General features: G+C 68.9%; 39 protein-coding genes, 1 pseudogene and 1 CRISPR repeat array (1 of these 41 running past the window's edge). Of the genes and pseudogenes, 26 read left to right on the forward strand and 14 right to left on the reverse strand.

Features of this window, described 5'->3' with window-relative positions:
• The 4 genes and pseudogenes from ACFO6Q_RS04255 to ACFO6Q_RS04270 all read right to left on the reverse strand — a co-directional run.
• Positions 1–297: pseudogene (locus ACFO6Q_RS04255) on the reverse strand (hypothetical protein); the annotation flags it as partial.
• The gene (locus ACFO6Q_RS04260) at positions 294–1,022 is read right to left on the reverse strand and encodes a hypothetical protein (protein ID WP_380019300.1); all 729 of its coding nucleotides are present in this window, start codon (positions 1,020–1,022) and stop codon (positions 294–296) included. The pseudogene ACFO6Q_RS04255 and the gene ACFO6Q_RS04260, both read right to left, overlap by 4 nt.
• An 88-nt stretch (positions 1,023–1,110) precedes the next feature.
• Positions 1,111–1,839, reverse strand: coding sequence for an alpha/beta fold hydrolase (locus ACFO6Q_RS04265; RefSeq protein ID WP_380019301.1), 729 nt, complete (start codon positions 1,837–1,839; stop codon positions 1,111–1,113).
• Between the two features lie 72 nt (positions 1,840–1,911).
• Entirely contained in the window at positions 1,912–3,204 is a 1,293-nt protein-coding gene (locus ACFO6Q_RS04270; RefSeq protein WP_380019302.1) for an alkaline phosphatase PhoX, read from the reverse strand.
• Between the two features lie 325 nt (positions 3,205–3,529).
• Between ACFO6Q_RS04270 and fusA the strand changes: the two genes are divergently transcribed.
• Positions 3,530–5,578, forward strand: coding sequence for an elongation factor G (gene fusA / locus ACFO6Q_RS04275; protein ID WP_380019303.1), 2,049 nt, complete (start codon positions 3,530–3,532; stop codon positions 5,576–5,578).
• Between the two features lie 77 nt (positions 5,579–5,655).
• Positions 5,656–5,796: a DUF3096 domain-containing protein gene (locus ACFO6Q_RS04280; RefSeq protein WP_380019304.1), complete on the forward strand. Its 141-nt coding sequence runs from the start codon at positions 5,656–5,658 to the stop codon at positions 5,794–5,796.
• A 59-nt stretch (positions 5,797–5,855) separates the two neighbouring features.
• Here the strand turns inward: ACFO6Q_RS04280 and ACFO6Q_RS04285 are convergent, their stop codons facing one another.
• Complete coding sequence (locus ACFO6Q_RS04285; protein ID WP_380019305.1) at positions 5,856–9,176, reverse strand: S41 family peptidase; 3,321 nt, start codon at positions 9,174–9,176, stop codon at positions 5,856–5,858.
• A gap of 288 nt (positions 9,177–9,464) precedes the next feature.
• On the opposite strand from ACFO6Q_RS04285, the gene ACFO6Q_RS04290 reads away from it, so the two are divergent.
• From ACFO6Q_RS04290 to ACFO6Q_RS04310, 5 genes are all read left to right on the forward strand, one after another.
• Entirely contained in the window at positions 9,465–10,589 is a 1,125-nt protein-coding gene (locus tag ACFO6Q_RS04290) for a helix-turn-helix domain-containing protein (RefSeq protein WP_380019306.1), read from the forward strand.
• Between the two features lie 322 nt (positions 10,590–10,911).
• The gene (locus ACFO6Q_RS04295; RefSeq protein WP_380019307.1) at positions 10,912–12,780 is read left to right on the forward strand and encodes an autotransporter assembly complex protein TamA; all 1,869 of its coding nucleotides are present in this window, start codon (positions 10,912–10,914) and stop codon (positions 12,778–12,780) included.
• A gap of 11 nt (positions 12,781–12,791) precedes the next feature.
• The gene (locus ACFO6Q_RS04300) at positions 12,792–16,613 is read left to right on the forward strand and encodes a translocation/assembly module TamB domain-containing protein (protein ID WP_380019308.1); all 3,822 of its coding nucleotides are present in this window, start codon (positions 12,792–12,794) and stop codon (positions 16,611–16,613) included.
• 26 nt (positions 16,614–16,639) lie between these two features.
• Entirely contained in the window at positions 16,640–17,299 is a 660-nt protein-coding gene (locus ACFO6Q_RS04305) for a hypothetical protein (protein ID WP_380019309.1), read from the forward strand.
• Entirely contained in the window at positions 17,296–18,009 is a 714-nt protein-coding gene (locus ACFO6Q_RS04310; protein ID WP_380019311.1) for a class I SAM-dependent methyltransferase, read from the forward strand. The genes ACFO6Q_RS04305 and ACFO6Q_RS04310 overlap by 4 nt, the downstream gene beginning before the upstream one ends.
• A gap of 158 nt (positions 18,010–18,167) precedes the next feature.
• On the opposite strand, the gene ACFO6Q_RS04315 is transcribed toward ACFO6Q_RS04310, so the two are convergent.
• Both ACFO6Q_RS04315 and ACFO6Q_RS04320 read right to left on the reverse strand, forming a co-directional pair.
• Complete coding sequence (locus ACFO6Q_RS04315) at positions 18,168–21,509, reverse strand: NHL repeat-containing protein (RefSeq protein ID WP_380019312.1); 3,342 nt, start codon at positions 21,507–21,509, stop codon at positions 18,168–18,170.
• Between the two features lie 269 nt (positions 21,510–21,778).
• Positions 21,779–24,289, reverse strand: coding sequence for a winged helix-turn-helix domain-containing protein (locus ACFO6Q_RS04320; RefSeq protein ID WP_380019314.1), 2,511 nt, complete (start codon positions 24,287–24,289; stop codon positions 21,779–21,781).
• On the opposite strand from ACFO6Q_RS04320, the gene ACFO6Q_RS04325 reads away from it, so the two are divergent.
• A complete protein-coding gene (locus ACFO6Q_RS04325; RefSeq protein WP_380019316.1) occupies positions 24,266–24,625 on the forward strand; it encodes a hypothetical protein in 360 nt (119 codons plus the stop codon). The two genes, ACFO6Q_RS04320 and ACFO6Q_RS04325, sit on opposite strands and share 24 nt — an antisense overlap.
• 1 nt (position 24,626) lies before the next feature.
• On the opposite strand, the gene ACFO6Q_RS04330 is transcribed toward ACFO6Q_RS04325, so the two are convergent.
• Both ACFO6Q_RS04330 and ubiH read right to left on the reverse strand, forming a co-directional pair.
• Positions 24,627–25,865, reverse strand: coding sequence for a UbiH/UbiF/VisC/COQ6 family ubiquinone biosynthesis hydroxylase (locus tag ACFO6Q_RS04330; protein ID WP_380019317.1), 1,239 nt, complete (start codon positions 25,863–25,865; stop codon positions 24,627–24,629).
• On the reverse strand, positions 25,862–27,073 hold the full coding sequence (gene ubiH, locus ACFO6Q_RS04335; protein ID WP_380019318.1) for a 2-octaprenyl-6-methoxyphenyl hydroxylase: 1,212 nt from the start codon (positions 27,071–27,073) through the stop codon (positions 25,862–25,864). The genes ACFO6Q_RS04330 and ubiH overlap by 4 nt, the downstream gene beginning before the upstream one ends.
• Before the next feature lie 96 nt (positions 27,074–27,169).
• Here ubiH and ACFO6Q_RS04340 point away from each other — a divergent pair, with 96 nt between their 5' ends.
• The 6 genes from ACFO6Q_RS04340 to pdxA all read left to right on the forward strand — a co-directional run bounded on the left by ACFO6Q_RS04340 (position 27,170) and on the right by pdxA (position 34,434).
• Positions 27,170–27,811: a hypothetical protein gene (locus tag ACFO6Q_RS04340; protein ID WP_380019319.1), complete on the forward strand. Its 642-nt coding sequence runs from the start codon at positions 27,170–27,172 to the stop codon at positions 27,809–27,811.
• Positions 27,812–27,822: 11 nt separating this feature from the next.
• Complete coding sequence (locus ACFO6Q_RS04345) at positions 27,823–28,380, forward strand: cob(I)yrinic acid a,c-diamide adenosyltransferase (protein WP_380019320.1); 558 nt, start codon at positions 27,823–27,825, stop codon at positions 28,378–28,380.
• A gap of 118 nt (positions 28,381–28,498) precedes the next feature.
• Positions 28,499–29,416 (forward strand): histone deacetylase family protein, encoded by a 918-nt coding sequence (locus ACFO6Q_RS04350; RefSeq protein ID WP_380019321.1) that lies wholly within the window; start codon positions 28,499–28,501, stop codon positions 29,414–29,416.
• A gap of 160 nt (positions 29,417–29,576) precedes the next feature.
• Positions 29,577–31,976, forward strand: a complete 2,400-nt coding sequence (locus tag ACFO6Q_RS04355; RefSeq protein ID WP_380019322.1) for an LPS-assembly protein LptD — start codon at positions 29,577–29,579, stop codon at positions 31,974–31,976.
• Positions 31,977–32,096: 120 nt separating this feature from the next.
• Complete coding sequence (locus ACFO6Q_RS04360; protein WP_380019323.1) at positions 32,097–33,419, forward strand: peptidylprolyl isomerase; 1,323 nt, start codon at positions 32,097–32,099, stop codon at positions 33,417–33,419.
• A gap of 7 nt (positions 33,420–33,426) precedes the next feature.
• Positions 33,427–34,434: a 4-hydroxythreonine-4-phosphate dehydrogenase PdxA gene (gene pdxA / locus ACFO6Q_RS04365; RefSeq protein ID WP_380019324.1), complete on the forward strand. Its 1,008-nt coding sequence runs from the start codon at positions 33,427–33,429 to the stop codon at positions 34,432–34,434.
• 9 nt (positions 34,435–34,443) lie between these two features.
• On the opposite strand, the gene ACFO6Q_RS04370 is transcribed toward pdxA, so the two are convergent.
• Positions 34,444–35,322 carry a LysR substrate-binding domain-containing protein gene (locus ACFO6Q_RS04370; protein WP_380019325.1) on the reverse strand — a complete coding sequence of 293 codons (879 nt, stop codon included), beginning with the start codon at positions 35,320–35,322 and terminating at the stop codon, positions 34,444–34,446.
• Positions 35,323–35,413: 91 nt separating this feature from the next.
• On the opposite strand from ACFO6Q_RS04370, the gene ACFO6Q_RS04375 reads away from it, so the two are divergent.
• The 4 genes from ACFO6Q_RS04375 to ACFO6Q_RS04390 all read left to right on the forward strand — a co-directional run bounded on the left by ACFO6Q_RS04375 (position 35,414) and on the right by ACFO6Q_RS04390 (position 38,656).
• Positions 35,414–36,415: a YeiH family protein gene (locus ACFO6Q_RS04375; RefSeq protein ID WP_380019326.1), complete on the forward strand. Its 1,002-nt coding sequence runs from the start codon at positions 35,414–35,416 to the stop codon at positions 36,413–36,415.
• 77 nt (positions 36,416–36,492) lie between these two features.
• Positions 36,493–37,293 (forward strand): 16S rRNA (adenine(1518)-N(6)/adenine(1519)-N(6))-dimethyltransferase RsmA, encoded by an 801-nt coding sequence (gene rsmA / locus ACFO6Q_RS04380; protein ID WP_380019379.1) that lies wholly within the window; start codon positions 36,493–36,495, stop codon positions 37,291–37,293.
• Between the two features lie 131 nt (positions 37,294–37,424).
• Positions 37,425–37,808, forward strand: coding sequence for a Co2+/Mg2+ efflux protein ApaG (apaG, locus tag ACFO6Q_RS04385; protein ID WP_380019327.1), 384 nt, complete (start codon positions 37,425–37,427; stop codon positions 37,806–37,808).
• Positions 37,808–38,656 carry a symmetrical bis(5'-nucleosyl)-tetraphosphatase gene (locus ACFO6Q_RS04390; protein ID WP_380019328.1) on the forward strand — a complete coding sequence of 283 codons (849 nt, stop codon included), beginning with the start codon at positions 37,808–37,810 and terminating at the stop codon, positions 38,654–38,656. Before apaG ends, ACFO6Q_RS04390 begins: the two co-directional genes overlap by 1 nt.
• Positions 38,657–38,734: 78 nt before the next feature.
• Here the strand turns inward: ACFO6Q_RS04390 and ACFO6Q_RS04395 are convergent, their stop codons facing one another.
• On the reverse strand, positions 38,735–39,232 hold the full coding sequence (locus ACFO6Q_RS04395) for a dihydrofolate reductase (protein WP_380019329.1): 498 nt from the start codon (positions 39,230–39,232) through the stop codon (positions 38,735–38,737).
• Between the two features lie 113 nt (positions 39,233–39,345).
• Here ACFO6Q_RS04395 and ACFO6Q_RS04400 point away from each other — a divergent pair, with 113 nt between their 5' ends.
• Positions 39,346–40,359: a hypothetical protein gene (locus tag ACFO6Q_RS04400; RefSeq protein WP_380019330.1), complete on the forward strand. Its 1,014-nt coding sequence runs from the start codon at positions 39,346–39,348 to the stop codon at positions 40,357–40,359.
• Here ACFO6Q_RS04400 and ACFO6Q_RS04405 read toward each other — a convergent pair.
• The 3 genes from ACFO6Q_RS04405 to ACFO6Q_RS04415 all read right to left on the reverse strand — a co-directional run bounded on the left by ACFO6Q_RS04405 (position 40,337) and on the right by ACFO6Q_RS04415 (position 43,469).
• Positions 40,337–41,131, reverse strand: a complete 795-nt coding sequence (locus ACFO6Q_RS04405) for a thymidylate synthase (protein WP_380019331.1) — start codon at positions 41,129–41,131, stop codon at positions 40,337–40,339. The two genes, ACFO6Q_RS04400 and ACFO6Q_RS04405, sit on opposite strands and share 23 nt — an antisense overlap.
• On the reverse strand, positions 41,131–42,033 hold the full coding sequence (lgt, locus tag ACFO6Q_RS04410; RefSeq protein ID WP_380019332.1) for a prolipoprotein diacylglyceryl transferase: 903 nt from the start codon (positions 42,031–42,033) through the stop codon (positions 41,131–41,133). The genes ACFO6Q_RS04405 and lgt overlap by 1 nt, the downstream gene beginning before the upstream one ends.
• A 230-nt stretch (positions 42,034–42,263) precedes the next feature.
• Complete coding sequence (locus tag ACFO6Q_RS04415; protein ID WP_465251706.1) at positions 42,264–43,469, reverse strand: class I SAM-dependent rRNA methyltransferase; 1,206 nt, start codon at positions 43,467–43,469, stop codon at positions 42,264–42,266.
• A gap of 76 nt (positions 43,470–43,545) precedes the next feature.
• On the opposite strand from ACFO6Q_RS04415, the gene ACFO6Q_RS04420 reads away from it, so the two are divergent.
• From ACFO6Q_RS04420 to cas6f, 7 genes are all read left to right on the forward strand, one after another.
• A complete protein-coding gene (locus ACFO6Q_RS04420; protein ID WP_380019333.1) occupies positions 43,546–45,558 on the forward strand; it encodes a thioredoxin domain-containing protein in 2,013 nt (670 codons plus the stop codon).
• Between the two features lie 94 nt (positions 45,559–45,652).
• Positions 45,653–46,651, forward strand: coding sequence for a type I-F CRISPR-associated endonuclease Cas1f (gene cas1f, locus ACFO6Q_RS04425; RefSeq protein WP_380019334.1), 999 nt, complete (start codon positions 45,653–45,655; stop codon positions 46,649–46,651).
• Positions 46,648–50,016, forward strand: coding sequence for a type I-F CRISPR-associated helicase Cas3f (cas3f, locus tag ACFO6Q_RS04430; RefSeq protein WP_380019335.1), 3,369 nt, complete (start codon positions 46,648–46,650; stop codon positions 50,014–50,016). Before cas1f ends, cas3f begins: the two co-directional genes overlap by 4 nt.
• 91 nt (positions 50,017–50,107) lie before the next feature.
• The gene (gene csy1, locus ACFO6Q_RS04435) at positions 50,108–51,460 is read left to right on the forward strand and encodes a type I-F CRISPR-associated protein Csy1 (RefSeq protein WP_380019336.1); all 1,353 of its coding nucleotides are present in this window, start codon (positions 50,108–50,110) and stop codon (positions 51,458–51,460) included.
• Positions 51,457–52,464, forward strand: coding sequence for a type I-F CRISPR-associated protein Csy2 (gene csy2 / locus ACFO6Q_RS04440; protein ID WP_380019337.1), 1,008 nt, complete (start codon positions 51,457–51,459; stop codon positions 52,462–52,464). Before csy1 ends, csy2 begins: the two co-directional genes overlap by 4 nt.
• A gap of 20 nt (positions 52,465–52,484) precedes the next feature.
• On the forward strand, positions 52,485–53,510 hold the full coding sequence (gene csy3, locus ACFO6Q_RS04445) for a type I-F CRISPR-associated protein Csy3 (protein ID WP_380019338.1): 1,026 nt from the start codon (positions 52,485–52,487) through the stop codon (positions 53,508–53,510).
• Positions 53,511–53,515: 5 nt separating this feature from the next.
• Entirely contained in the window at positions 53,516–54,082 is a 567-nt protein-coding gene (gene cas6f / locus ACFO6Q_RS04450) for a type I-F CRISPR-associated endoribonuclease Cas6/Csy4 (RefSeq protein ID WP_380019339.1), read from the forward strand.
• Between the two features lie 128 nt (positions 54,083–54,210).
• Positions 54,211–57,671: a CRISPR direct-repeat array (repeat unit 28 nt; unit sequence GTTCGCTGCCGCGCAGGCAGCTCAGAAA) (it continues 1,614 nt past the right edge of the window).

Below are 57,671 nucleotides of genomic sequence, written 5' to 3' on the forward strand. Positions count from 1 at the left end.
CGCGCGCGGCGGCCGTTCGGCCGACGCGGACGGGCGCGGCGGAGGCGCCGGCTCGGGTAGCGACGACGACGGCGACGGCTCGGCGACCGGCGCGGCCGGCGGCGCGGCGTCGATCAGCCGCACCTGCAGCACGTCGGTCGGCTCGGCGCGGACCCAGGGCCGGCGCTCGCCCGCCAGCGGACGCATGACCGAATCGAGCGCGACGAGGAAGGCGAGATTGAGCAGCAGCGCGACCGCGACGGCGACGCGACGGCGCCAGCGTTCGTCGGCGTCGACGCGTACGGCGGAGAGGGTCATTGCGCCGGTTCGCAGCCGCCGGCTTCGGCGCGCTGCTGTCGGCGGTGCGCGATCGCCTCGTGATCGGCCAGGCCGATCCACTTGAGGTACTTGCCGGCGACCTGGTCGCCGAGCGATTCGTCCTTGCTGAAGGCACCGGCGAAGCGCGTCTTCTTGCAGTCGATCGGATTGCCGCGCTTCTCGATCTCGGCCCAGCGCGCCTTCGCCGCTTCGCGCGGGCTGGCCGGCTTCTCCGCCGGCGCGACGGCGGGGGCACCGGCGCCGAGCCGCACGGAGCCGTCCGGATTGAACAGCTGCGGCGCCTGTACGCCGGCGCTGCCGATGCGCGCGTTCGGCTCGACCGGTTCGGCCTGGCGCGGCGGCGGCGGCGTGGTGCGGACTTTCGGCGGTTCGATCGCGATGCGGCTCGCGCGGCGCACGATCTCCGGCGGCTCGGGTTCCGGCGGCGGCGGAGGCGGTGGCGGCTCCGGCTCGATCAGGACCACGTGGATCGCGGTGTCGCGCCTGGGCAGCTGGCGATACGGCTTCATGCCGAGGCCGAAGCCGACCAGCTCGAGCACCGTGACCAGCAGCGCGAGCAGGCCGCCGAGCAGGAACCGGCGGCGATCGCGTACGGGGTTGGCCCAGCGCAGGCTGCGCTGCCAGGGCAGGCCATCCGTGCGGAAGCGCAAGGCTCCCGGTTCGGCCAGCGACGGCGCCTGGGCTTGCGTTCGCGACGACGGCATCGGTGGTGGCGGGGTTGAATGATGCGATGCCACGGATGTCGGCGTTGGGGCAAAGCGGCGAGAATAGTGAAACGTCGCTAAAGGGCGGTTAAATCGCGCCGGCGGCGCCGTCGTGCGAGGCGAGCCGGCGATGTTCCAGCCAGTCGGCGGCGCGTTCGGCGACGCTGGCCGCACCGCGGCCGAACAGCGGCCCGAGGTGACCGGCTCCGGCGACGCGCTCGAAGTCCGCGTCGAGGCGGATCGCCAGCGCGCGGCTGAGCGGCGGCGGCACGTCCTCGTCGCGCTCGCCGGCGAGCACCAGGGTCGCGCACGGCGGCGCCGTCGCCGCGGCGGCTTCGGCTTCGTCGAGCACCGCGCCCGATTCGTCGCGCCAGCGCCGGAACGCGTACACGCAGGCCGCGTCGTCGGCATCGGCCATCGCGCGCCGGGTGCCGCCGAGCGAACGTTCGCGTCCCCAAGGAATGACCGCCGGGCGCGGCTGCGGACGCGGCGCGCGCGGCACCAGCGGGTTGACCAGGATCAGCGCCTGCGCGCCGGCGGTTTCCGCCGCGGCGAGCGCCAGCGAGCCGCCGAGGCTGGCGCCGAGCAGCGCCAGTGGCGCGCCGACGCCGCGGCACCACTGCACGACCTGCTCGAGGTAATCGGCGTAGCGCGTCGCCGCCAGGCCGGCGGCGGCGGGCTGCAGGTCCGGCGCGATCACGCCGTGGCCGCGCGCGGCGAACACGCGCGCCCAGATCGCCCATTCCCAGCCGCCGCCACCGGCGCCGTGCACGCAGACGATCGTGCACGGCGCGGTGCGCGGGGAGCTTTCGCGCATGGTCCGGTTCCGCAACGCCCCTCGCGGGGCTTTCGCGGCCGATTATGCCGGCCGCGCGCCGGCGGCGCCGGCTCAGGTGTCCAGGCGCGTGTCGAAACCGCTGGCGAACACCAGGTCGCTGTTGGGGAACGGACCGACCACCTCGAACGTGATGCCGGCGGCGCTCTCGCCGCTGGTGCCGCGCTGCGAGCTGAAATAGAAGCGCGTGCCGTCCGGGCTGAAGGCCGGGCCGGTGATCTCCGAATCGTCGTGGCCGGACAGCTGCAGCAGCGGCATCGGCACGCCTTCAGGCGTGATCAGCACCACCTGCAGGTCGTCGCTGTCCTCGGCGACGTAGACGTAGCCGCGGCTGTCGACGACGACGTTGTCCGGCTCGTGCAGCGGCGCGTCGGCGATCAGCGCGGCGTCGTAGAAAATGCCGATGGTGTCGTCCTGCGTGCGGTAGGCCCAGACGCGGTCGTCGCCGGTGGTGGTGAAGTAGACCACGCCGCCGTGGTAGTACATGCCCTCGCCGCGGTTGAAGCGCGCCGTACCGGCGACCTGGTTGCGCGTGGGCGTGTCGAGCGCGCCCGGATTCGGATTCGGCACCGCGTGCCAGACGACGCTCTGGCGTCCGCTGGTCGGATCACCGAGCACTTCGGCCACCTCGAGCAGGCCGGCGGAAAGGTCCGGATAGGTGCCCGGCGTGAAGCGGTAGAAGCCGCTGTCGCCCTTGTCCTCGGTCAGGTACAGGCGCAGGTTCACCGGATCGACGCAGGCCGCCTCGTGCGCGAACGTGCCCAGCGCCGGCCGCGCCGTGCCCTGGCCGGCGGCGAACGGATCGCACTCCCACACCAGGCCCTGGTCGTGCTCCTCGCACGACAGCCAGGTGTTCCACGGCGTCCAGCCGCCGGCGCAGTTCTGGCTGGTGCCCGACAGGATGCGGTAGGCGTCGACGACGTTGCCCTGCGCGTCGAACCTGAGCGCGCCGACGCCGCCGGTCAGCGGCGCCACTTCGCTGTTACTGACGTAGATCCAGCCGCCTTCCGGCACGGCGTAGGTGGCGCCGCCGTCCGGCGCCGGATGCCACGCGTAGCTGCCGCCGTCGACCGGCGCCTGGCTGGAGCGCGCGACGATGCGCGAGGAGAATCCGGCCGGCAGGCGCACGCCGTTCTCGTCCGGCGGCAGCAGGCCGCCGCCGAGCGCCTCGAAGAAGCGGTTGCGGCGAACGGCGTCGCCCATGCCGCTGAGCGCGCGCGTGGCCTGGTTGACGCCGGCCAGCACCTGGCCGCCGACGGCGAGCATGCCGGCGCCGGCAAGCGCCTGGCCGAGGAAACGGCGGCGCGAGAGTTGCGGGGATACGGATTGCGAGCTGGCTTTGCGCATCGGAGCTGGCCTGGCGGGAAAGGGATTTCCACGCTAGTGCCCGCGCATGAAACGGCGACGACGAACGCGCGAAATTTCCGCGGCGCGGCTTGCGCGCTGCGCCTTGACCCTCCCTGCCGATCGCGCAAGGCTAGGGCCGTCGTTCACTCCGTCACTCCTCCTCGCGCCGCGGACGGATCGACTCCGCCGCGACCGCATCGGGATCGGATGGGGCCTGCGACGACGGCCATACGGCGATCACGAAAACGCCGCGCCGCCCTGCCCTGACGACACGGACGAAGTCCCTCCACGGACGGACCACTCGACGCAGCACGGGAGGATCGACATGCCTTACAGCACCGACGGCATCCGCAACATCGCACTCGCAGGCCAGGCGAGCGCCGGCAAAACCACGCTGTTCGAAGCCCTGCTGCATGCCGGCGGCGCGATCCAGACGGCAGGCTCGGTCGAACGCGGCAACACCGTGTCCGACTACGACCCGATGGAAAAGGAGCGCAAGCACTCGATGGGCAGCTCGATCGCCTCGATCGACCTCGGCGACGTGCACGTCAACCTGATCGACACGCCCGGACTGCCCGAATTCCGCGGCCCGACCCTGTCCGCGATGGCCGCGGTGGAGACCTGCGCGATCGTCGTCGACGCGGCGGCCGGCATCGCGCACGCCACGCGGCGCATGATGGACCGCGCGCGCCAGCGCAACCTCTGCCGCGTGCTGGTCGTCAACAAGATCGACCAGGCCGGCGTCGACCTCGAAGGCATGGTCGAGGCGCTGCGCGACGAGTTCGGCAGCGAATGCCTGCCGATCAACCTGCCGGCGAACGGCGGCAGCGCGGTGGTCGACTGCTTCTTCCAGCCGAACGGCGAGGCGGACTTCTCGTCGGTCTCGGCGGCGCACCAGCACATCATCGACCAGGTCGTCGAGATCAACGAGACGGTCATGGGCCACTACCTCGACGACGGCGAATCCGGCCTGTCCGGCCAGGAGCTGCACGACGCGTTCGAGCAGTGCCTGCGCGAAGGCCACCTGGTGCCGATCTGCTTCGTCTCCGCGCGCAGCGGCGCCGGCGTGAAGGAACTGCTCAACCTCGTCGCGCGACTGCTGCCGAACCCGAAGGAAGGCAATCCGCCCGAATTCCTCAAGGGCGGCGGCGCCGCCGCGCAGCCGATCCAGGCGCTGCCCGACCCGGACCGGCACGTGATCGCCGACGTGTTCAAGATCGTCAACGATCCGTTCGTCGGCAAGCTGAGCGCGTTCCGCGTCTACCAGGGCACGGTGCGGCGCGACACGCAGCTGTTCGTCGACGACGGCAAGAAGCCGTTCAAGGTCGGCCACCTGTTCAAGCTGCGCGGCAAGGACCACGTCGAGATCGAGCAGGCGATCCCCGGCGACATCGCCGCAGTCGCCAAGATCGAGGAGATCCACTTCGACGCCGTCCTGCACGACTCGCACGACGAGGACCAGATCCACTTGAAGCCGCTCGACTTCCCGCTGCCGATGTTCGGCCTCGCCGTGACGCCCGCGCACAAGGGCCAGGAGCAGAAGCTGGCGACCGCGCTGGCGCGCCTGGGCGAGGAAGATCCGTGCTTCCGCATCGAGCACAACAAGGAACTCAACGAGACGATCATCCGCGGCCTGTCGGACCTGCATCTGAAGCTGATGCTCGAGCGCATGAAGGAACGCTACGGCGTCGAGGTGACGACACGGCCGCCGCGCATCGCCTACCGCGAGACGATCGCGGCGCGGGCCGAAGGTCATCACCGCCACAAGAAACAGACCGGCGGCGCCGGCCAGTTCGGCGAGGTGTTCCTGCGCATCGAGCCGCTGCCGCGCGGCGCCGGCTTCGAGTTCGCCGACGAGGTCAAGGGCGGCACGATCCCGGGCCAGTTCATCCCCGCCGTCGAGAAGGGCGTGCGCCAGGTGCTCGAACAGGGCGCGATCGCCGGCTACCAGCTGCAGGACGTGCGCGTGGTCGTCTACGACGGCAAGTACCATCCGGTCGACTCGAAGGAAGTCGCCTTCGTCAGCGCCGGCAAGAAGGCCTTCCTCGACGCGATCACGAAGGCGCGCCCGCAGGTGCTCGAACCGATCGTCAATCTCGACGTGTTCGTGCCCGACGCGCACATGGGCGACGTCACCGGCGGACTGTCGTCCAAGCGCGCGCGCATCAACGGCACCGATTCGCTGCGCGGCGGCGAGATCATCATCAAGGCGCAGGTGCCGCTGGCCGAGGTCGCCGACTACCAGACCGAACTCAAGGCGATGACCGGCGGCCAGGGCCGCTACGCGATCGAGTTCAGCCACTACGAGCCGGTGCCCGCGCAGGTGCAGAAGCAGCTGACCGACGCCTACAAGCCGCACGTCGAGGACGACTGAACGCGTCCGGTGCGATGGCGCGGCGACCCCGGCGGCGCGTAAGCTCGACGGTTTCCAACCGCCGGGAGTCATCGCGCATGAACCTTCACATCTCGCTGCAACCGCTGATCGCGCTGATCGCCGGCATCCTGATCCTGGTGATGCCGCGCCTGCTGAACTACGTGGTCGCGCTGTACCTGATCGCGATCGGCGTGATCGGGTTGTTGCGCCTGGGCTGAGCGGCGCGCTGCGCTGCGCCACCTCTCCCGCTCGCGGGAGAGGTGGACCTCGCTTCGCTCTAGGGCAACGGCGGCAGCACCGGCTTGAAGTCCGGATACGGCGGCGCCTTGTACGTCGCCGGCGGATGCTCGGCCAGCGCCTTCAGCAGGTACTCGACGCCGCGTTCGAGCTGGGGATCGTGCCCGGCGCGCTCCGCCTGCGGGTCGTCGTCGACTTCGATGTCGGGCGCGACGCCGCGGTTCTCGACTTCCCACTCGCCGACCAGGCCGGACAGTGCCAGGCGCGGCGCGGTCACGCGGCCGCCGTCGATCAGGCTCGGCTCGCCATAGATGCCGATCAGGCCGCCCCAGGTGCGCTTGCCGATCAGCGGCCCAAGGCCTGTGCGCTTGAAGTACCACGGCAGCGCGTCGCCGCCGGAACCGGCGAACTCGTTGATCAGCATCGCCTTCGGCCCGAAGATCGCCTGCGACGGCCACAGCGTCGTGGCGCCTTCGCGCGTCGTCGCCAGCGTCATCGGCTGCCGGCGCAGCACGTCGATGACGTAGTCGGCCAGCGAGCCGCCGCGGTTGTAGCGTTCGTCGATCAGCACGCCCTGCTTGTCGGTCTGCGCGAAGAAGTAGCGGTTGAAGCTGGTCAGGCCGGCGGTCGCGGTGTCGGGCAGGTGCACGTAGGCCAGGCGTCCGCCGCTGAGCCGGTCGACCTTGCGCCGGTTCGCCTCGACCCAGGCGCGATGGCGCAGGCCGCGCTCGTCCGCGATCGGCACCACCGTCACCTCGCGCGCGCCGGTGCCGCCGGCATCGCGCGCGATGCGCAGCACGGTCTGCTTGCCGGCGGTTTCCTCGAACAGCGCGTAGACGTCGTCGCCGGCGCCGAGTTCGCGTCCGTTGACCGCCAGCAGATAGTCGCCGGCCTCGACGTTCACGCCGGGCTGGGTCAGCGGCGCGGTCAGGTCCGGGTTCCAGTTCTCGCCGTCGTAGACCCTGGCGAAGCGGTAGCGCCCGTGCTCGATGGCGTAGTCGGCGCCGAGCAGGCCGATGCCGATCGTGCGCTCGTCCGCCGGCGGCGGCGACAGCACGAAGACGTGGCCGGCCGACAGGTAGGACAGCATCCGGCGCAGCAGCACGTCGAGGTCCTCGCGGCTGCCGATGCCGGCGAGGTACGGCTCGAAGCGCTTCTGCGCGGCGTCCAGGTCGTAGCCGTGGTGACGCGGGTCGTAGAAGAAGTCGCGCTCGGCACGCCACACCTCGCGGTAGATCTGCGCCCATTCCGCGCGCGGATCGACGCGCACCTGCATCGCGTCGGCGGCGATCGCGCCCTCGTCCGCCTTCGGCGCGGCGTCGGTCTTGGCGATGTGCCAGCGGACCCCTCCCTCCCAACGCGGCGGGCCCACGAAACCGTCGTCGATGCGTGCGCCGGCGGATTGCGCATAGAGCATCTTGCGGCCGTCGAGGGACACGCTGAAATGCACGACCTGGTCGAGCAGCTTGTCGGTCTTGCGCGAGTCGAGGCTGAACTTGCGCACCGTGACCGGCTGATTCTTGATGTCGTCCTCGATGCCCTCGGCGATCTGCGGCGCCTGCGACAGGAACAGTTCGCCGCTGCGGCCGGCCTGGAGGCCGATGTAGTTCGCGCTCTCGACCGGCAGGCTCAGCGTGCGCTGCGGCAGGCCCTCGAAGTCGATGGCGACGCGCACGGGCGCCGGCGCCCCCTTCTCTTCCGGCTTGCTCTCGGCGCCATCGCTGCGCGCGCCGGCGTCCTCGTCGCTCTGCGGCGCCAGCGGCGACGGCAGGTCCTTGCGCAGCACGGCGACATAGACGGAACGGGTGACCGGGTGCGCCTGGCTGCTGAGGTCGAGCCAGCCCGGCGTCAGGCCCATGTCGGTGCTGGCGGTGAAGTAGAGATACTTGCCGTTCTTGTCGAAGGCGGGATAGCGGCAATCGCTCATGCCGTCGCTGACCTGGGTCGTCTTGCCGCTGTCGAGCGAGTGGACGAACACCGCGTATAGATGATTGGGCAGCTGCTTGGTGTAGGCGAGCCAGCGGCCGTCCGGCGACCAGGCCGGATCGAAGCTCTGGGTCGGCTGGTCGAACGCATCGGTGTCGATCCGGCGCGGCGTCGGCCGGTCCAGCTCCACCAGCCACAGGTTCAGGCGCTTGTCGCTGTAGGCGATGCGCTTGCCGTCCGGCGACCACAGCGGCGCGTAGAAGAACGACGGCGGATCGCCGAGCGCGATCGCGCGCGCTTCACCGAGCCCGTTCTGCGCGCGCACGTGCAGGGCGTACTCACCGGCGGCGTCGGAGAAGTAGGCGATCGAGCGGCCGTCGGGCGACCAGGCCGGATCGCGTTCCGCCGCGCCCGGCGTCCGCGTCAGGTTGCGCACGTCGCCCTTCTCGGCCGGCACGCTGAGGATTTCGCCGCGCGCCTCGAACACGGCGCGCGCGCCGGTCGGCGACAGCGCCGCCTTGGCGACGCGGTCGCCGACGTTTTCGTAGCGCGGTGCGAGGCGCGCGCCGTCGGCGGCGAGGTGCACCTGGATCGATCGCTGCGTGTTCGTCGCCGGGTCGAACAGGTGCAGCGCGCCCATCTGCGAATAGACGATCGCGCCCGCTCCGGCCGTCGCCGAGTCGATCGGAAAGCCGTCGTTCCTCAGCACCTGCGCGACCTGCGCGGTCTTGGTGTCGTAGGCGTACAGCGTACTGGGGCCGGCGCGGTCGGACAGGAAATAGACGGTGTCGCCGATCCACATCGGATTGCGGTCGGTGGCGTTCTCGTGCGGCACGCGCACGATCGAGGAATCGGACAGGCGCGCGATCCAGATCGGCGAGGTCTGGCCGCCGCGGTAGGCGTTCCAGTCGGGCTGCGACTGCGGATGCGGCGTGTACGCGATCGCCGAACCGTCCGGCGAATAGGCACCGCCGTCGGCGCGCTCGAGCGGCAGCACGGTCTGCGGACCGCCGGCGAGCGGCACCGTGTAGAACTGGCGCATCCCGTTCGGCGTGGCGCGGTTCGAGGCGAACAGCACGCGCGCACCGTCGGGACTCCAACCGACCACCCGGTCGTCGCCGGGATGCCAGGTCAGCCGCTTCGGCTCGCCGCCGTCCGCGTCGACGACGTAGACGTCGGTGTTGCCGCCGACGCGTGCGCTGTAGGCGACGCGACGGCCGTCCGGCGAGAAATGCGGACGGCTGGCACGGCCCTGCGCACGCACCAGCATGCGCGCCTCGCCGCCTTCGCGCGGCGCGATCCACAAATCGTCGGCGTAGGCGAATACGAGCCGGCTCTGCGAGATCGTCGGTGTCTGCAGCAGCAGCGCGGGCGCGGCCTGCACGCCGCCACAGGCGAACAGCGCGGACAGCGCGAGAAAAGTTCTACGCGACATGCGGACGCTCCGCTGCAGGAGTTGGCGAAACGACTGGATCGTCCGGTGCGACACGGGTCTTGCGCACATGCCGGAAGTCCCGGCCGTATGATGCGGTTCTACAAGGAATGGAATGTTCATCGCTTCGGGTCGGCTGGTGGAAACGCGGGTGGGTAACGGCCTCGTCGCTAGGCCGGAAAGGAAGATCCGGCCTCGCGACGACCGGCTTGCGCTCGGCGCTCGATGCCCTGTTGAATGGCACCGAACAGTGCGAGCCGATGCTCGCTGCGGCGCGCGCGGATGACGGCTGTGCACATTCTCAATGCCCTGTCGATCGGCGCGACGCTCGGCCTGACCGCACTCGCCGCCGCTCTCGCCTTCGCTTCGCGCACCCGCGTGTCAGGCTATCTGGCCGGATTTTTCGCATGCGTCACTCTCGACAGCCTGTTCGGCGGAATTCCGTTCGCGCTCCGCGAATGGCTGTCCGAAGACGCCCTGCGCTGGTTTCGCGTCGTGGTGGTGCCCAACGCCTATCTGCTCGGGCCGCTGCTGTACGGCTACGCCAAGGCACTGACTTCGGCGGGGCCGGGTGTCCAGGTGCGGCGCGATCTCCGGCATGCGCTGCCCTGCACCGTCGTACTGGCCCTCTCGCTCGGCAACGCACTGGCCGCGTTCGACCGCTCGCCGATCGGCCGCATGCTGGTCCAGCTCACCCTGCACGCCTGGGTACTGCAGGGCGTGCCCTACCTCGTGCTGGCCGCGCGCCGGACCTACACGGCGCGGCCGCTGCTGGAACAGGTCAACGCCGACGAAGCCGCGCTGCACCTGGCCTGGCTGCGCCGGCTGGTCGCCGTGATCGGCGCGATGTGGCTGCTCGAGGCGATCGACCGCATCCCGCGCGTGGCGGGCCTGGCCGGATACGAAGGGTTCAACCTGGCGCTGGCCTGGCTGACCTTCGGCGCGCTGTTCCTGCTGGCCTGGTTCGCGCTGCGGCAGCGCGTGCTGATCCCGCCCGAGGTGACCGAGTCGCTGCCGACCGGCGAGGAGGGCGCGGTCGCGCGCTACGAACGATCCGGCCTCGACCCGGCGCAGTGCGCACGCATCGCCGACGAACTCGCGCAGCTGATGCGCAGCGGGCACCTGTACGCCGACAGCCGCTTCGACTTGCGCGAACTGAGCCGGCGCAGCGGCTGGCCGCCGAGCTACATTTCGCAGGCGCTCAACCAGGGCCTGCGACAGAACTTCTTCGAGTTCGTGAACGGCTTCCGCATCGCCGCCGCGCAGCGATGCCTGGCCGATCCGGACGATCGCAGGACCACCCTGGACATCGCCCTGGCTTGCGGCTTCGGCAGCAAGTCGACCTTCAACGCCGTGTTCAAGCGTATGTCCGGAATGACGCCGCGCGAATTCCGCCGCGGCGCTTCGTCCCGCTGAGGCGGACCCGGCCGCGGCCGCCGTGCGGCGAGCTGCGGCGTTCGGCGAAGGGACGGTCGGTCGATGCATGAGGTTCTCGGGAAGGGTTTGCGCCGTACGGCGGATCGATGCACCCGCCCGGAACGCAGGCGTGCCGCCAGCGCAGTTGAGGCAATCGCCCCGCGGAAATCGTCCGGACGCATCGGATCGGACGTTTCGGACCTCGAACCGGCCGTCGGACGACGCAGGCCGCCGCTCGCGCAGTCGTGAAAAAGAGTGCCGATCTCCGCAACGGCCCGGACGCATCTCCGGATCGCGACACGGTTCCTGTTATAACTACACAATGCGCACGCCCGACGGTCCGCTCCGCCAACGCCGCATCGTTTCCTCGCCGCTGATCGTCCTGCTGCTGATCGCCGGGACGGCGCAGGCCGGTCGCGTCGCCGTGCAGGTGGACGGAGTCGAAGGACCGCTGCACGACGCCGTCGTCGCCGGCGTGGAGATCAGCCAGTACGGCGAGCGCGACGTGACCGCGGCGCAGGTCCGGCGCCTGTACGACAACACCGAGAACCAGGCGCGCACGGCGCTGGAGCCGTACGGCTATTACGACGCCAAGGTGCAGGGCGAGCTGAAGGAAACCGGCGGCGGCAACTACACCGCGGAGTTGCACGTGACGCCGGGCGAACCGGTGCGCATCAACGCGCTGGACATCCAGCTCGACGGCGACGCCGACGGCCAGAGGGGCGTGCAGAAGGCGGTCGCCGCGTTCGCGCCGGGCAAGGGCCAGGCGCTGGACCACACCGCCTACGAGAAGAGCAAGGCCACGGTGCAGGCCGCGCTGTTCGGCGCCGGCTATCTCGACGCCGAACTCGTCACGCACCAGGTCGAGGTGCAGCGCTCCACCAACAGCGCCGAGATCCATCTCGCCTGGAAGGTCGGCACGCGCTACCGCCTCGGCAAGACCACGTTCGAGGGCGCGCAATTCCCGGACGAATTCCTCGACCGCTACATCCCGTGGCACGAAGGCGATTTCTACACGCAGGAGCAGGTGCTCCTGCTGCAGCAGAAGCTGATCGACGCCGACTACTTCGCCGTCGCGCAGGTGCAGCCGGACACCGAGAACGCGCACGACGGCGTGGTGCCGATCAAGGTCATGCTCGGCCCGGCCAAGCGCACGATCTATACCGCCGGCGTGTTCTTCGGCACCGACACCGGCCCGGGCGTGCGCGGCGGCATCGAGCGGCGCTGGGTCAACCGGCGCGGCCACAAGATGAAGGTCGAGGCGCTGGTCGCCACGCAGCTGAAGACCGCCGCGGCGACCTACACCATTCCGCTGCCCGGCCACGACAACCACAGCCTGAACTTCGGCGCGACCTTCCGCGACGAGGACACCGACACCAGCACGTCGCGGACCTGGGGCCTGGCCGCAACCGACTCGCGCATCTGGCGCGGCTGGACGCGCACGCTCGGCCTGAAGTTCCTGACCGGCAATTTCGAGGTCGCCAACCTGCAGGGCGACACCACCCTGCTCTATCCGGAAGTCTCGCTGTCGCGCAAGCGGGCGGACGATCCGATGTTCGTGCGCAAGGGCTACTCGCTCACGTTCGCCGCGCGCGCCGGCCACGAGTCGCTGCTGTCGGACGTCAGCTTCGCGCAGGTCACGGCGGATGCGAAGTGGATTCGCGGCCTCGGCGAGAAGTCGCGCTTCATCGCGCGCGGCTCGGCCGGCGCGACCTACGTCGGCGACTCCAGCGAACGCGACCGCAACGGCGTTCCCATCAACGGTTTCGACAAGCTGCCGCCGGAGCTGCGCTTCTTCGCCGGCGGCGACCGCTCGATCCGCGGCTACGCCTACCAGACCGTCGGCCCGCCGCTCGGCACCGAGCTGATGCCGATCGCGCAGGCGCGCTGCGACCGGCTGCGCGAGAACAAGAAGAGCTGCAAGAACTTCGTCGTCGGCGGCAAGAACCTGCTCGTCGCCAGCGCCGAATACGAGTACTACTTCAAGCCGAACTGGGGCATCGCCACCTTCGTCGACAGCGGCGACGCGTTCTCCAGCTTCGATTCGTACAAGCAGAAGACCGGCGTCGGCGTCGGCCTGCGCTGGCGTTCGCCGGTCGGCATGATCCGCGCCGACGTCGGCGTGCCGCTGAACAAGGACAAGGACACCAGCTCGTTCGAGCTGCACATCGTGATCGGGCCGGATTTGTGATGCGACCGTCCATGCACGCAAGAATCCAACGGCAGCCGCGCCCGGTGCGCGGCTTCGCGGCGCGCCGGCTGCTGAAATGGCTGGGCATCGGCCTGCTCGTTCTGCTGCTGATCCTCGCGCTCGCGCTGTTCTGGCTGCTGCGCACCGAATCGGGTGCGCGCTTCGCGCTGGCGCGCGCGGTCGGCGCGATGGAAGGCAAGCTCGCGGTGGAGCGTTCGAGCGGGCCGCTGAGCGGACCGCTGACGCTCGAGGGCGTTCGCTACAACGATCCTGCGGTCGGCGTCGACGCCAAACTCGGCCGCGTCCTGCTCGAGCTGAAGCCGCTGGCGCTGCTGTCCAAGCGCGTGCACGTCACCCGCCTGGAAGTCGATCGCCTCGACGTCGCGCTCACCACGCTGCCGCCGAAGCCGGAACCGCCCGCCTCCGAGCCGTTCTCCCTCGCCGCGCCGATCGACGTCCTGCTCGATCGCTTCGCGCTGAAACAGGCGGCGATCAGCCAGGACGGCCAGCCGGTGTTCGCGCTGGACACGCTCGATCTCGGCGCCGAGTGGACCCGGCAGGGCGCGGCGATCAAGCAGCTCGCGCTGCGCGCCCCGGACGGCAGCGTCGACCTGCAGGGCACCATTTCCGCGCTGGCCGGCTATCCCGGCCAGGGCGAGACGACATTCCGCTGGAAGGCCGCCGAGCAGACCATCGCCGGCACGCTGAAGGCGAACGGCGACGGCAAGCAGGCCAAGCTCGACCTGGTCCTCAGCGCACCGACGCCGGCGACGATCGAGGCGGTGCTGACGCAGTCGGACGACTTGCCGTGGACGGCGAAGATCGACGTGCCGCGCTTCGATCCCAACACCATCCAAAAGGATGCCGGCCTGAACGCGCTGGCGCTGTCGCTGCAGGGCTCGGGCGACAAGCGGCGCGGCGACGTGCAGGCCACGCTCGACCTCAACGAACACCGCGTGCTGCTGGCGCCGCTGCGCTACGCGCTCGACGGGCAGAAGCTGAAGATCGAGGCGCTGACCCTGAAGTCGCCGGAAGCCGCCGGTGCGCTGAACGCGAACGGCGAGATCCAGCTCGACGCCAAGCCGGTGTCGGCGAACCTCGCGCTGGACTGGGACGGTGTCGAGCTGCCGGCCGACCTCGCCGGCCAGGCGCTCGCCACGCACGGCAAGCTGAGCTTCGCCGGCAGCGCGGAGCGCTTCCACAGCGACGGCACGCTGTCGATCGGCCCGCCGGGCAAGCTCGCCGACCTCGCACTGAACGTCGACGGCACGCCGGAGACGATCACCTTGAAGCAGCTGGCCCTGGTGCAGTCCGCCAAGGGCGGCGCGAAGGGCGGCCTCGACGCGCAGGGCACGGTCACGCTGAAGCCGGCGATCGGCTGGCAGCTGACCGCGAAGGCGAACCAGCTCGATCCGGGCGCGTTCGCCGCCGAATGGCCCGGCGCGCTGAACTTCGACCTCGCCACCGGCGGCACCATGACCGACAAGGGCCCCGACGCGACGATCAAGCTCGCCGGCCTCGGCGGCACGCTGCGCAAGCGCCCGGTGTCCGGCTCGGCGGATCTTTCGATCAAGCCCGAGTTCGTCGTCGACGGCACGCTCGCGCTGGCCTCCGGCAAGAGCCGCGTCGACGTGACCGGCCGCGGCGGCGCCAACCAGACCGACGCCACCATCAAGCTCGCCGTCGCCTCGCTCGGCGACTGGCTGCCGGACGCCGGCGGCAGCGTCGACGGCGACTTCCGCGTGCAGGGCAAGTGGCCCAAGCTGGCCGTCACCGGCAGCGCGAACGGCAGCGGCATCGCTTCGGGCACCACCCAGGTCGGCTCGCTGCAGCTGCGCGTCGACGTTCCCGAGATCCAGCCGCCGCGCGGCAGCGTCAACCTCAAGGCGGCCAAGGTCGCCGCCGGCGGCCTCGCCTTCGACTCGCTCGACCTCGACGCCGGCGGCACGCAGCAGGCGCACGAACTCAAGCTCGCCGCGACCGGCACGCCGCTGTCGACCGCGCTGGCGCTGTCCGGCGGCGCCAAGGACGACGGCCGCTGGAACGGTACGCTCAAAGCGCTCGACCTCGACATCAAGGACGCGCCCAAGCTCGCGCTCGAGCAGCCCGCGCAGCTCGCCTGGGACGGCAAGCAGTTCAACGCGGGCGAGATCTGCCTCGCCGGCGGCGGGCCGCGGCTGTGCGTGGCCGGCAACGGCGGCGCCGACGGCGCGTTCGCCGCGCGCTATCGCATCGAGCAGCTGCCGCTGGCGCTGATCACCAAGCTCGCCGCACCGGACGCGCCGTTCAAGGCCGACGGCATCATCGGCGGCAGCGGCGACATCCGCGGCGATGCCGGTGGCGGGCTGAACGGCACGGCGACGATCGCCTCGGACAAGGGCAGCGTCGCCTATCCGGACAACGCCACCCAGCCGCTGCTTTCCTATACCGGCTTCGCCGTCGACGCGCGGCTCTCGCCGCAGTCCACGCACGCCACCGTGCGCGCCGCGCTCGACCACGACGGCAAGCTCGACGGCGAGGTCACGCTGAGCGGCGCGCCCGGCTCGGCGCAGGGCCTGTCCGGCCGCGTCGATCTCGCGCTGAACTCGCTCGCCTTCGTCGAGCTGCTGACCGCCGAGGTCGCCAACGTCAAGGGCCGCGTCGCCGCGAACTACACGCTCGGCGGCACCACCGCCGCGCCGCAGCTCAGCGGCGCGCTGACCCTGAAGGAGTTCGCCGCCGAAGTGCCGGCGGCCGGACTCAAGCTGCACGACGGCGACATTTCGGTGAAGGCCACCGACAGCGAGCACTTCGCGCTCGACGGCACGCTCAAGTCCGGCGACGGCACGCTGAAGCTGTCCGGCAGCGGCGGTGTCGGCGCAACCGCGCCGCTGCACGCGACGATCCAGGGCAAGAACTTCCTCGCCGCCGATATCCCGGCCGCGAAGGTGTTCATCTCGCCGGACCTCACCATCGACCGCGACGCCGACCGCCTCAGCGTCGGCGGCACCGTCGAGATCCCCAAGACCGACGTCGACCTCGCCAAGCTGCCCGGCGGCGGCGTCGCCAAGGGTTCGCCGGACGTCGTCATCACCGACGCCGAGCAGCCGGCGCCGGGCAAGCCGCTGCCGGTGGTGGTCGCGGTCACGGTCAAGCTCGGCGACGAGGTGAAGCTCGCCGGCTTCGGTCTCGACGGCAACATCGGCGGCCAGATCAAGATCGACCAGCGTCCGGGCAAGGTCGCCACCGGCACCGGCACCCTCAACGTCGGCGGCACCTACAAGGCCTACGGCCAGGACCTCACGATCGAATCCGGGCGCCTGCTGTTCGCCGGCACCGCGCTCGACAATCCGGGCCTGGACATCCGCGCCGTGCGCACCATCCTCGGCAGCTCGGGGCTGGGCGACGACAACATCAAGGCCGGCCTGATGGTGCGCGGCACCGCCCTGGTGCCGGTGCTGACCGTGTTCTCCGAGCCGGCGATGGAACAGTCCGACGCGCTCTCCTACATCATGACCGGCAAGCCGCTGTCGAGCCTGAAGAGCGGCGAAGGCGACATGGTCGGCACCGCCGCGCGTGCGCTCGGCTCGGCCGGCGGCGACCTGCTCGCCAAGGGCATCGGCGCGCGCATGGGCGTGGACGCCGGCGTGTCGGACAGCAGCGCGCTCGGCGGCAGCGCGTTCACCGTCGGCAAGTACCTTTCGCCGAAGCTGTACCTGAGCTACGGCGTCGGCCTGTTCACGCCGGGCGAAGTCATCACGCTGCGCTACCTGTTCAACAAGCGCTTCAACTTCGAGGCGCAGAACGCCACCACCGGCAACCGCGCCGGCGTGAACTACCGCTACGAGCACTGAGCCTCGTCCTGCCGGGGAAGGACACGGTGAATCGCGAACGCGCCATCGAGCGGCTGCGCGCCGTGCTCGAGCACGAGCAGTACCCGCGCCTGGGCATGCTGCTGATCGTGGCGCTCACCGGCGGCTGCGGCTTTCTCGCCTCGGTGGTGCTGCTGCGCTCGGGCGTCGGCTCGATCGCGCTGCGCTATCCGCTCGCGCTGTGCATCGCCTATGCCGTGTTCCTGCTGCTGCTCTGGCTCTGGCTGCGCACGCGCGCACACGAGCCCTTCGCCGCCGTCGATGCGGACGACGGCGACGCGCCGCCGCCGGAGGGGCAGAGGCCGCGCGTCGACGTCGATTCCTCGCCGCTCGACGTGCTCGGCTATCTCGACGACATCGGCCTGCCGATCGTGATCGGCGTGCTCGTGCTGGCCGCGCTGTTCGCCTCGCTGTGGATCGTCTACGCCGCGCCGGCCCTGCTGGCGGAGCTGCTGTTCGACGCCGTGCTCGCCGCCGGGCTGTACCGCCGGCTGCGCCGGAGCGAGGCGCGGCACTGGCTCGACACCGCCGTGCGGCGCACGTTCGTGCCGTTCGTGCTGATGCTCGCCGGACTGGTCGCGTTCGGCCTCGGCGTGCGCCACGGGTATCCCGACGCGCACTCGATCGGCGAGCTGCTGCGTTCCGCCGCCGCCGGAGCCGCCCGATGAACGATCGCGACACGCCCGCCGCCGCCGATCACGAATCGCGCCTCGCGCGCAGCTGGCGCACGAACGCGTCCGCCTGGACGCGCGCGGTACGCGAGCAGCGCATCGCGAGCCGCCGCGCCGGGACCGATGCGGCCGTCCTCGACGCCGTGCTGGCGACCGGCGCGCGCCGCGTGCTCGACGCCGGCTGCGGCGAAGGCTGGCTGGCGCGTGCACTGGCCGCGAAGGGACTGGACGTGGTCGGCGTCGACGCCAGCGCGGAACTGATCGCCGCGGCGAACGAACTCGGCGGCGCGCGCTTCGCGGTCGCCGGCTACGCCGATCTCGATGACCGCCACGCGCAACTGGGCCGTTTCGACGCGATCGCGTGCAACTTCGCCCTGCTCGGCGAAGACCTGCAAGAACCGCTGCGCGCGCTCGGCCGCCGGCTCGAACCCGAAGGCCGGCTGGTCGTGCAGACCGTGCACCCGTGGACCGCCTGCGGCGACGCGCCCTACGTCGACGGCTGGCGCGTGGAGACGTTCGCCGGCTTCGGCGACCAATTCCGCGAGCCGATGCCGTGGTACTTCCGCACGCTGGCCTCGTGGCTGGCCGCGTTCGCCGCGAGCGGCTACGCCGTCGAGCGCGTCGCCGAACCCGTCGACGCCGCCAGCGGCCGGCCGCTGTCGCTGCTGCTGCAGGCGGCCTTGCAAAGCGAAGGCCGCCGACGATAAGCAGACGCTGATGCCGCCCTGCGCCGACCGGCGTCGGCAGCACGGCCATGGCCGGCGCCTCTGCCGCGGCGACGGCGGTGCCGCGGGCCGCCGCCGATGCGCCGCGGCGCCGAAATCCGACGCGAACCTCCGCGTCGGACTTCGATCCGGTTTCGAGCCTACCGCAGCAACACGGGGACGCCGGCCGCGGTGGTGCCGGCACCGCGCAGCATCCAGTTGCCGCTTATACCGATGCCAAGATCTTCCACCGTGCGGAAGTAAAGGTCCGCTGGCAGCTCCGGCGCACCGGATGGATTTCCTCCGTCGTAGATTCCGAAGTACGAGCGGAAGCGCGGTTCGTCCGTGTCCAGGGCCGCGGGGAACTGCTGGGCTTGATCCATCTCCCGACGGTTGACGATGGCGATGAGCACGTCGCCGCTGCGTGCATCGATGGCAATCGGCGCCGGCAAGGCGATGGCCTGAAAATCTTCGGTTGTCGTCACCTGCTGCTCCCGGACGGAAGCGACCAGGGTCGCGCCGTTCCACGGGTCGCCGTCCGCATCGGTGTACACGAAGACGTCGAAGACGTTGCCCTGACCGACGCGGGACTGCGACGACGACCAGTACACCTGGACTTGCTCGAGCTGCATGGGCAACTGCGCAGCGTCGGGCGTGAAGCGGTTCAGCCAGATGAACTGCCCCCCGCCCGCCCGGCCGATGGAGGCATCGAATACGCCGTCGTCGTACGCGAGCAGGGTTGGACGCGGTTCAAAGCCGTCGGCGAAGACCCTATTCGGTTTCGTGACCGCAAGGTTCACCGGCACGCCAAAAACCGGATGCGCGCTGTCGTTGGTCACCATGCACAACCACGCGGCATGAGTGGTCTCTGCCTCCAGCCCGGTGGCGTCGATGTCGATGCGGATCGACGTTTCCGCGGCGGCGGCGACTTCGCCTTGAAGCGGGCTTGCGCGCAACCAGGACTGATCCGCGGGAGCGGAGCAATCGTCGGCCGCTTCAAAAATCGAGTAGTCCAGGCGGCTGCCGGGCGTGCCTGAGTTGGAGAGGGTCAGCGCCATGCTCGCCGTGCCGCCGGTTTCCACGGTCGCAGCCAGGATTTCCGGCTGCACCTGGCCCGCAGCGGCGACTTCACCGACGGTAAACGTGATGGGCACGACGCTACGCGGGCGCCTCGGGTCGTTGCTGAACACGCACAGGTTGGCCGTGTAGACGCCGTCGCCCAGCTCGGCCGGATCGAGCATGATCTCCAAGGGGCTGCGCTGGTTCGGTCCGAGCACGCCGTTGCTGGTGGGGACCGATAGCCAGGGTATGTCCTGCAAACGGCTGCATGGGCCTGGTTTTGCGATGGACAGACCGAACAGCTCGGCATTGTCCTGCACCCGGCCGACCCGGGTCGATACGCCGGTATCCGTGTCGAAGGTGAAGACGTTGCTGTTTCCGACGGGTCCGTAGGCGGCCCAGTAGAGAATGCCTGTCGAGGCGTCGAAATCCATCCCTTGCGCGAAGTCCGCGTCGAGGCCCGTAGGACCGATCACTGCGGCCTCGGCATTGCGCTTGTCGATAGCGATCAGCACGTCGTCGACGATGTCGATCGCATACAACAACCCGGCGGGGCTGATCGCCAAGTTGACGAGCGCGGGGTAAGGATTCAAATCCGGGCCCGTGACGTAGCCGATACGCGTGGGCGCTCCGGAGTGCCGGTCGATCGCGTAGAGGGCATGGGTTCCACTGCCGTCGTCATAGACGCCCAGCGCATACAGGTTCCCGGTGGTCGGGTCCTGTTTCATGCCGACGAACGTCACTCCCAGCGTCGGGTCGATCTCGCGGATGACGGTCAATGCGCCGTTCGTCGTGTCGATCGTGCCGAAGTAGATCGGATCGAATTGCCCGGCTGCGGTGATCACGTAGACCTTGGTGAAGTCGTCATCGACGAAGGTCGCGGCATAGACGATGGCCGGCCAGGGGCTGGCAACGGCCGTCAGGCTCCCCGGGCGCTCGAGATCGAGCGAAACGAAGTCGAAATGGGTCCAGCTGGTGAAGCCGAATGCCGGGACTCCCGACGCGCCGAACGCCTCGTCATAGGCGACCGCCCACGGCGCGGATGAGGCGGGCCGCGCAGGTGCCTGGCTGCGAGTGGCGAGCACGCTTGCGTCGGGGGCGAGCTTGTGCGGAACGCGCACCGGATGGCGCGGAAAGTGGGCGCGCGAACTGGAGGCTTCGTTGATGCTCCAGGACAGGTCGCTGCCGCCGCTGTTCGTCACCGCCAATTCGCGCACGAGGTAGAAATCACCGGGATTGGCACGTGCGCCGATCGAACCCGGCGCGAGGCCGATTTCCGGCGGGGGAACGACGGTGATGCCTACGTCGGTGCGGGCAAGGTATTCCGTGCGCGGCGTGTACACCCAATCGATCGCCGACTGATCGGCCACGATCGGATCGTCGTAGGAGAACTGCACGAAGTCCCCGAAGTCGCCCTGGATTCCGATCGTCGCGCTGCCGCCGTGATCCCATTCCGGATGCTGCGGATCCTCGAACGTCATTTTTTCGTACTGGAAGGTGAAAGTGCCGTCTTCGCGCAGGATGGCTTCAAAGTTGATCCTGCCGGGCGAACTGACGGTGCCCGCGGCATTCCAATGGCCCCTGTTCCATTGAACAACGACGAACCGGTTGGGGGCTTCGCCCATCGCCTGCCAGTACACGTCGCCATCGTCCGACAGGTCGTCCCAGTAAGGGAAAAGGAACGGTGTCGACAATCCTCCCGTCAGTGGACTGTTGTCGTACCAGGGAAGCGCGGCTCCGAACGATCCGAATGACATCCCGCCTTGGGGTGCGATGCCCAGCAGGTCCAACTGGTAGAAGTCTGCGGAAAGCCCGAAGAAATTGAATTCAAACGGCAGGGTGACGTGGGCGAGATCATCCCATCGCGGATTCAACAGCGTGCCCGTCTGGCGGATATCGATGAACTGGTAGGTTCCAGGCGTGACCGCATAGTCGTCCGGATGGTCCATCGCCAGCCAGATGACCCTGATCGCCTGGCTGGCGGCGGCCGTGACGACATGGTTGTACTGCCGACTCTCGCCGGGGGCCAGCGCGTATTCCTGGTTCTCGAACACGTACGTGGTGGAACCGGCTCCCGTATCGTAGTGCGCAAGCCAATGATTGTTCAGCGTCGTGGACGACTGGTTGGTCATCGTGTAGCAGAAATTGATCCGGTCGCCGGGGTAGACCGTCAGGGTGGTGTCGCTGCCGCACAGCGTCCCGCTGCCGTCATCGATGGCGAGGCCGACGCTGAGGCTGGTACCGGGTCCCCCGCTGGTCTGGCCGCTCACGTCGAGCGTGAGCGGATCGATCTTCCCGATCGGCGGCATCGCCGGACGTTCCGAAATGGATCGGGGATGCGCTCCACTGGGCCGGGCGGACGATTGCGGAGGCTCCGCATGCACCGTTCCGCCCTGGACGACGAACATTCCCGCAAGGCATGACGCAATGACGATGTGACGCATGGCCGATCTTCCTCCCCAAGATGACGAGCAAACCCGGTCCGGCCGCGCCGTGCAGCGGCCGGATGAGGGGAGCGAACCTACTACGGGGTCGGGATCGCGCACCCTCGTCGAGGTTTGACGACAGGCTTACGTTGGGATGACGATCCATGGCGAAGCCTGGCGAGACGTTGCTTCGGGCGCGCCCTGGGCCGAAATGCGTCCTGCGTCGTCGAAAAGGAGGCGTGCCGGACGAGCGTGTGCGGACGACGGCTACGCCTGTTCGAGCCGGATCACAGGGCGGCGGCGACCGACGTCGGCACAGGGCGCTCGCCGGCGAGACGCCGAACCTGCACCAGTGCCGTCTGCCAGGCGTCTGTCTGGCCGAGTGCGCGATACAAGCGCGCCCGCAGCTGCGCGCAGCGGAAATCGCTCTCGGCCCACGGCCCAAGCTGGCCTGCGATGGCGGTTGCTCGCTCAATATTCCCTTGATCCAAAAGGAAATCCAGGTAGGACCCCGCCACTTCGGCCATCCTCGCGGGAGGCGCGCTGCGAATCGACCAGGCGAGGACGTCCTCGTACAGACGCACGGCTTGGGCGTACTTCTTCTCCGCTCGCGCTTGCTCCGCCTCGCCCAGTTGCGCGAGGCGCTCGAAAGTCTCGTCGCCGAAGACCTTTGCCGTGGATCCCGCCCAGGCACGGAACTGTCGTGATTCTTCGGCGGCTTCGGAATTGCGGCCGAGCGCGCGCAAGGCTCGAGTGGCGATCAACCAGGTCAACGTGCGGGTCGTTTCGTCAACGGACCCTGGTGGGCCACGGACCACGTCCAGGGCGAGCGCGGCAGCGCTCTCGTGCGCGTCGGCATCGAGCGCCATCTGGGCTTGCACGGCACGCGCCCGTGAAAGTGCAACCGCCTCCGTTTGCGGATCGATGCCGCCGACCAGTTCGTCCAGCAATACGCGAGCTTCGGTGACGCGTCCGTTGCCGAGCAAAGCTCGCGCATGCTGCCACTTGAACAGATGGCGCAAGTGCGGGGCATCCAGTTTCTCGAATCGGGTTCCGGCCAAGCCGACCACCCTCAACGCCTCCGCGGGTTGCATCAGGTCAAGGTGCGTAGTGATCTGATTGCTCGTCGCGATGACGAGATCAGGCATCGCGCCGAAGCGATCGAATTGCCTGGCGGCCCGTTCGTACAGCGGGAGTGAGCTTGCCGTACGCCCCAGCGCATCCTGGAGCACGCCCATGTTGAAATCCACTCGCGCGAGCGCCAGCGAGTCGCCGGCCAGCTCGAAGGCGATGCGTGCTCTTGAGAAATCGGCAGCCGCCTCGGCGATTCGCGAGCGAAACAGGTGCACGGATCCGCGGCGGAGGAAGGCTTCGCCGACGTCGGTCGATGCGTCGTCGGCCGTCAGCAGGACCAGGGCTTCAGTCATCAGCGGCTCGACCTCGTCGAAATGCCGCAGGCGGAATTTCGCGGTGCCCAGCCCGATCAGGGCTCGCGCCCGCAGCGCGGGATCATTTTCGGCCGAGATACGCTTTTCCAGTTCCGCAAAGCGCTGCGACGCAGACTCGAAGTCGCCCCCTCTCAGTTCGACGCGGGCAAGATTCAGCAGCAACTCCGGGCTGTCGCGCAGCTCGGACGGGGCCGACGTGAGCAGCCTCCTCGCCTGGCTGAAGTCGCCGACGAGGGCGGCGGCCTCGGCGCGCTGGAACAGTTCCGTCGCCGGCAGGTCCGTCGGCGACCCCGCTCCGCGTTTCCTGCGGCGGTCGAGTTGATCGAGAACGCGTTCCGTGACGGCTATTGCAGCGCTCGGGGCGTCCTTGGCGTGCGCCTCGACCTCATTCGTAAACTGACCGTTCTCGCCCCAGCTCAGGCGAGCGACCCATCCGGAACTGCTTTTCGCCAGTGACGGCGCTATCAAGTAACGCGCGCCCGTGGCGGAGCGCAGTTCATCCATTGCCGACGCGGAAGACGATTTGTCCCGCAACAGTGCGACGACATTGCTGCTGGTCACGACAACCAGACCAGCGTCGCGCAGCCGCGTGCTGATCAGGTCCATCAGGCCCAGCCGCAACCAGGCCCACTCCGATCCCGTGATCGTGCCGGTGTCGACCGGAAGCACGGCGATCGCATCGCCGGCCTTGGTCGCCGAGAGCGCCGAATCGACATCCTGAACGGCCGGCTCCGTCCGATGGCCGTGCCAGAGGTAGCCGACGACCAGCAGGATGGCCGATACGCAGAGCGGCACCCATACTCCGGGACGCCGGATTCGCTGCCATGGAAGCGCCGCCTTCGCTTCCGCCGCAGGAGCGGTGAAGGCCGGGGCAGCCGGTGGAACCTCGCCCGCAGCCACCGACCGCAGCTCGACCTCGCGCGCCCAGCGAAATCCGAAGCGTGGAAGCGTGTGGATAGCGGATTGCTCGGTGCCGTTGTCGCCGATCGCCCGGCGGGCCTTGCGCACCACATGGGCGAGTTGCGCATCGTCGACGTCCGCCTTGCCCCAGACCGCGGCGATCAGCTCGTCTCTTCCCACGGCACGATCGCGATGCTCGATCAGGTACGCGATGCAGTCGAAGGCATTGGGTGGCAACGAGACGATTCTTCCCGCGCGACGCAGCACGCGAGTCGCCGGATCGATGACGCAATCGCCGAAGCGGTAGGCGAAATTCGACATGCGCAGAGCATAGCGGCATGCGAATCCGGCGCAGGCGGCTTTACAAAAAAAGACGAACGCCGCCGGCGTGAACTTCGCGCGGCGCGAGCCTGTCACATTCCCGTCATGCCCGCCGCGCACGAGAGCCATCCGCACGCCGATACGCGCCACGTGAACCGCACGCTGGAGGCGGACCTGTGCATCCACATCTTCACCGCCTCGGCCGCCCTGGTCGGCGTCTGCCTGACGGTCATCGGCCTGCTCCACATCGTCACCGCGACGACCAAGGTCGCCACCATCGGCGACGACCTGCTCGCCGCCGACGCGACCTTGTTCATGCTCGCCTGCGTGCTGGCCTACTGGGCGCTGCGCTCGCGCAGCTCGCGCCGCATGCACCGCCTCGAACGCGTCGCCGACGCGATCTTCCTCGCCGGCCTGCTGCTGATGACCATCGTCTGCGGCGTGATCACCTGGGCGATACTCTGATTCAACGCCGTCCCGCCGCCGCATCGGCGAGTACGCGCCGCAGCGGCGCCACGCGCGAAGCCAGCGCCAGGCCCGCCGCACGCAGGCCGGCCGACGGCGCCGAGGACGAGCCGAACACGCGCTCGATCAGGTCGAAGCTGCGCGCGGCCAGCGCGTTCTCGCTGCGCCGCTCGCGTTCGTAGCGGCGCAGCACGTGCGCGGCGCCGGGGTCGTTGTCGCGTTCGCGCGCCTCGCGCAGCACGCGGCGCAGGCAGGCGACGTCGCGAAAACCGAGGTTCACGCCCTGCCCCGCCAGCGGATGCACGACGTGGGCGGCGTCGCCGATCAGCACGCAGCGGCCGGCGAGGTAGCGCTCGGCTAGGCGCAGGCGCAGTGGAAAGGCGAGCCGCGGCGTCGCGGCGGTGATCGCGCCGAGACGGAAATCGAAGGCGCAGCCCAGTTCCGCGCGGAACGCCGCGTCGCCCTGCGCGAGCACGCGCGCGGCCTCGGCGTCGGGCAGCGACCAGACGATCGAGCAGCGCCCGTCGGCGAGCGGCAGGAACGCCAGCGGACCGCCGGGCAGGAAGCGCTGCCAGGCGGTGGACTCGTGCGCGCGCTCGGTGGCGACGTGCGCGACCACCGCGCGCTGGCCGTAGTCGCGTCCCTCGAAAGCGATGCCGAGCCGGCCGCGCAGCGCGGACTCGGCGCCTTCGGCGGCGACCAGCAGCCGCGCGCGCAGGCGCGTGCCGTCGTCGAGCGTGGCGACCACGGCGTCCTCGCCGTTCTCCACTTCGACGACTTCGTTCGGGCAATGCACGCGCACGGTGCCGGAAGACGGGTGAAAACTGCGGCCATGGACGGCCGCTTCCCGATCTTCGCGATCAGGAACGAGCGCATTCCACAGGGCGTGCTGGATCAGGCGGTTCTCCACGATCCAGCCGAGCGCGGCCTCGCCACGCTCGGCCGCGTCGAAATGCAGCTCGCCGGGCGCGGTCGCGTCCCACACGTGCATGTGGCGGTAGGCGCCGGCGCGCGACGCGGCGATCGAGGGCCACACGCCGAGATCGTCGAGCAGGTCGCGCGCGTCCGGCGCGAGCGCGACGACACGCGGATCGACTTCGTCCCCGGCGTGCCACGGCTTCGGCGTGCGCGCCTCGACCAGGGCCACCTCGAAACCGTCGCGTGCCAATGCCGCCGCCAGCGCGGCGCCGACCGGACCGGCGCCGACGACGATCGCGTCCAGCTCGCCGCGGCGGCTCATCGCAGCAGCCCCAGCGCCGGCACGTCGCCGCGATAACCCATGCCGCGCAGCGCGAAGCGGCGCTTGAGCGGACCGATGCGGTCGAGCGCGTGGAAGCCGATCGAGCGCAGCAGGCGCAGCGGCGCAAACTCGTTGCCCATCAGGCGCACGAGGTCGTCGCTGAAGGAGGTGGTTGCGGCGCGGTCCCCGGCACGACGCTCGACGTGGCGCGCGAGCAGCTCGGCCGCACCCGGATCGCCCGCCGTCGCCTGTGCGGCGCGCAGCAGTTCGGACAGGGTCAGCGCGTCGCGCAGGCCGAGGTTGAAGCCCTGTGCGCCGAGCGGATGCACGGTCTGCGCGGCATTGCCGACCAGCACCAGGCGCGAAGCGGTGGTGCGCGAGGCGAGCAGGCGCGCCAGCGGATACGGCTTGCGCTTGCCTGGTCGCGAGAATCGTCCGGCGCGCCAGCCGAAGCGCTCGTGCACGACGTCGAGGAAGGCCGCATCGTCCAGCGCGGCGACGCGCGCGGCCTCCGCCGACGGCACGCTGAGCACCAGGCCCGCACGGCGCTCGCCCAGCGGCAGCAGCGCGACCGGGCCGGAATCGGTGAAACGCTCGTAGGCGGTGCCGTCGAGCGGGCGCTCGGTGGTCACCGTCGTGACGAAAGCCGACTGCGCGTAGTCGTGGCGCTCGGCGCCGATGCCGAAGGCGTTGCGCACGAAGGATTCGGTGCCGTCGGCGCCGACCAGCAGGCGTGTGCGCACGCGCCGCGTGGCGTCGCCCACGCGCAGCTCGACCGTGACGAATTCGTCGCCGGCCTCCACGCCGACCGCCTGCGCCGGGGCCAGCCGGACCAGCGAGGCGCAGCCGTCGAGCCGCCGCAGCAGCGCGTTGCCGAGTTCGCGCGCCGGCAGCACCGCACCGAACGGCGGCAGGCCGAGTTCGGCCGCGTCCAGGCGCACCGCGCCGAAATCGCCGCGGCGGCTGACGTGGATGCGCCGGATCGGCGTCGCCGGCGCGCTCGCGTCGAGCACGCCGAGCGCTTCCAAGGCATTGAGGCTGACGCGCGCGAGGGCGAGGTTGCGTTCGTCGTAGCTCGGCTGCAGGTCGGCGCGCGGCGCGGCCGATTCGGCCAGCGCGACCGCGAGGCCGGCGCCGTCCAGCGCGATCGCCAGGCTCGCCCCGACCAGGCCGCCGCCGACGACGAGGACATCGAAGGTTTCTCTCATGCGGCGATGATAACCGCCCGCCGCCGGCACGGATGCCTGCGGCGCCGCGACGCAGCGTTCGGCTAAACTAGCGCTTCGTTCGACCGGAACACGACCATGACCGCCACCGATTCCCACCTCTCCACCTCCTGGCGCTTCGGCCTATTCGCGATCCTGGCGATCGTGATGCTGGCCACGCGCTCGAACCTGATCTCGCTCGGCACGCACATCGGCTCGCTGCCGGACGCGTCGTGGGCGGTGTTCTTCATCGCCGGGTTCTACCTGCGCGGATCGGTGCGCTGGGCGTTCCCGGCGCTGATGGCGCTGGCGGTCGCGATCGACTACTTCGTCATCACCGCCCAGGGCCTGAGCTTCTGGAGCCACTACTGCGTGTCGCCGGCGTACTGGTTCCTGGTGCCCAGCTATGCCGCGCTGTGGTTCGGCGGCGCCTGGCTGCGCGAGCGCTACGCCGGCCTGCACGCGCGCGAACTCGGACTGCTGCTGGTCAGCGTGGTCGTCGCCGCCAGCGTGTGCTACCTGGTCTCCAACGGCAGCTACTACTGGCTCAGCAACCACTGGCAGGCCGCTTCCGGCGCCACGCCCAGCCTCGCCGGCTGGACCAAGAACCTCGGTGACTGGTACCTGTCCTTCGTCGGCATGGCGCTGGTCTACGTCGCGATCGCCGCCGTGCTGCACGTGCTGGCGGTGCGCACGCTGGGCTGGCTGCCGCAGGGCGAGGCCGGCAAGCAGCGGCGCTGACGCCGGCGATCGTGGGTAACCGCCTCTCGAAAATCTATACGCGCACCGGCGACGACGGCACGACCGGCCTCGGCGACGGTACGCGCGTGGCGAAGGACTCGGCGCGCGTGGCCGCGTACGGCACGGTCGACGAACTCAACAGCGCACTGGGCATCGTGCTCGCGGTCGAGCTGCCCGAGCGCGTGCGCGAGACGCTGACCCAGGTCCAGCACGACCTGTTCGACCTCGGCGGCGAGCTGTGCATCCCGGGCATGGCGATGGTGCAGGAGGCCGACGTGGAGCGGCTCGAGCGCACGCTCGATGCGTTCAACGAGGACCTGCCGCCGCTGAAGGATTTCATCCTGCCCGGCGGCGGCCTCGCCGCCGCGCACTGCCATCTCGCGCGCACGATCTGCCGCCGCGCCGAACGCGAGGTCGTCACGCTGTCGCGGCACGACGCGATCCGCGCCGAGGCGATCCGCTACCTGAACCGCCTGTCGGACCTGCTGTTCGTCCTCGCCCGCGTGCTGGCGCGCACCTCCGGCCACGGCGAAGTGCTGTGGCAGCACGAGCGGCGCAAGAAGCCCTGAAGAAGTGTCCGGCCCGGCGGAGCGCAACGTCGCGATCCCGCGGCGATACGCCCCTTGACGCGCACCGGCACGCGCGCGACGTTGGCGCCCCCTCTTCTTTCCCCAGCGAATCGCCGCCGTGAGCGTCACCATCTACACCCACCCCAGTTGCCGCGAGCACGACACCGGCGAGGGGCACCCGGAGTCGCCGTCGCGCCTGGCCGCCGTGCTCGAGACGCTGGCCGAGGCGCCGTTCGCCGGCCTGCCGCGCGCGCAGGCGCCGCGGGCGACGCGCGCGCAGCTCGCGCGCGTGCACGCGCCGAGCCTGATCGAGCGGGTGCTCGATCCGGACGCGCCGGCCTGGCGGCCGCTGGATGCGGACACCTGGATGTCGCCGGGCTCGGCCGAGGCGGCGCTGCGCGCGGCCGGCGCGGTGGTCGCGGCAGTGGACGCCGCGCTCGCCGATCCGCGCCGTCGCGCGTTCTGCGCGGTGCGCCCGCCCGGCCATCACGCCACGCCCGACAGCGCGATGGGCTTCTGCCTGTTCAACAACGTCGCCGTCGGCGCGGCGCACGCGCTCGCGCACGGCCTGGAGCGCGTGGCGATCATCGATTTCGACGTGCACCACGGCAACGGCACGCAGGACATCTTCTGGGACGATCCGCGCGTGCTGTATGCATCCTCGCACCAGTCGCCGCTGTATCCCGGCAGCGGCGCGCGCGAGGAAACCGGCGCGGGAAACATCGTCAACGCACCGCTGCTGCCCGACAGCGGCTCGGCCGCGTTCCGCGCCGCCTACGAGATCCTCCTGCTGCCGGCGCTAGAGGCGTTCGCGCCGCAGCTGGTGCTGATCTCCGCCGGCTTCGATGCGCACCGGCTCGACCCGCTGGCCAATCTCAACCTCGACGCCGGCGACTACGCCTGGCTGACCACGCGCCTGGTCGACCTCGCCGGCCGTCATGCGCAGGGCCGCCTGGTGTCGAGCCTGGAAGGCGGCTACAGCCTGACCGCGCTGCGCGAGTCGACCGCGGCCCACGTCGGCGCGCTGCTCGGCTGACGTCCGCTTCGCCGCGCACGATCGCCGACGCCAACCCCGAGGTCATCCGCGGGCTGGCCGGCCGCGGCACGTCGGCGGCGAGGTTCCTGAACGTCGTCGTTTGCCGGCCGCGGGCGCTTCCGGCAAGCTAGCGGTCTTGCGTCCAACCAGAATCGACTCCGTGCCCACTCGCTCCGCTTTGCGCCAGCAGCGTCTGCTCGCGGCCGCCATTTTCCTCGCCCTCGGTTCGCTCGCGCACGCCAAGGGCGACGACGCGCCGAACTGTCCGGTCGGCGTGTTCAAGTGCCCCACGAAGCCGGTCAGCTGGGAGATGTGCACGAAGAGCGACCTGCTCGACTTCTACGTGGCGGACCTGCCGACCACCGGCGACCGCAGCAGCGTGCCGCGCGACGCCAGCGCGCTGAAGGTGACCAGCCCCGACAAGACCCGCTACGTGCTCGAAGGCCAGGCGCAGATCAAGCAGCTCGACCTGCTGCTGCGCGCCGACCGCATCACCTACGACACCGAGACCACCGACTACTCCACCGAAGGCCACGTGCGCTTCCAGGATCGCGCGATGCTGATGTCGGCCGAGCGCGCGCAGGGCAACGCCGACCTGGACCGCTGCACGCTCGAGGGCGTGCAGTACCAGCTGCTCAGCTCGCGCGGCAACGGCGTCGCCCAGGTCGCGGTGATGGAAGACCCCGACCGCACCCACCTGACCGGCGCGCGCTACTCGACCTGCGACCTGGGCAACCAGCAGTGGGCGTTCGCCGCGCGCGAGATGGTGCTCGACCGCGTCGAAGGCGTCGGCCGCGCGCGCAACGTCACCTTCCGCGTGCTGAACGTGCCGGTGTTCTGGCTGCCGTACCTGCGCTTCCCGCTCGACGACCGCCGCATCACTGGCTTCCTCGCGCCGACCATCGGCTACGGCAGCCGCCGCGGCCTCGACGTGACGCTGCCCTACTACCTCAACCTCGCGCCGAACTACGACGCGACCCTGCTGCCGCGCTTCATGAGCCAGCGCGGCTTCATGTTCGGCGGCGAATTCCGCTACCTGACCGACAGCAGCAAGGGCGAATTCAATTTCGACTACATCCCCAAGGACGACATGGCGGCCGACGAGGCGCGCGACTACGACCAGCGCGTGCCCGACAGCCGCTGGTGGTACCGCTGGCGCAACTCCACCTCGCTGAATGCGAACTGGGGCGTGGGCATCGACGTCAACCGCGTCTCCGACAGCCGCTACTTCGAGGACTTCGGCCGCGGCCTGTACAGCTCGGCGATCAGCTTCCTGCAGTCCACCGCCTACCTCAACGGCCGCGGCAGCTGGTGGAACGCCTCGATCGGCGGCGACGACTACCAGATCACCGATCCGACCCTGCCCGACCAGTACCAGCCGTACCGCCGCCTGCCGCGCGCGACGTTCACCGCCGAGAAAGCCTTCCTCGGCGATCTGACCGGCGGCGTCGAGTCCGAGTACGTGGCGTTCGGCAAGAGCAGCTTCTGGAGCGGCCCGGAGGATCAGCGCATCCGCACGCGCCCGCTCGAAGGCCAGCGCCTGGACCTGTTCCCGTACCTGGCCTATCCGATCGAGACCTCGGCCTACTTCATCCGGCCGCAGATCGGCTACCGCTACACGACCTATTCGCTCGACCACCTGGCCAAGCCCGGCGACCCGCAGTACAACCCGCTGCTGCGCGACCGCGACCCGAGCCGCGGCACGCCGATCTTCAGCCTCGACACCGGCCTGATCTTCGAGCGCGAGTTCACCTTCCGCGACGCCGGCTGGACGCAGACGCTGGAACCGCGCGCGTACTACCTGCGCGTGCCGTACCGCGACCAGGACGACCTGCCGGTGTTCGACACGCAGGAAGTGCCGTTCACGTTCGGCCAGATGTTCCGCAGCAACCGCTTCGTCGGCGCCGACCGCCAGATGGACGCCAACAACCTGTCGCTGGCGCTGACCACGCGCTTCCTCGAGGACGCGACCGGCGCCGAGCGGCTGTCCGCCAGCATCGGCCAGATCCGCTACTTCGACGACCAGCGCGTGCAGTTGCCAGGCCGGCCGCCGACCGACTGGTCCGGCTCGACCTACGCCGCCGAGATCGACGTGCGTCCGTCCGACCGCTGGCGTTTGGTGCTGAACCAGCAGTGGAACCCGAACACCGACCGCACCGACCTGTCCATGGTCACCGTGCAGAACCGCTTCGGCAGCGAGGGCGTGGTCAACTTCTCGTATCGCTACCGGCGCGACTTCCTCGAACAGGTCGACCTCTCCGGCCTGGTGCCGCTGTCGCCCGGCTGGCGCCTGATCGCACGCTGGAACTACGCGCTGAACAATCCGAACCCGAACCCTGCCGATCCGAAGGGCTACGACGGCCGCACGCTGGAGCGCTTCGTCGGCGTCGAGCACGACACCTGCTGCGTGTCCTGGCGCCTGCTCGTGCGCGACTGGATCCGCAACATCGAAGGCGAGCGCGACAAGGCGATCTATTTCGAACTGGAGTTCAAGGGCGTCGGCTCGATCGGCCAGAAGACGGACGACTTCCTGCGCCGTGGTATCCTTGGATTTCAATGAGCTAGGCCGCATTCCCTCCTCGATGCCGGCCGCGCGATCCGCAGCCGGCGGCGGAACCCAGAGCCGTTCCGCCTGTCCACACCGCCGTGCGCCGCGCGCGCCGAACCACCGGAATTCCGCATGAAATCCCTGCTTGCCGCCCTCACCATCGCCACCTTCGCCCTCGCCGCTCCGCTCGCCGCGCAGGCCCAGGCCTCCGCCGAACCGCTGGACCGCATCGTCGCCGTCGTCGACGAGGACGTCGTGCTGCAGAGCGAGCTCGACCGCGACGTCTCGCGCATCACCTCGCAGTACGCGCAGAACCCGCAGCAGCTGCCGCCGCGCGACGTGCTCGAGCGCCAGGTGCTGGACCGCCTGATCCTGCAGAAGCTGCAGCTGGCGCGCGCGGACGGCACCGGCGTGAAGGTCTCCGACGCCGAGATCGACCGCTCGATGGGGCAGATCGCCCAGCAGAACGGCCTGGACCTCAGCCAGCTGCGCGGCGCGCTCTCCCAGCAGGGCATCGACTACGACCAGTTCCGCCGCAACGTGCGCGACCAGCTGATCGTGCAGACCTTGCGCCAGCGCATCGCGCAGAGCCGCGCCCAGGTCAGCGACGCCGAGATCGACAGCCTGATCCGCAACGGCAACCTGCGCGGCGGCCAGCTGCATCTGGGTTACATCGTCGTCAACGTGCCGGACGGCGCGACGCCGGAGCAGATCGACGAGGCGCACGCCAAGGCCGAGGACGCCAAGAAGCAGATCGACGAAGGCATGGACTTCGCCGCCGCCGCGATCCGCTACTCCAGCGCGCAGAACGCGCTGCAAGGCGGCGATCTGGGCTGGCGCAGCCGCGACGAGCTGCCGCCGGCGCTGGCCGACGCGGCCGACAAGCTGCAGGAAGGACAGGTCTCGCCGCCGATGCGCGGGCCGAACGGCTTCCACATCATCAAGCTGCTGGGCAAGCGCGACGGCGGTGCGCAGATGGTCACCGAGTACCACGCGCGCCACATCCTGATCAAACCGAGCGAGCTGGTGCCGAGCGCGGAAGCGCACAAGAAGGCCGACGCGGTGCGCCAGAAGATCGCCTCCGGCGAGGACTTCGAGAAAGCGGCCCAGGAATCCTCGCAGGACGAGGCCACCGCGCGCCTGGGCGGCGACCTCGGCTGGTTCTCCGGCACCGCCTACGGCACGCGCGTCGCCGAACAGCTGCAGAGCATGAAGCCCGGTGACATCTCGCAGCCGTTCGAGACCGACGCCGGCTGGCACATCGTGCAGCTGGTCGACACGCGCAGCACCGACAAGTCCGGCGAGCTGCAGCGCGACCAAGCCAAGACCATCCTGTTCCAGCGCAAGGCCGAGGACGAGTACGAGAGCTTCCTGCGCCAGATCCGCAGCGAAGCCTACGTCGACATCCGCCTGCCCGGCGGCAACAGCGCGCCGCCGAAGTCCGGCGCGCCCTGACGTCTGCGTGGCCGCGCCCCGGCTGCCGCGACTGGCGCTGACCGCCGGCGAGCCGGCCGGCATCGGAGCGGAGCTGATCGCGAAGCTGGCGGCGACCGACCTCGCCGCCGACCTCGTCGCGATCGCCGATCCGGAGCTGCTCGCCGACGCCGCGCGCCGCGCCGGCATCGCACTGCATCTGGAGTCCTACGATCCGGCCGCCGCGCCGTCGTCGCGCCCTTCGGGCCATTTGCGCGTCGCGGCCGTGCCGCTGCGCGTCGCCTCGACGCCGGGCCGGCTCGATCCGCGCAACGCCGCCTACGTGCTCGACATGCTCGCGCGCGCCGCCGACGGCGCGGGCAGCGGCGAGTTCGACGCGATCGTGACCGCGCCGGTGCACAAGGGTGTCGTCAACGACGCCGGCGTCGCGTTCACCGGCCACACCGAGTTCTTCGCCCAGCGCGCCGGGTGCGACGTGGTCATGATGCTGACCGCCGCGAACGCCGGCGGCCACCTGCGCGTGGCGCTGGCGACGACGCATCTGCCGCTGGCCGCGGTGCCGGCGGCGATCCGCCGCGCCGATCTCGTCGGGCACCTGCGCATCCTGCGTGGCGACCTCGTCGCGCGCTTCCGCATCGCCACGCCGCGCATCGCCGTGCTCGGCCTCAATCCGCACGCCGGCGAAGGCGGCCATCTCGGCCGCGAGGAAATCGACGAGATCGCGCCGGCGATCGCGCAGCTGCGCGCGGAAGGCTTCGACGTGCAGGGCCCGATCCCCGCCGACACCGCCTTCGTGCCGGCGCAGCTGGCGCGCTACGACGCCGTGTTCGCGATGTACCACGACCAGGGCCTGCCGGTGCTCAAGCACGCCGGCTTCGGTCACGCCGTCAACGTCACGCTCGGCCTGCCGTACCTGCGCACCTCGGTCGACCACGGCACCGCGCTCGACCTCGCCGGCGGCGACCGCGCCGATCCGGGCAGCCTGATCGCCGCCACGCGCCTCGCGCTCGAGCTGGCCTCGCCCACGCGCGCCTGACGCCGCGCGTCACGCGCGCGCGTGACGCAGGAACGCCTGCAAGGTCGCGCCGCGGTAGCGTCCGCGATGCAGGACCAGCCACAGCATGCGGCGCAGGTCCAGGAACGGCGTGCGCAGCGCGACCAGCCGGCCGGCGGCCACCGCGTCGGCGATCGCGACGGAAGGCAGGCAGGCCACGCCGAGGCCGGCGATCACCGCCTGCTTGATCGCCTCGCTCTGGCCGAGTTCGAGCGCCACGTCGAGCGTGCCGAGCGCACCGCGAACGGCGTCCTCGACGATCGCCCGCGTCGCCGAACCGCTCTCGCGCACGATCCAGCGCTCGCCGCGCAGGTCGTCCACGCGCAGCCGGCGGCGCCGCGCCAGCGGATGGTCGGCGCGCACGCAGACCTTCAGCTCGTCCTCGCGCCAGGCCAGGCTCTCGATCTCCGCATGCGCCGCCGGCCCTTCGATGCAACCGACGTCGAGGCTGAAATCGAGCAGCCCGGCGACGATCTCGGCCGTGTTCGCCACGCGCAGGCTCGGCTTCACCGCCGGATATGCGGCGACGAAACGGCCGAGCAGTTCGCCGACGAGGTAGTTGCCGATCGTGTTGCTGGCGCCGATCGCGAGCGCGCCGTGCGGCTCGGCGCCGGCGATGCCGTCGCCCAGTTCGCGCAGGCGCTCGACGATCTCTCGCGCGCGCGGCAGCAGCGCGCGACCCCGTGCGTTGAGGTGCAGGCGGCGCTGGTGGCGATCGAACAGCGGCGCGCCGAGCAGCCGTTCCAGTTCGGCCAGCGCCATGCTCGCCGCAGGCTGGGTCAGTCCGAGCTGGTCGGCGGCGGCGCGCACGCTGCCGGCGGCGGCGATCGCACTGAACACTTCGAGCTGCCGCGGGCTGATCGCGATCATCAGAAGTCCTTATCACCGATATCATGACAATCGATTATCTTTATATAACGGCCGCTTGGAGAATGCATGCATTCCCCGCTCCGGAACGACCATGTTTCCGTTCGCCGCCCGCCTTCCCGGCCTCCTGTTCGCCCTCGCGCTCGGCCTCGCCGGCCTCGGCCTGGCCGCCGTCCCGGCGCTGGCCGGCCTGCAGCTGTCGGCGCTGACCTTGGCGATCGCGCTGGGCATGCTGGTCGGCAACCTGGCCGGCGTGCGCCTGCCCGAGCGGATGGCGCCCGGCATCGCGTTCGCGCAGCGCAACCTGCTGCGCGCCGGCATCGTGCTGTACGGACTGCGCATCAGCTTCCAGCAGATCGCCGCGATCGGGCCCGGCGCGCTGATTCTCGACGTGATCGTCGTCGCCAGCACGCTCGCGCTCGGCCTGTGGATCGGCCGCCGCTGGCTCGGGCTCGACCGCGACACCGCCCTCCTGACCGCCTGCGGCAGCGCGATCTGCGGTGCCGCCGCCGTGCTCGCCACCGAGCGCCTGCTGAAGCCGGAAGCGAGCAAGGTGGCGATCGCGGTGGCCGGCGTGGTCCTATTCGGCACGCTCAACATCTTCCTCTATCCGCAGCTCGCCTCCTGGCTCGCGCTGTCGCCGGACGTGTACGGCATCTACACCGGCGCCACCGTGCACGAGGTGGCGCAGGTCGTCGCCGCCGGCAACGCGGTCGGCCCGGCCGCGGCGGACACCGCGGTCATCGTCAAGCTGACGCGCGTGCTGCTGCTGGTGCCGTTCCTGTTCCTGCTCGGCGGCTGGCAGGCGCGCAGCGGCGCGAGCGCCGGACGCATCACGATTCCGTGGTTCGCGCTGGCCTTCGTCGGCGTGTGCGCGCTGAACTCCGTGGTCGAACTGCCGCCGGCGCTGCGCAGCGTCCTGCTCGACGTCGACACCCTGCTGCTGGCGACCGCGATGGGCGCGCTCGGCTTGGAAACGCGCTTCTCGCGCCTGCGCGCGCTGGGCCCCAAGCCGCTGCTGCTCGCCTTCGCGCTGTTCGTCTGGCTGACGGTCGGCGGCTACTGGCTGACGAGGTTGGTGATTGGTGATTGGTGAAAAAAAAAGGCGGCGGCGGCAGCAGCAGCGGGGGTTTCACGAACCACGAATCGCCGATCACCAGCTACCATTGCCCGATGCACGCCTCCTCCAGCGACCGGCACGTCCACAAGAAACGCTTCGGCCAGCACTTCCTGCACGATCCCGGCATCCTGCGCCGCATCGTGCAGGCGATCGACCCGAAGCCCGGCGAGCAGGTCGTGGAGATCGGCCCCGGTGACGGCGCGCTGACCCTGCCCCTGCTGCGCGCGCTCGGCCGCCTGCGCGTGATCGAACTCGACCGCGACCTGATCCCGCGCCTGCGCGCCGCCGCGGAAGGCGTCGGCGAACTGGAGATCGTCCACGCCGACGTGCTCGGCGTCGACCTCGGCGCGCTCGCGCAGGGCGCGCCGCTGCGCGTGGTCGGCAACCTGCCCTACAACATTTCCTCGCCGATCCTGTTCCACTGCCTCGACCGCGTCGAGGCGATCGGCGACATGCACTTCATGCTGCAGAAGGAAGTCGTCGACCGCATGGCGGCCGCGCCGGGCAGCAAGGTCTACGGGCGCCTGTCGGTGATGCTGCAGCTCGCCTGCCGCGTCGAGCCGCTGCTGTCGGTGCCGCCGGGTGCGTTCCGGCCGCCGCCGAAGGTCGATTCGGCCGTGGTCCGGCTGATCCCGCGCCCGCCCTCCGAACGCCCGGACGCCGATGCGGCGGCGATCGCACGCGTGGTCAAGGCCGCCTTCGGCCAGCGCCGCAAGACGCTGGCGAACGCGCTGCACGGCCTAGTCACGCCCGAGCGCATGGCGGAAGCCGGTGTCGATCCGAAGGCGCGCGCCGAGCAGCTCGCGCCGGCCGCCTTCGTCGCGATGGCGCGGTTGGTGAGGGCTGAGGGCTAAGGGCTGAGGGCTGGGTTCGCAGATTTCTCGAAGCGACGCCCCAGTTCTTCAGCCCTCAGCCCTCGGCCCTCAGCTCTCAGTCCTCACCCACCGCTTGCCGCCGCGCCCCGCGTCCCGGAAAATCATCGCCCATGAGCGGCAAGAAGCCTTACGACATCTCGATCTCGGTCGACACGCGTTTCCTCGACGATCAGTCGGCCCCGTCCGACAATCGCTACGCGTTCGCCTACACGATCACGATCGCCAACCACGGAACGATCGGCGCGCGCCTGATGTCGCGCCACTGGGTCATCACCGACGGCAACGGCAAGGTGCGCGAAGTGCACGGCGAAGGCGTGGTCGGCGAACAGCCCTGGGTGCGCCCCGGCTCGGACTACGAGTACACCTCCGGTGCCGTGCTCGAGACCGCGCTCGGCACGATGCGCGGCAGCTACCAGATGATCGCCGACGACGGCACCCAATTCGACGCGCACATTCCGGCCTTCGTGCTGTCGATCCCGCGGACTCTGCACTGATGGCAGTCTGGGCCATCGGTGACGTCCAGGGTTGCCACGACGAACTCGCCCGCCTGATCGACAAGCTGCGCTTCGATCCGGCCGTCGACCGCCTCTGGTTCTGCGGCGACCTCGTCAACCGCGGCGGCCAGTCGCTGGCCGTGCTGCGCACGGTGAAGGCGCTCGGCGACAGCGCCACCGTCGTGCTCGGCAACCACGATCTTTCCCTGCTCGCGATCGCCGAACGCAAGCGCGAGGAACAGGCGCGCGTGAATCCGGAGCTGCGCGAAGTGCTGTTCGCGCCGGACCGCGACGACCTGCTCGGCTGGCTGCGCAAGCGCAACCTCGTGCACGTGGACCGCAATCTCGGCTTCCTGCTCGTGCACGCCGGCCTGTTCCCGCGCTGGACCACGCAGCAGGCCGAGGAGATGGCGCGCGAGATCGAGGACAAGCTGCGCAGCGACAGCTATCGCCGCCTGCTCAAGCAGATGTTCGGCAACAAGCCAGACCTGTGGACGCCCAAGCTGCGCGGCACCGACCGCTGGCGCGCCGGCATCAACGTGTTCACGCGCATGCGCTACGTCGACGTGCGCGGCCGCATCGCCTTCAGCGACAAGGGCGCGCCCGGCACGCAGCGGCCCGGCCTGTATCCGTGGTACGAAGTGCCCGGCCAGGTCAAACGCGATCTGCGCGTGGTCTGCGGCCACTGGTCCACGCTCGGCCGCTTCGCCGGCCTGGGCATCTACGCGATCGACACCGGCTGCGTCTGGGGCGGCGCACTGACCGCGCTGCGCCTGGATTCCGAGGAACCGGAAGTCGTCAGCATCAAGTCGGACCGCAAGCCGGCGCCGGGGAAAGAGCAGGACTGAAGTCCCGGCTGCCACCTCTCCCGCGTGCGGGAGAGGTCGGCGCGCAAGGCGCGCCGGGTGAGGGGAGGCTTGCTGCCGCTAAGCCGCCGTTCGCCGCGCGTAGTCGACGAAGCTCATCGCGTACGCGTGCCGCGCGTCGGCCGGATGCGGCTCGCGCGCGATCTCGATCCACTCGTCCGCGTCGAAGCGCGGAAAGAACGCGTCGGCATCGCTCGCTTCGGTATCGATCCAGGTCAGGTGCAGGCGCGTCGCGCGCGGCAGCGCCAGCGCGTAGACCTCGCCGCCGCCGATCACGGCCAGCTCCTCCGCCTCGCCGGCGCGCGCGAGCGCCTCGTCCAGCGAGTGCACGACGATCTGCCCCTCGAACGGTGCGTGCGCACCGCGCGTCAGCACCAGGTTCGTACGGCCCGGCAGCGGGCGTCCGATCGCGAGCGCGGTCTTGCGTCCCATCAGCACCGGCTTGCCGAGCGTGAGCGCCTTGAAGCGCTTGAGATCGTCCGGCAGGTGCCACGGCATCGCGCCGTCGCGGCCGATTGCGTGATTGCGGTCCAGGGCCGCGACTAGGCAGATGTGCATGAGCGTATTCTGACCGTTGTCGGCAGGCCGAGCGAGCGGCGTGACTTTGAGCACTGCCGCGATCGCCGGGCGTCGGCGACTTTCACTCCCGACTCCGCACACGACGACCGACGATGCGCCCTCTCGCACTGCTCCTGACGCTGCCCCTGGCGAGTACGCACGCCGCGACGATTCCCACGCGCTTCGAAGCGGACCGCGTCTTCGCCACGCCGACCACCGCGAACGGCGAATCGCTGCGCCTGTACACCGACACCGGCGGCGGCGGCAACCTGCTGTGCCGCCAGGCCGCCCTGCGCCTGCGGCTCGAACTCGAACCGCTGCCGCCGGACGAGGAACTGGAAGCCGAACTCGGCCGCAATCTCAGCCGCGCGAAGCTGCCGCCGTTCAAGCCCGGCGCCGGCGTCCCGGCCAACGCGGACGGCGACGGCTCGATGCTGGTGCACGAATGCAAGGACCGCAACGGCGCCTCCGCCGCGAGCCTGGGCGACGGGCTGCTCAGCCAGCACTGGTTCGCCGGACGCGTGTGGACCTGGGACTACGCCGCGCGGCGCCTGACGCTCGAGGACGCCGGCTGGAAGGCGCCGTCCGCGGCGCATCGCGCGGAGATCGGCTTCAAGCCCGCGACGGCCGGATCGGCGACCTTCCACATGCCGCGCCTCACCGTGCGCGTCGACGGCCGCAACCTCGACCTGCTGCTCGACACCGGCGCGACCGGTTATCCGACGCGCGTCGCGCTGGCCGCGCAGCCCGCTCCCGCGCCGGTGAAGGGCGCACGCGCGACGAGCTTCGTGACGACCTCCACGCTGGAGGCGTGGCGCGCGGCGCATCCGGACTGGACCGTGGTCGGGAACGCCGACGACCTGCTCGCGCCGCGCTTCCGCGCCCGCGCGATCCGTGTTCCGGAAGTGGAGATCGCCGGCTGGACGGTCGGGCCGGTGTGGTTCACCGAGCGGCCGGACGACGCGTTCCGCAAGATGATGTCGAGCATGACCGACCGGCCGGTCGAGGGCGCGCTCGGCGGCAACGCGCTGGCGCCCTTGCGCATGACGATCGACTACCCGGGCGCCGCCGCCTACTTCACCTGTTCGCGCGGCTGCAAGCCGGTTACACCGCCACCGGCGCCTTGATCGCCGCGTGCGGGGCGTAGTCGACGAAGGCGACGTCCTCGTAGCGGAAGTCGAACAGCGAGCGCACGTCGGGATTGAGCACCAGCTTCGGCAGCGGCCGCGGCTCGCGCGAGAGCTGCTCGCGCGCCTGCTCGAAATGATTCGAGTACAGGTGCGCGTCGCCGAGCGTGTGCACGAAGTCGCCCGGCTGCAGCCCGGTCACCTGCGCGACCATCTGCGTCAGCAGCGCGTAGCTGGCAATGTTGAACGGCACGCCGAGGAAGATGTCGCCCGAGCGCTGGTACAGCTGGCACGACAGCCGTCCGTCGGCGACGTAGAACTGGAACAGCGCGTGGCACGGCTGCAGCGCCATCTTCGGCAGGTCGGCGACGTTCCAGGCGCTGACGAGGAGCCGGCGCGAATCCGGATTGCGCCGGATCTCGTCGACGACCCAGGCGATCTGGTCGACCGTGCGGCCGTCGGCGCCCGCCCAGCTGCGCCACTGCTTGCCGTAGACCGGACCGAGTTCGCCGTCGGCGTCGGCCCACTCGTCCCAGATCGAGACGCCGTTTTCCTTGAGGTAGCGGACGTTGGTCTCGCCGCGCAGGAACCAGATCAGCTCGTGCACGATCGAGCGCAGGTGCAGTTTCTTGGTGGTGACCAGCGGAAAGCCCTGCGCGAGGTCGAAGCGCATCTGCCAGCCGAACACGCTGCGCGTGCCGGTGCCGGTGCGGTCGGATTTCTCGGCGCCGTGCTCGTGCACGTGGCGCAGCAGGTCGAGATATTGGCGCATCAGTTTGCGTCGCCGTTCTGGGTTTCGCCCTGGTCGGGCATCGTAACCGAGTACAGACGCAGCGTCGGCGCCCTGCGCGACAGCCACAGCAGGAGCAGGCCGACCAGGATCAGCGGCACGGACAGGATCTGTCCCATCGTCAGCCAGCCGAAGGCGAGATAGCCCAGCTGCACGTCGGGCACGCGCACGAATTCGACCGCGAAGCGGAAGATGCCGTAGAGCAGCGCGAACAGGCCCGACACCGCGTAGCGCGGCCGCGGCTTGCGCGAGTAGATCCACAGTACGGCGAACAGCACGACGCCTTCCAGCGCGAACTCGTACAGCATCGACGGATGCCGCGCCTGGTCGTTCAACTGCCCGGCCAGGTACATCGCGTGCAGTTCGTCGCGGGTCTTGCCGAGCGATTCCAGTGCGGTCGGGAAGATCATGCCCCACGGCTTGTCGGTCAGCGCGCCCCACAGCTCGCCGTTGATGAAGTTGCCCAGGCGCCCGAGGCCGAGCCCGATCGGCACCAGCGGCGCGACGAAATCGACCACGTCGAAGAAATGCAGGCCGTGCTTGCGCGACCACAGCAGGCCGGCGACCAGCACGCCGAGCAGGCCGCCGTGGAACGACATCCCGCCCTCCCAGACCCGGAACAGGCTGAACGGATGGGCGACCAGTTCGGCCGTGTTGTAGAACACCATGTAGCCGATGCGCCCGCCGATCACGACGCCAAGCATCACGTAGAAGGCGAGATCGGAGAACTGCTCGCTGGTGACCGGCAGGCGCCCCGCCGCGCGGCGGCGCTGGCCGAGCCACCACGCGCCGGCGAAACCGGCCAAGTACATCAGGCCGTACCAGTGCACGGCGACGGGGCCGAGCTGGACGGCGATCGGGTTGATGTCGACGAAATAGGGCATCGAGGGAAGGAGCAGACGAACGCCGATTGCGTATCGGCGCCATTCTACGCAAACACGGCGACGCCGTTCCGTCCGGGCAGCGCTTCGGAACCCGCTACCGCCCTGCTCCGCTCATCGTCCACGACGGATGCGGCGACTTCGCGGCTCGCCGGCGGGCATTCATCCCATTCGCCGGCACGAAGACGTTCGAATGCGGCGCGAGACCCGAGGCCCCAGCAAGGAAACCGCTCCTACGCCGGCAACACGCGCAACACGTATCCCTTGAGGTAATCGGTCTCCGCAATCGCCGGATGCACCGGGTGGTCCGGCGCCTGCTGCAGGGCGATCAGCATCTGCGCCTGCCGGTCGAGATGGCGCACGCCCTGCTGCACGGCTTCGAGCAGGGCCGCGCGCGGCATGTGGTGCGAGCACGAGCACGTCACCAGCAGGCCGTCGCGCGCCAGCACCTGCATGCCCAGTTCGTTGAGGCGCCGATACGCCAGCCGGCCTTCGGTGAAATCCTTCTTGCGCTTGATGAATGCCGGCGGGTCGAGGATCACGACGTCGTATTGCTCGCGCGCCTCGCGCAGCGCCTTCAGGTGATCGAATGCATCCGCGCGCACGGCCGTCACTCGATCGGCGAGGCCGTTGCGTTCGGCATTGCGCGCGATCGACTCGACCGCGGCCGCCGACGCGTCGACGCAGACCACTTCGCTCGCGCCGGCCGCGGCTGCGCGCAGGCCCCAGGCGCCGAGGTAGCTGAACATGTCGAGCACGCGCTTGCCGTCGACGAAACGCGCCAGCAGGTCGCGGTTCTCGCGCTGGTCGTAGAACCAGCCGGTCTTCTGCCCGCTGACCGGGTCGATCGCGAATTCCAGGCCGCCTTCGCGCGCGATCGTCTCGCCGCCGTACTCGCCGTGGCCGAGGTCGGCGTACTCGGGCAGGTGCTCCATCGTGCGGATCGAGGCGTCGTTCTTCCACCACAGCTGGCGCGGCTTGAGCACCTTCACCACCGCTGCCGTGATCTCGTCCTTCAGCCGTTCCATGCCGGCCGTCGCGATCTGGCCGACGACGACGTCGCCGAAGCGGTCGAGCACCAGGCCCGGCAGGCCGTCGGACTCGCCGAACACCAGCCGGTAGTACGGTTCGGCATAGAGCCGCTCGCGCAGGGCGAGCGCGACGTTGAGCCGGTGCACGATCAGCGAGCGGTCGAGCGCGTGCTCGACGCCGCGCGAGACCAGTCGCGCCGCGATCAGCGAGTTCGGGTTGACGTAGCCGATGCCGACCGGCTTGCCGCGATGATCGACGATCGCGCAGGCCTCGCCCGGTTCGAACGCGGTCAGCGGCGAACGCGCCACGTCGACCTCGTTCGAGTACACCCACAGGTGACCGGCGCGCAGGCGCGCGTCCTCGCCACGCTTCAGGTACAGGGCCGGATATTCGATCTCTTCGCTCACGTCGCAGGCTCGCTTTCGGGTGGCGCACGGTAGCGCCTGGCCGCGCGCGTCACAACCCGAGGCGTACACTCGCGCCATGCCCAACCGCCTCGCCGCCGAAACCAGTCCCTATCTGCGCCAGCACGCCGACAACCCGGTCGACTGGTGGCCGTGGTGCGAGGAAGCCTTCGCCACCGCGCGCCGCGAGAACAAGCCGGTGCTGCTGTCGATCGGCTACGCCGCCTGCCACTGGTGCCACGTGATGGCTCACGAGAGCTTCGAGGACGAGGCGACCGCGCGCGTCATGAACGCGCTCTACGTGAACATCAAGCTCGACCGCGAGGAGCGGCCCGACGTCGACAAGGTCTACCAGCTCGCGCACCAGGCGCTCGCGCGGCGCGGTGGCGGCTGGCCGCTGACGATGTTCCTCACCGCCGACGACCGCCTGCCGTTCTTCGCCGGCACCTACTTCCCGAAGACGCCGCGCTACGGCATGCCGGGCTTCGTGCAGGTGCTCGAAGGCGTGCGCCGCTGGCACGACGAGAAGCCGGGCGAGATGCGCGCGCAGAACGATGCGCTGGCGCGCTTCCTGGCCGACTACGGCGAAGCCGCCGCGCACGCCGAAGCGCTCGACGACGCGCCGGTCGCACGCGCGCTCGAACGCCTCGCCGCGGAATTCGATCCCGACAACGGCGGCCGCCGCGGCGGCCCGAAGTTTCCGCACGCGAGCGAGATCGAGCTGCTGCTCGACGCGGGCGGCGAAGCCGGCGCCGCGATGGCCCGCTTCACGCTGCGCTGCATGGCCGAGCGCGGCCTGCGCGACCACCTCGGCGGCGGCTTCTTCCGCTACTGCGTCGACGCGCAATGGGACATCCCGCATTTCGAGAAGATGCTGTACGACAACGCCCAGCTGCTGCCGCTGTACGCGCGCGGCGGCGATCCGGCGTTCGCCGCCGCGGCCTTCGACGCGGCGACCTGGCTGGTCGGCGAGATGAGCGCGCCGGGCGGCGGCTTCTTCAGCTCGCTCGACGCCGACTCGGAAGGCGAGGAAGGACGCTTCTACGTGTGGGACCGCGACGACGTGCACGGCCTGCTCGACGACGACGAGTACGCGCTGATCGAGCACCGCTTCGGCCTCGATCGCGAACCGAATTTCGAGCACCACGCCTGGCATCTGCGCGCCGTCGCGTCGTTGGAGGAAACCGCGATCGCGCTCGGCCTCGACGCCGCGCAAGCCGAGGAACGCTGGCTGCGCGCGCGCCGGCGGCTGCTCGTCGCACGCGGCGGGCGCGTCCGGCCCGCGCTCGACGACAAGATCCTGACCGCGTGGAACGCGCTGACCATCGCCGGCGCGGCGCGCGCGGTGCGCGCCGACGGCGAACTCGCCGCGCTGGCCGTCGAGGCCGAACGCGCGCTCGATTTCCTGCACGCGCGGCTGTGGCGCGACGGCCGCCTCTACGCCAGCCATGCGCGCGACGAGACCAAGTTCCCGGCCTATCTCGACGACCACGCATTCTTGCTCGACGCCCTGCTCGCAATGCTGCAGCTGCGCTGGAACCGCCGCGACCTGGACTGGGCGATCGCGCTCGCCGACACCCTGCTCGAACGCTTCGAGGACCGCGAACGCGGCGGCTTCTGGTTCACCGCGCACGATGCCGAAGCGCTGCCGCAACGGCCCAAGCCGTGGATGGACGAATCCCTGCCCTCCGGCAACGGCGTCGCCGCACGCGCGCTGCTCAGGCTCGGCCACCTGCTCGGCGACACGCGTTACCTCGACGCCGCCGAACGCTGCCTGCGCGCCGCGTGGCCGACGCTGGCCGAACTCCCGCACGCCTGCTGCACGCTGCTGCTCGCGCTCGGCGACTTCCTGCGCCCGCGCACGCACGTGGTGCTGCGTGCGGCCGACGGCGACGAGGCGCAGCGCTGGCAGACCGCGATCACATCCAGCACATCGAAAACGGATCTCTACCGGATTCCGCCGGAATCCTCGCCCCTGCCCGGCGTGCTCGCCGCCCAGCCGCACCGGCCCGACGGCGTTGCCTACGTCTGCCAGGGAGCCAGCTGTCTGCCGCCGGTCACACAGCCGGGTGAGCTGGGCATCCATCGATAGCCCCATCGGGCATTTCCGGCCATTTCGCAGGACGAGGCGACCCGCTGTACCATGATCGGCGTGCAGGGACTGGCGCGTCGGGGGGCGTGCTCACATGGACGATCTTTCGCCGAGCGACCTGAAGTCCATCCTTCATTCCAAGCGAGCGAATCTCTACTACCTCGAGCATTGCCGGGTATTGGTCAATGGCGGCCGCGTCGAATACGTGACCGACCAAGGCAAGCGATCGCTGTACTGGAACATTCCGATCGCGAACACGACGGCCCTGCTGCTTGGCACGGGAACCTCGATCACCCAGGCCGCGATGCGCGAACTCGCCAAGGCTGGCGTCCTGGTCGGCTTTTCCGGGGGCGGCGGGACACCGTTGTTCAGCGCCAACGAAGTCGACGTGGAAGTCGCCTGGTTTTCACCGCAGAGCGAATATCGGCCGACCGAATACCTGCAGGCTTGGGTGCGCTTCTGGTTCGACGACGATCTGCGCCTGACTGCCGCGAAGGCATTCCAGCAGGCACGCGCCCAGCGCATCCGCGCGCAATGGCAGCACCGCTCCCTTCGTGAGGCCGGCTTCACCCCGGAGATGGGGCGACTCGACGAACTGCTCGAACGCACGTCACGCCAGATCGGACTGGCTCAGGACAATACCGCGCTGCTGACCGAGGAAGCGCGCCTGACGAAGGCGCTGTTCAAGCTGGCCGTGGATACCGTCGGCTACGGAGAGTTCACGCGCGCCAAGCGCGGAACCGGCACCGATCCTGCGAACCGATTCCTCGACCACGGCAACTATCTCGCCTACGGCCTCGGCGCGACGGCGACCTGGGTACTCGGCCTGCCGCACGGTCTCGCCGTCCTGCACGGCAAGACACGTCGTGGCGGCCTGGTATTCGACGTGGCCGATCTGATCAAGGACGCCGCGATCCTGCCGCAGGCCTTCCTCTCCGCCATGCGCGGCGACGACGAGCAAGCATTCCGCCGCGCCTGCATCGAGGCGCTTACGCGCAGCGAGTCGCTCGATTTCATGATCGATACGCTCAAGTCCGTCGCGCTGGACACAGCCGCGCTGAAGGGCGCCAACACACCGGAAGGTGCGGCGTGAACGTCCTGCTGGTCAGCCAGTGCGACAAGCGCGCCTTGACCGAAACGCGTCGCATCCTCGACCAGTTCGCCGAACGTCGCGGCGACCGCACGTGGCAAACACCGATCACGCAGGACGGACTGGACACCTTGCGCAAGCTGCTGCGCAAGACCGCGCGCAAGAACACCGCCGTTGCATGCCATTGGATACGCGGCCTCGACCACAGCGAACTGCTCTGGATCGTGGGCGACGCGCGTCGCTTCAACGCGGAAGGTGCAGTGCCGACCGATACTACCGTCCGCAACGTGCTGCGCGGCGAGGACGAGAACGACTGGCACACGGCACGGGACATCCGCCTGCTCGCGCAATTGGCCGCGCTGCTGCACGACCTCGGCAAAGCCAGCGTCGCCTTCCAGGAACGGCTCCGAGGCAAGCGCACCGAGCGCAATCTGTATCGCCACGAATGGGTTTCCTTGAGGCTGTTCCAGGCCTTCGTGGGGCACGACGACGACGACGGCTGGTTGCACCGACTGGCCGATCCGGAAAAGTTCGACGAGCAGGAGTGGATCGCGCCTGCGCGTTACCAGCGCGATGGACTCGATGCCGTGGATGCCCATCCTTTCCGTCAGCTTCCTCCGCTCGCCGCTGCAATTGCCTGGCTGGTGGTCAGCCATCATCGTCTGCCGGTGGTTCCGGTCCACGGTGACGATGGCAAGCAGGCACGGCTGGGCAAGCGCGCCCGCCACTGGAGCGCGGCATGGCTGGATCGACCGCTGATGCACGTCAGCCACGATTGGAACGAGATCCGCCAAGACGCAACGACGGCCGAGACTACGCCGTACTGGCAACCCGCCGGACCGCTGCCGGTCGTCGAAGCGAGCTGGCGCGCGCACGCCGCCAGAATCGCACGCGGATTGCTGGAACGTTCGCAGGATCGCAGCAGCGAATGGCTGGACAATCCGTACGTGATGCATCTGGCGCGACTGGGGCTGATGCTCGCCGATCACCACTATTCCAGTTTGCCGCCGAATTCGGCACTGCGCGTGCGCGGCGACGGCAATACTCGCCTGTACGCCAATACCGACTGCAGCGGCGCGCTGAAGCAACCTCTGGATGAACACTTGCTCGGCGTCGCCCGCGATGCCGGCCTGGTCGTCCACGCCCTGCCCGGCTTCGAACGGCATCTCCCGCGATTGGCCAATCATCGCCGCCTGCGCAAGCGGAGCACCGACACGCGCTTCGCGTGGCAGGACAAAGCCGCCGATGCGGCGATCGGACTGCGCGAGCGCGCCCGTGAACGTGGCGCCTTCGTCGTCAACATGGCCTCCACCGGCTGCGGCAAGACGCTGGCCAACGCGCGCATCCTCTACGCTCTGGCCGATCCGCAACGCGGCCTGCGCGCTACCTACGCGCTGGGCTTGCGCACCCTGACCCTGCAGACGGGCCGCAGCTACCGACACGATCTGAACCTGAGCGACGACGAACTGGCCGTGCTGGTTGGCGGGAGCGCCAGTCGCAGCCTGTTCGAGTTCCACGAGCGCAAGGCCGAGGCACACGGCTCGGCCTCTGCGCAGAGCCTGATCGAGGAGGACTGCCACGTCCTCTACGAGGGCAATGTCACCGACCACCCTCTGCTCGCGCGCGCGATGCGCGACGCCGACATCCGCAAGCTTCTGTCCGCGCCGATGCTGGTCTGCACGGTCGATCACCTCACCCCGGCCACCGAGTCGCTTCGGGCCGGACGCCAGATCGCACCGATGCTGCGGCTGATGAGCGCCGACCTGGTACTGGACGAACTGGACGACTACGACCTGGACGACCTGCCGGCGCTGGCCCGCCTGGTGCACTGGGCCGGCCTCCTCGGCACCCGTCTGGTGCTTTCCTCCGCGACCTTGCCACCAGCGCTGGTCACCGGCATGTACCTGGCGTATCGCGCAGGACGACGGCAGTTCCACCGCAACCGAGGGACGCCGGGAGCCGCGCACGTCGACGCCGAAATCCCCTGCTTGTGGACCGACGAATTCGGTGTACAGGTCGACGACTGCAGCGATGGCGGCAGCTTCATGCAGCAACACTCGCGATTCGTCGAAGGGCGCGCCGCGAAACTGCGCGCGGCCCTACCGCTGCGCCGTTGCGAACTGCTTCCGCTGGCCATCAGCGCCCGCAAAGCCGAGCAGCAGCACGCGCAATTCGCCGCGCAGCTGCGCGACGCCTGTCTGCGCCTGCACCATGCCCACGCCGAAACCGATCCGGTCACAGGCAAGCGCGCCAGCTTCGGCCTGATACGCATGGCCAATATCGATCCGCTGTTCGATGTCGCCACGGAACTGTTCGCCCTGGGTGCCCCGGAAGGCACTCGCGTTCATCTGTGCGTCTATCACGCACGATTCCCGCTCGTGCAGCGGTCCGCCATCGAGCATTTGCTGGATACGAGCCTCAACCGCCGCGGCGACGGCGAAGCCGTGTTCCGCCTGCCCGCCATTCGCAATGCGCTGGACGCGCATGCGCAACAGGACCATCTGTTCATCGTACTGGCCAGCCCTGTCTGCGAAGTCGGCCGGGACTGGGACGCGTCCTGGGCCATTGCCGAACCTTCGTCGATGCGCTCACTGATCCAATTGGCCGGTCGCGTGCAGCGACACCGGGGAACGCCGCCCAACCAGCCCAATGTGTTGGTGTTCGAAACCAACCTGCGCCACTTTTCCCACGATCAGGCCGGACGACCGGCGTACGTGCGGCCCGGCTTCGAGAAGCAGGGTGAAGACAAGGCGGCGCGCCGTTTCCAGCTCGTCAGCCATCGTCTGGGCGAGCTGCTGGAGCCTGACGAATACCGAATCCTGACCGCCCTGCCGCGCGTGCAGCCGCGGCCGATGACGGATTGGAAGTCTCGGCAGAGCCTGACCGACCTGGAACAGGCACGCACCGCCAACAGCATGCTGCCGCCGCCGAGTCAGGATGACCTAGCGTCGACACCGCTGGAGACGGACCACGCCTTCACCAGCTGGAAGTACCCGCAGGCCGCGCTGACCGGCGTGCTGCCGCAGCAGCAGCCATTCCGCCACGACACGTTGAAGTCCGTCGCCCTGGTGTTTCTGCCGGACGAGGAAGAAGAAACGCTGTTGCTGCACCGAGTCGAAGACGATCGGCACCACCGCGGCCGTCCGCTCTACGTCACCGTCGACCGGAGTCAACGTCACGACGTCACATTGCCGATGGGGCCGCGGATCGGCGCATGGGGGTGCTTCGACCTCATGGCCTTGCTCGCCGAGCAGGCCGAGTACCTGGACCTGCCGCTGCGGGTTTGCGCGCAACGGCTGGCCAGCGTGGAAGTGCCGGCTAGCGAACAAGGATGGAGGTATCACCCATTGCTGGGCTTTGCCGAATGAAAGCCAGAGAAAGGAGGAAGCGTCTCACTCGATAAGACAGCTGCGCTTTATTTCTCAGCAACGCAGGTCATCAACCAAAGGAGGGGTGGTCGTGCCAGAACTGACAGATCGAGGAAAAGACTTTCGCGCAGCCATCGCCGGCTTCATCCAAGCCCGGCGCGAGGCCAAGCTGAAAAGCAAGGACGAGGATGCCGACACGGCGTCCAAATACGACTACGACACCTGGCTCGCCGATGCCGCACGTCGCGTCGGCCAGATCCAGGCCGTCACTCACGTGCTCAAGGCAACTCATCCAGATGCCCGCGGCAGCAGCCTGCATGTACGGCCCGATACCCTGCCCCGGCACGCCGAGATCGGCAGCCACGTCCTCGGCGCGGACTTCGCCGAAGACGTGGTCGGCAATGCCGCGGCCCTGGACGTCTACAAGCTCCTGAAGCTCGAGGTGGATGGCCGCCGCTTGCTGGACTGGATGCAGGACGGCGACACCGATCTGCGTAGCGCGCTGCATGCCGACAGCACGCTCGCTGCTGATTGGATGGCGGCGTTCGGCGGTTTGGTTCGCACCGATGCCGCGCTCGGCTCGCACGAGGCCGCCAAGCAGGTGTACTGGCTGGCCGAGGGGGAACCCACCGACGATGCCGGCTACCATCTGCTGCAACCGATGTTTTCCAGCAGCCTCGCCCAGGCGGCGCATGCCGAGATTCAGGAAGCGCGCTTCGGTGAGGAAAACAAGATTGCCCGACAGGCATTCCGCGGCAGGGACGCACACGAGTCTGCCTATCGTGACTATCGCAATCTGGTCGCGCGCAAGCTGGGTGGCACCAAGCCGCAGAACATCTCCCAGCTCAACAGCGAACGTGGCGGCATCAACTATCTGCTGGCTTCGCTGCCGCCCAGCTGGGATGTCGAGCATCCGCAGAAGCTGCTGAGGATCGGCTCGGCCATGGAGCGGCTGACCTGGTTCAAGGGCGTGCGCGGCAACGTCAGGCGGTTGGCCGAATTCCTGCTCGGCGATCCTCCGGCCAACGACAGGACTCGCGAAACACGACGGCGCATCGAGCAGGAGCTCGGCACGCAGCTGGCCCTGTATGCCGCCGAAACGTGGGCGCGCTTCGAGCCGGGCTGGACCCGTGACGAGCAGTGCACCTTGCCGCTGCACCAGAAGATCTGGCTGGACCCCGGCCGGACGGAGGAGATCGCACAGGACCCTCTCGATCCTGCGCACAGCGACGACGACAGGGATTTCCATGCCGCCTTCGTCTTCGGCAACTGGCCCGACCAGGTGGCTGGCGACTTCGCGAACTGGGTCAACGAACGCCTGCGCGAAGCCGGCCTGACCAACGTCGGCGATGCCGAATACGGTCATTGGGCGAAACAGGCCATCGTCGAAGCCGCGTGGCCGGTACCGGTGCAGCGGCGTGCACCGAAGGGAGGTCAGGCATGAACGCCTGCCCTACTTTCAGCCATCTGCTCGTACTGCCGCATTTGCGGATTCAGAACGCCAATGCGATCTCCAGCCCGCTGACTCACGGCTTTCCGTCGATGACGGCCTTCCTCGGCCTGATGTGGGCGCTTCAACGCAAGGCACACGCGAGCGGACTCGACATCCATCTCCGGGCGGTCGGCGTCGTCTGCCACGGGCACCAGGAACAGGCTTCCCGCGGCGGCTTCGTCAGTGCCTTCCATCTGACGCGCAATCCCGTCGGCAAGGATGGAGGCAGCGCCGCCATCGTGGAGGAAGGCCGCATCCATCTGGAACTGAGCTTGCTGCTGGCCGCGGACAGCCCGCGCTGGAACCTCGAGCCCGAAGCACTTGACGGCGATCTGGCAGCGTTGGCGGAGCATCTGGCCGGCATGCGCATCGCCGGCGGCTCGGTGTTGCCGCCGGCGCAGCCGTGGCGACATCGCTACAAGCCGTGGGCGATCGACCTTACCGGCGCTGCGCAGGATCGCAGTGCCCTGTTCCGGAAAGCACGAATGCGGCTGCTGCCAGGCTTCGCCCTCGTCAGCCGCGACGACCGGCTGGAGCAGCGCTTGCAGCAGTTGCAGAAAGCGGCACCGGATGCGACACGCCTGGACGCGTGGTTGTCGCTCTCGCGCGTCAATTGGCATTGGTCGGCGGAGGAAGACGACGGCAAGGGCCGCTGGCGCAATGATCGCACCGGCCAAGGCTGGATCGTCCCGATCCCGGTCGGCTACGGCGCACTGGGAGAGCTGCACCCTGCCGGCAGCGTCGCCAATGCACGCGATGCCACGACGCCATTTCGCTTCGTCGAAAGCCTGTACTCCGTCGGCGAATGGATCAGCCCGCACCGCGTGACCGCGGCCGAGCAACTGCTCTGGTACGCCGATACCCGTTCCGAAACCGGCCTGTACCGGTGCAGCAACGACCATGCCCGCTCGATCGACGACGAGCTGGATTTCATTCCCGAATTTGATCTGACCTGACCACGCAGAAGGAATCCGACATGTCCAAGGAACTCAAGACCGCCTCCGTCCTGGCCTTTGAACGCAAGCTCGATCCCTCCGACGCGCTGTTCCACGCCGGTCCCTGGGCGCAGCGCGACCGCTCCGATGCCTGGAAGCCGGTGCGGATCGCCGCAAAATCCGTGCGCGGCACCATTTCCAATCGCCTCAAGACCAGCGGCCAGGATCCGGCGAAGCTGGACGCCGCCATCCAGAACCCGAACCTGCAAACCGTGGATGTGGCTGCTCTTCCCGCCGATGCCGATACGCTGAAAGTGAACTTCACGCTTCGCGTGCTCGGCGGCACGGGTGAGCCCTCCGCCTGCAACGACGCCGCGTACCGGCAGAAGCTGCTCGCCACCGTGAAGGAGTATGTACAGCAACACGGCTTCGAGGAACTCGCGCGCCGCTACGCCGCCAATCTGGCGAACGCTCGCTTCCTGTGGCGCAATCGCATCGGTGCCGAGCAAGTGGAGGTAACGGTCGCTCATTTGAAGGACGGCAAGCCAGCAATGCAGTGGACCTTCGATGCGCTGGCCCATTCGCTGCGCGAACTCGCTGCACCGGCCACCGACGCCTCGCAACTGCAACAGCTGGCCGGAGTCATCGGAAAGGGACTGGCCGGAGATGGTCACGTACTCCTGCAAGTCACTGCCTTCGTTCGCGTGGGAGCCGGACAGGAAGTGTTCCCATCGCAGGAACTCATCCTGGACAAGGACAACAGCAAGAAGAGCCGGACGCTCTATCACGTCGACGAGGTCGCGGCGATTCATTCGCAGAAGATCGGCAATGCGCTGCGCACCATCGACACCTGGTATCCGGAAGCCGCCGACAACGGCCCGATTGCCGTCGAACCGTACGGTTCGGTCACCACGCAGGGCAAGGCCTATCGGCAGCCGAAGGAAAAGGCGGACTTTTACAACCTGCTCGATGCCTGGGTACTCAAGGACAAGGCGCCGGAGCCCGAACAACAGCACTTCGTCATCGCCACGTTGATTCGAGGCGGCGTATTCGGCGAAGCGGGCTGACCACCATGACCACCCACTACGTCGACCTCACCGTCGTGCCGGATTCCGAAACCGGCGCGCCGCAATTGCTCGGAGCGCTGCACGATCGGCTGCACGTTGCCCTCGTGCAGCACCAGCTGGAGGGCATCGGCATCAGCTTTCCCGGCTACAGCATTCAGCCACGAACCCTGGGCGCGATCCTGCGACTGCACGGGACCGAAGCGTCGCTGAGCCGGTTGCTCGGAACGGATTGGCTCAAGGCCCTGCGAGACCACGTCCGAGTGACGACGATTGCAGCCGCCCCTGCACAATCGCGGCATCGGACCGTGCGGCGAAAGCAATTCAAGACCAGCGCCGAACGATTGCGCCGCCGACGCATGCGCCGAAAAAGCGAGACGGCGGAGCAAGCGGCGAAAGCCATTCCATCCAGCGTCGAACGCACGCCCGATCTTCCCTACCTGCACATCCGAAGCCGCAGCACCGGCCAACCGTTCTGTCTCTTCATCGCCTTGGGCCCCCTCTCCACGGATCCCGTGCCCGGCGACTTCAACAGCTACGGTTTGAGTGGAACTGCAACGGTTCCGTGGTTCTGACCCTTTTTTTGAAGCCCTCGGGCGATCCTTGAAAATCAACCTCTTGCGCTTGCCTTCCTGAAATGGAGGCAAGCGCTTCTTTGACTGTTTTTTCATATCCGTCAAAGGATTGACGCGGAAATTGCTTAGTTCGCTGCCGCGCAGGCAGCTCAGAAAACGGATCAGACCGATGAGCGATCGACGAGTGCGTTCGCTGCCGCGCAGGCAGCTCAGAAAATCGCGAAGACGATGGGCGGCGGCACCACGAAGTTCGCTGCCGCGCAGGCAGCTCAGAAATGCACGTGAAGCAGACGGCCGCCGAGGTGAACGTTCGCTGCCGCGCAGGCAGCTCAGAAATTTCCGAATCTCTGGAGCAGATCACCATGAACGTTCGCTGCCGCGCAGGCAGCTCAGAAATCGTCCGCGAACACCGCGGTGAGGAACGACAGGTTCGCTGCCGCGCAGGCAGCTCAGAAAAGCCCCGGCGCCTTCGCCGGAAGAACAGCACGTGTTCGCTGCCGCGCAGGCAGCTCAGAAAATCTACGGTGGCAAGGAGGGTGTCTTCGACAGGTTCGCTGCCGCGCAGGCAGCTCAGAAAGACGAACTGCGCCAGGCCGTGCAGGCGTCGATGTTCGCTGCCGCGCAGGCAGCTCAGAAAGAAGTACAACACGGCTTTAACGTCTGCTGCGTGTTCGCTGCCGCGCAGGCAGCTCAGAAAGCCTTCGTAGTAGCGCGCGTTCGCATCCACGCGTTCGCTGCCGCGCAGGCAGCTCAGAAAGGTCGTGACGATCTGCCCCGTTGAGCCGTTGAGTTCGCTGCCGCGCAGGCAGCTCAGAAATCGAAGCAATGACGCTCTGTGGGGCGCGTTCGGTTCGCTGCCGCGCAGGCAGCTCAGAAAGCCCCAATACACGCCAGCGCTCAGCAATAGCGGTTCGCTGCCGCGCAGGCAGCTCAGAAAATGAAGGGGGGCACGCGATACCACCGGCATATGTTCGCTGCCGCGCAGGCAGCTCAGAAATGAGTCGAGCGCGAACGCATAACCGCCGGTTCGTTCGCTGCCGCGCAGGCAGCTCAGAAATGTCCGACCTGCAAGCCACAGGGCTGTTTTTCGTTCGCTGCCGCGCAGGCAGCTCAGAAAGTACATGGTCAATGCACATGACCTTTGGTATCGTTCGCTGCCGCGCAGGCAGCTCAGAAAACACGAGCGGTCTAGCAAGACGGCCCTTCCGTGTTCGCTGCCGCGCAGGCAGCTCAGAAAATCCGCATCTTCGGTGCCGAGCTGGATGGGATGTTCGCTGCCGCGCAGGCAGCTCAGAAAAGCCTGTGAGGATTGGCCGGTCACCTTTTCACGTTCGCTGCCGCGCAGGCAGCTCAGAAAATCGGCCCAGTGCGCAGGACCAAGAACGTGGGGTTCGCTGCCGCGCAGGCAGCTCAGAAATTCTCGGCCACGAGCATGATCGCCCACACCAAGTTCGCTGCCGCGCAGGCAGCTCAGAAACGGAGATGCGTTCGAGCATCGCCGTGGCGAAGGTTCGCTGCCGCGCAGGCAGCTCAGAAAAGTAGCAGGAAGTCGAAAGCGCCGTCGTAGTTGTTCGCTGCCGCGCAGGCAGCTCAGAAAAGTCGTTGATGGCGGGCTTCTTCATTCACAGCGTTCGCTGCCGCGCAGGCAGCTCAGAAAAATTTGAATGTCGTTAGCGGTTGTCATTTGCAGTTCGCTGCCGCGCAGGCAGCTCAGAAACCTTCGTTGCGCTTAGTCAGGTCGTGCATGTAGTTCGCTGCCGCGCAGGCAGCTCAGAAAGGCGGAGCCAGTCAGCCGAACGACTTCGGTCGACGTTCGCTGCCGCGCAGGCAGCTCAGAAAAGAAGTAGAGCTCGAACCCGTACTCGCCCGAGGTTCGCTGCCGCGCAGGCAGCTCAGAAAGAACAATCCGAACTGGCCGGGGGGCTGCTGGCGTTCGCTGCCGCGCAGGCAGCTCAGAAAGCACCCAGAGGGCGCGGTCGAGTTCGGCGAGGGTTCGCTGCCGCGCAGGCAGCTCAGAAAGTACCCTGCGTCCAGCGCGAGCGCGTCGGATGGTTCGCTGCCGCGCAGGCAGCTCAGAAATCCGCGCCGAGGATCGGATCGCGTGACCGGGAGTTCGCTGCCGCGCAGGCAGCTCAGAAAACAAGAGATGCTGGCCAAGCGCGCAAAAGGGCGTTCGCTGCCGCGCAGGCAGCTCAGAAAGCAGCGATCGCCTGGAAGCGTACGTCCAGATTGTTCGCTGCCGCGCAGGCAGCTCAGAAAATATCGGAGGCGACTCCAATATAGAAGCAGACGTTCGCTGCCGCGCAGGCAGCTCAGAAACGACAAGACCCGGCAAGACCTCGCGAGCCAAGGTTCGCTGCCGCGCAGGCAGCTCAGAAATGAGCCACCTAATGTGACTCAGCCTCCGCATCGTTCGCTGCCGCGCAGGCAGCTCAGAAAACCAATCACTGGGAAGGAAGATGCGACCTTCGGTTCGCTGCCGCGCAGGCAGCTCAGAAATAATGATGCGTCGTGTAGGCAGCCGCCGCCGTGTTCGCTGCCGCGCAGGCAGCTCAGAAACGAGAACGAAACTCAGCACCGCGAGCAGACCCGTTCGCTGCCGCGCAGGCAGCTCAGAAAATCACCGGACATGGATCGACGTCCATCGTGTAGTTCGCTGCCGCGCAGGCAGCTCAGAAAGTCGTGGTCGACCGGCGATCGTTGGTCGTTCGGTTCGCTGCCGCGCAGGCAGCTCAGAAAAGATCAGGGAAGTCCTGCACGGCATTCCCAATGTTCGCTGCCGCGCAGGCAGCTCAGAAAACACCCATGAAACGCTTCATCACTCACCTCCGGTTCGCTGCCGCGCAGGCAGCTCAGAAAGTTCTGGCCGGTGATCAAATAAATCATGTTGGTGTTCGCTGCCGCGCAGGCAGCTCAGAAATAATTCTTTCGCCATTCGCTCGATGACAGGTGCGTTCGCTGCCGCGCAGGCAGCTCAGAAAGCGTACAGATCGTCGTCGCTGAGCGTGGGCAGGTTCGCTGCCGCGCAGGCAGCTCAGAAAGAGACAAGAGGGCCGCCTGAGATGGGCATCCCGTTCGCTGCCGCGCAGGCAGCTCAGAAATTCCCGAGGAACGCCGCAAGCAGATCGCAAAGGTTCGCTGCCGCGCAGGCAGCTCAGAAATCGATGCCGCCCTCGCCGCCGTGCGCGGAGGTGTTCGCTGCCGCGCAGGCAGCTCAGAAATTCATCGGGGCCGACATGTTCCGTACCGTCTGGTTCGCTGCCGCGCAGGCAGCTCAGAAACACACGCGCGTCGCTGCAAGCGGATGCGGACTGTTCGCTGCCGCGCAGGCAGCTCAGAAAATCCGGCCGCACCCACAGGGCGCGATCGAGTTGTTCGCTGCCGCGCAGGCAGCTCAGAAATTGCCGGTGAGCGTGCGCAGCGGCACGTCCTCGTTCGCTGCCGCGCAGGCAGCTCAGAAAGCTTGTCGGCGCCATTTTTTTGGCTAGCGTGGGTTCGCTGCCGCGCAGGCAGCTCAGAAAAGAGCACTAGCAAGATGAAGGTCGGCGAGATGGTTCGCTGCCGCGCAGGCAGCTCAGAAATTCTGGCG

The sequence above is a fragment of the Dokdonella ginsengisoli genome (assembly GCF_042652785.1).
Classification (GTDB): domain Bacteria; phylum Pseudomonadota; class Gammaproteobacteria; order Xanthomonadales; family Rhodanobacteraceae; genus Dokdonella_A; species Dokdonella_A ginsengisoli.

What these genes read in the sequence shown, in the direction of transcription:
- ACFO6Q_RS04260 (WP_380019300.1), bottom strand. Translation starts at nt 1,022, where the DNA reads ATGCCGTCGTCGCGAACGCAAGCCCAGGCGCCGTCGCTGGCCGAACCG.
- ACFO6Q_RS04265 (WP_380019301.1), bottom strand. Translation starts at nt 1,839, where the DNA reads ATGCGCGAAAGCTCCCCGCGCACCGCGCCGTGCACGATCGTCTGCGTG.
- ACFO6Q_RS04270 (WP_380019302.1), bottom strand. Translation starts at nt 3,204, where the DNA reads ATGCGCAAAGCCAGCTCGCAATCCGTATCCCCGCAACTCTCGCGCCGC.
- fusA (WP_380019303.1), top strand. Translation starts at nt 3,530, where the DNA reads ATGCCTTACAGCACCGACGGCATCCGCAACATCGCACTCGCAGGCCAG.
- ACFO6Q_RS04280 (WP_380019304.1), top strand. Translation starts at nt 5,656, where the DNA reads ATGAACCTTCACATCTCGCTGCAACCGCTGATCGCGCTGATCGCCGGC.
- ACFO6Q_RS04285 (WP_380019305.1), bottom strand. Translation starts at nt 9,176, where the DNA reads ATGTCGCGTAGAACTTTTCTCGCGCTGTCCGCGCTGTTCGCCTGTGGC.
- ACFO6Q_RS04295 (WP_380019307.1), top strand. Translation starts at nt 10,912, where the DNA reads ATGCGCACGCCCGACGGTCCGCTCCGCCAACGCCGCATCGTTTCCTCG.
- ACFO6Q_RS04300 (WP_380019308.1), top strand. Translation starts at nt 12,792, where the DNA reads ATGCACGCAAGAATCCAACGGCAGCCGCGCCCGGTGCGCGGCTTCGCG.
- ACFO6Q_RS04310 (WP_380019311.1), top strand. Translation starts at nt 17,296, where the DNA reads ATGAACGATCGCGACACGCCCGCCGCCGCCGATCACGAATCGCGCCTC.
- ACFO6Q_RS04315 (WP_380019312.1), bottom strand. Translation starts at nt 21,509, where the DNA reads ATGCGTCACATCGTCATTGCGTCATGCCTTGCGGGAATGTTCGTCGTC.
- ACFO6Q_RS04325 (WP_380019316.1), top strand. Translation starts at nt 24,266, where the DNA reads ATGCCCGCCGCGCACGAGAGCCATCCGCACGCCGATACGCGCCACGTG.
- ACFO6Q_RS04320 (WP_380019314.1), bottom strand. Translation starts at nt 24,289, where the DNA reads ATGGCTCTCGTGCGCGGCGGGCATGACGGGAATGTGACAGGCTCGCGC.
- ACFO6Q_RS04330 (WP_380019317.1), bottom strand. Translation starts at nt 25,865, where the DNA reads ATGAGCCGCCGCGGCGAGCTGGACGCGATCGTCGTCGGCGCCGGTCCG.
- ubiH (WP_380019318.1), bottom strand. Translation starts at nt 27,073, where the DNA reads ATGAGAGAAACCTTCGATGTCCTCGTCGTCGGCGGCGGCCTGGTCGGG.
- ACFO6Q_RS04340 (WP_380019319.1), top strand. Translation starts at nt 27,170, where the DNA reads ATGACCGCCACCGATTCCCACCTCTCCACCTCCTGGCGCTTCGGCCTA.
- ACFO6Q_RS04360 (WP_380019323.1), top strand. Translation starts at nt 32,097, where the DNA reads ATGAAATCCCTGCTTGCCGCCCTCACCATCGCCACCTTCGCCCTCGCC.
- ACFO6Q_RS04370 (WP_380019325.1), bottom strand. Translation starts at nt 35,322, where the DNA reads ATGATCGCGATCAGCCCGCGGCAGCTCGAAGTGTTCAGTGCGATCGCC.
- ACFO6Q_RS04375 (WP_380019326.1), top strand. Translation starts at nt 35,414, where the DNA reads ATGTTTCCGTTCGCCGCCCGCCTTCCCGGCCTCCTGTTCGCCCTCGCG.
- rsmA (WP_380019379.1), top strand. Translation starts at nt 36,493, where the DNA reads ATGCACGCCTCCTCCAGCGACCGGCACGTCCACAAGAAACGCTTCGGC.
- apaG (WP_380019327.1), top strand. Translation starts at nt 37,425, where the DNA reads ATGAGCGGCAAGAAGCCTTACGACATCTCGATCTCGGTCGACACGCGT.
- ACFO6Q_RS04390 (WP_380019328.1), top strand. Translation starts at nt 37,808, where the DNA reads ATGGCAGTCTGGGCCATCGGTGACGTCCAGGGTTGCCACGACGAACTC.
- ACFO6Q_RS04395 (WP_380019329.1), bottom strand. Translation starts at nt 39,232, where the DNA reads ATGCACATCTGCCTAGTCGCGGCCCTGGACCGCAATCACGCAATCGGC.
- ACFO6Q_RS04400 (WP_380019330.1), top strand. Translation starts at nt 39,346, where the DNA reads ATGCGCCCTCTCGCACTGCTCCTGACGCTGCCCCTGGCGAGTACGCAC.
- ACFO6Q_RS04405 (WP_380019331.1), bottom strand. Translation starts at nt 41,131, where the DNA reads ATGCGCCAATATCTCGACCTGCTGCGCCACGTGCACGAGCACGGCGCC.
- lgt (WP_380019332.1), bottom strand. Translation starts at nt 42,033, where the DNA reads ATGCCCTATTTCGTCGACATCAACCCGATCGCCGTCCAGCTCGGCCCC.
- ACFO6Q_RS04420 (WP_380019333.1), top strand. Translation starts at nt 43,546, where the DNA reads ATGCCCAACCGCCTCGCCGCCGAAACCAGTCCCTATCTGCGCCAGCAC.
- cas1f (WP_380019334.1), top strand. Translation starts at nt 45,653, where the DNA reads ATGGACGATCTTTCGCCGAGCGACCTGAAGTCCATCCTTCATTCCAAG.
- csy2 (WP_380019337.1), top strand. Translation starts at nt 51,457, where the DNA reads ATGAACGCCTGCCCTACTTTCAGCCATCTGCTCGTACTGCCGCATTTG.
- csy3 (WP_380019338.1), top strand. Translation starts at nt 52,485, where the DNA reads ATGTCCAAGGAACTCAAGACCGCCTCCGTCCTGGCCTTTGAACGCAAG.
- cas6f (WP_380019339.1), top strand. Translation starts at nt 53,516, where the DNA reads ATGACCACCCACTACGTCGACCTCACCGTCGTGCCGGATTCCGAAACC.